Origin of the sequence: uncultured Algimonas sp. (assembly GCF_947498175.1) — a bacterium.
Taxonomy (GTDB): domain Bacteria; phylum Pseudomonadota; class Alphaproteobacteria; order Caulobacterales; family Maricaulaceae; genus Litorimonas.
Genome location: NZ_CANMJB010000014.1, coordinates 1 through 44,222 on the forward strand (window position 1 = coordinate 1; position 44,222 = coordinate 44,222).

The 44,222-nt window shown below is 64.4% G+C and carries 45 protein-coding genes and 1 tRNA gene; 17 read left to right on the forward strand and 29 right to left on the reverse strand.

The features are described from left to right. Positions 1 to 116 precede the first annotated feature (116 nt). The gene (locus tag Q0718_RS12865; protein WP_298918708.1) at positions 117 to 680 is read right to left on the reverse strand and encodes a fasciclin domain-containing protein; all 564 of its coding nucleotides are present in this window, start codon (positions 678 to 680) and stop codon (positions 117 to 119) included. A gap of 192 nt (positions 681 to 872) precedes the next feature. Here Q0718_RS12865 and Q0718_RS12870 point away from each other — a divergent pair, with 192 nt between their 5' ends. After that, on the forward strand, positions 873 to 1,922 hold the full coding sequence (locus Q0718_RS12870; protein WP_298918710.1) for an acyltransferase: 1,050 nt from the start codon (positions 873 to 875) through the stop codon (positions 1,920 to 1,922). Here the strand turns inward: Q0718_RS12870 and Q0718_RS12875 are convergent. From Q0718_RS12875 to Q0718_RS12890, 4 genes are read right to left on the reverse strand one after another with little or no spacing between them, the layout of a single operon-like run. Continuing rightward, a complete protein-coding gene (locus Q0718_RS12875) occupies positions 1,919 to 3,883 on the reverse strand; it encodes an ASKHA domain-containing protein (RefSeq protein WP_298918712.1) in 1,965 nt (654 codons plus the stop codon). The two genes, Q0718_RS12870 and Q0718_RS12875, sit on opposite strands and share 4 nt — an antisense overlap. Continuing rightward, complete coding sequence (locus Q0718_RS12880; protein WP_298918715.1) at positions 3,867 to 4,790, reverse strand: dihydropteroate synthase; 924 nt, start codon at positions 4,788 to 4,790, stop codon at positions 3,867 to 3,869. The genes Q0718_RS12875 and Q0718_RS12880 overlap by 17 nt, the downstream gene beginning before the upstream one ends. A 9-nt stretch (positions 4,791 to 4,799) precedes the next feature. Next, positions 4,800 to 5,402: a DUF1638 domain-containing protein gene (locus Q0718_RS12885; protein WP_298918717.1), complete on the reverse strand. Its 603-nt coding sequence runs from the start codon at positions 5,400 to 5,402 to the stop codon at positions 4,800 to 4,802. After that, the gene (locus Q0718_RS12890; protein ID WP_298918720.1) at positions 5,399 to 6,088 is read right to left on the reverse strand and encodes a B12-binding domain-containing protein; all 690 of its coding nucleotides are present in this window, start codon (positions 6,086 to 6,088) and stop codon (positions 5,399 to 5,401) included. The genes Q0718_RS12885 and Q0718_RS12890 overlap by 4 nt, the downstream gene beginning before the upstream one ends. Positions 6,089 to 6,217: 129 nt before the next feature. Between Q0718_RS12890 and Q0718_RS12895 the strand changes: the two genes are divergently transcribed. Together Q0718_RS12895 and Q0718_RS12900 are read left to right on the forward strand one after the other, a co-directional pair. After that, positions 6,218 to 6,436 (forward strand): DUF1289 domain-containing protein, encoded by a 219-nt coding sequence (locus Q0718_RS12895; RefSeq protein ID WP_366523891.1) that lies wholly within the window; start codon positions 6,218 to 6,220, stop codon positions 6,434 to 6,436. Between the two features lie 49 nt (positions 6,437 to 6,485). After that, positions 6,486 to 8,159, forward strand: a complete 1,674-nt coding sequence (locus tag Q0718_RS12900; protein WP_298918726.1) for an FAD-dependent oxidoreductase — start codon at positions 6,486 to 6,488, stop codon at positions 8,157 to 8,159. Here Q0718_RS12900 and Q0718_RS12905 read toward each other — a convergent pair. Together Q0718_RS12905 and Q0718_RS12910 are read right to left on the reverse strand one after the other, a co-directional pair. Further along, positions 8,156 to 8,689: a DNA polymerase III subunit chi gene (locus tag Q0718_RS12905; RefSeq protein ID WP_298918729.1), complete on the reverse strand. Its 534-nt coding sequence runs from the start codon at positions 8,687 to 8,689 to the stop codon at positions 8,156 to 8,158. The two genes, Q0718_RS12900 and Q0718_RS12905, sit on opposite strands and share 4 nt — an antisense overlap. A gap of 35 nt (positions 8,690 to 8,724) precedes the next feature. After that, positions 8,725 to 10,245 carry a leucyl aminopeptidase gene (locus Q0718_RS12910; protein ID WP_298918731.1) on the reverse strand — a complete coding sequence of 507 codons (1,521 nt, stop codon included), beginning with the start codon at positions 10,243 to 10,245 and terminating at the stop codon, positions 8,725 to 8,727. A gap of 147 nt (positions 10,246 to 10,392) precedes the next feature. Here Q0718_RS12910 and Q0718_RS12915 point away from each other — a divergent pair, with 147 nt between their 5' ends. From Q0718_RS12915 to rsmA, 5 genes are all read left to right on the forward strand, one after another. Beyond that, entirely contained in the window at positions 10,393 to 11,556 is a 1,164-nt protein-coding gene (locus Q0718_RS12915) for an LptF/LptG family permease (protein ID WP_298918732.1), read from the forward strand. Then, complete coding sequence (locus Q0718_RS12920; protein ID WP_298918734.1) at positions 11,556 to 12,650, forward strand: LptF/LptG family permease; 1,095 nt, start codon at positions 11,556 to 11,558, stop codon at positions 12,648 to 12,650. The genes Q0718_RS12915 and Q0718_RS12920 overlap by 1 nt, the downstream gene beginning before the upstream one ends. Before the next feature lie 136 nt (positions 12,651 to 12,786). Next, on the forward strand, positions 12,787 to 14,073 hold the full coding sequence (locus Q0718_RS12925) for a peptidylprolyl isomerase (RefSeq protein ID WP_298918737.1): 1,287 nt from the start codon (positions 12,787 to 12,789) through the stop codon (positions 14,071 to 14,073). 1 nt (position 14,074) lies between these two features. Further along, complete coding sequence (gene pdxA, locus Q0718_RS12930) at positions 14,075 to 15,088, forward strand: 4-hydroxythreonine-4-phosphate dehydrogenase PdxA (RefSeq protein ID WP_298918740.1); 1,014 nt, start codon at positions 14,075 to 14,077, stop codon at positions 15,086 to 15,088. After that, positions 15,081 to 15,929 carry a 16S rRNA (adenine(1518)-N(6)/adenine(1519)-N(6))-dimethyltransferase RsmA gene (gene rsmA / locus Q0718_RS12935; RefSeq protein ID WP_298918742.1) on the forward strand — a complete coding sequence of 283 codons (849 nt, stop codon included), beginning with the start codon at positions 15,081 to 15,083 and terminating at the stop codon, positions 15,927 to 15,929. The genes pdxA and rsmA overlap by 8 nt, the downstream gene beginning before the upstream one ends. Here rsmA and Q0718_RS12940 read toward each other — a convergent pair. Continuing rightward, positions 15,880 to 16,599 carry a hypothetical protein gene (locus tag Q0718_RS12940; RefSeq protein WP_298918745.1) on the reverse strand — a complete coding sequence of 240 codons (720 nt, stop codon included), beginning with the start codon at positions 16,597 to 16,599 and terminating at the stop codon, positions 15,880 to 15,882. The genes rsmA and Q0718_RS12940 overlap by 50 nt on opposite strands. Positions 16,600 to 16,810: 211 nt before the next feature. Between Q0718_RS12940 and Q0718_RS12945 the strand changes: the two genes are divergently transcribed. Continuing rightward, the gene (locus Q0718_RS12945; protein WP_298918748.1) at positions 16,811 to 18,031 is read left to right on the forward strand and encodes a hypothetical protein; all 1,221 of its coding nucleotides are present in this window, start codon (positions 16,811 to 16,813) and stop codon (positions 18,029 to 18,031) included. A gap of 7 nt (positions 18,032 to 18,038) precedes the next feature. Here the strand turns inward: Q0718_RS12945 and gmk are convergent, their stop codons facing one another. From gmk to fabD, 6 genes are all read right to left on the reverse strand, one after another. Further along, positions 18,039 to 18,686 carry a guanylate kinase gene (gene gmk / locus Q0718_RS12950; protein ID WP_298918751.1) on the reverse strand — a complete coding sequence of 216 codons (648 nt, stop codon included), beginning with the start codon at positions 18,684 to 18,686 and terminating at the stop codon, positions 18,039 to 18,041. Next, positions 18,683 to 19,690 (reverse strand): endolytic transglycosylase MltG, encoded by a 1,008-nt coding sequence (gene mltG, locus Q0718_RS12955; protein WP_298918753.1) that lies wholly within the window; start codon positions 19,688 to 19,690, stop codon positions 18,683 to 18,685. The genes gmk and mltG overlap by 4 nt, the downstream gene beginning before the upstream one ends. A gap of 62 nt (positions 19,691 to 19,752) precedes the next feature. Then, on the reverse strand, positions 19,753 to 21,033 hold the full coding sequence (gene fabF / locus Q0718_RS12960) for a beta-ketoacyl-ACP synthase II (protein WP_298918757.1): 1,281 nt from the start codon (positions 21,031 to 21,033) through the stop codon (positions 19,753 to 19,755). Positions 21,034 to 21,046: 13 nt separating this feature from the next. Next, positions 21,047 to 21,283: an acyl carrier protein gene (locus Q0718_RS12965; protein ID WP_284370001.1), complete on the reverse strand. Its 237-nt coding sequence runs from the start codon at positions 21,281 to 21,283 to the stop codon at positions 21,047 to 21,049. Between the two features lie 419 nt (positions 21,284 to 21,702). Next, positions 21,703 to 22,443, reverse strand: a complete 741-nt coding sequence (fabG, locus tag Q0718_RS12970) for a 3-oxoacyl-[acyl-carrier-protein] reductase (RefSeq protein WP_298918764.1) — start codon at positions 22,441 to 22,443, stop codon at positions 21,703 to 21,705. Positions 22,444 to 22,583: 140 nt separating this feature from the next. Further along, positions 22,584 to 23,528, reverse strand: coding sequence for an ACP S-malonyltransferase (gene fabD / locus Q0718_RS12975; RefSeq protein ID WP_298918767.1), 945 nt, complete (start codon positions 23,526 to 23,528; stop codon positions 22,584 to 22,586). 264 nt (positions 23,529 to 23,792) lie between these two features. Here fabD and rpsF point away from each other — a divergent pair, with 264 nt between their 5' ends. From rpsF to rplI, 3 genes are read left to right on the forward strand one after another with little or no spacing between them, the layout of a single operon-like run. After that, positions 23,793 to 24,143: a 30S ribosomal protein S6 gene (gene rpsF / locus Q0718_RS12980; RefSeq protein ID WP_298918770.1), complete on the forward strand. Its 351-nt coding sequence runs from the start codon at positions 23,793 to 23,795 to the stop codon at positions 24,141 to 24,143. A 12-nt stretch (positions 24,144 to 24,155) separates the two neighbouring features. Beyond that, positions 24,156 to 24,416, forward strand: coding sequence for a 30S ribosomal protein S18 (gene rpsR, locus Q0718_RS12985; RefSeq protein WP_298918773.1), 261 nt, complete (start codon positions 24,156 to 24,158; stop codon positions 24,414 to 24,416). 2 nt (positions 24,417 to 24,418) lie between these two features. Further along, complete coding sequence (gene rplI / locus Q0718_RS12990; protein ID WP_298918776.1) at positions 24,419 to 25,222, forward strand: 50S ribosomal protein L9; 804 nt, start codon at positions 24,419 to 24,421, stop codon at positions 25,220 to 25,222. Positions 25,223 to 25,689: 467 nt separating this feature from the next. Here the strand turns inward: rplI and panD are convergent, their stop codons facing one another. Then, positions 25,690 to 26,061, reverse strand: a complete 372-nt coding sequence (panD, locus tag Q0718_RS12995) for an aspartate 1-decarboxylase (protein ID WP_298918779.1) — start codon at positions 26,059 to 26,061, stop codon at positions 25,690 to 25,692. A gap of 118 nt (positions 26,062 to 26,179) precedes the next feature. On the opposite strand from panD, the gene Q0718_RS13000 reads away from it, so the two are divergent. Then, positions 26,180 to 26,665 carry an asparaginase domain-containing protein gene (locus tag Q0718_RS13000; RefSeq protein WP_298918782.1) on the forward strand — a complete coding sequence of 162 codons (486 nt, stop codon included), beginning with the start codon at positions 26,180 to 26,182 and terminating at the stop codon, positions 26,663 to 26,665. A gap of 157 nt (positions 26,666 to 26,822) precedes the next feature. On the opposite strand, the gene Q0718_RS13005 is transcribed toward Q0718_RS13000, so the two are convergent. After that, a complete protein-coding gene (locus Q0718_RS13005; protein ID WP_298918785.1) occupies positions 26,823 to 28,910 on the reverse strand; it encodes a S9 family peptidase in 2,088 nt (695 codons plus the stop codon). Positions 28,911 to 29,011: 101 nt separating this feature from the next. Here Q0718_RS13005 and Q0718_RS13010 point away from each other — a divergent pair, with 101 nt between their 5' ends. After that, positions 29,012 to 30,226, forward strand: a complete 1,215-nt coding sequence (locus Q0718_RS13010; RefSeq protein WP_298918789.1) for a DUF2336 domain-containing protein — start codon at positions 29,012 to 29,014, stop codon at positions 30,224 to 30,226. Between the two features lie 6 nt (positions 30,227 to 30,232). Here the strand turns inward: Q0718_RS13010 and Q0718_RS13015 are convergent, their stop codons facing one another. From Q0718_RS13015 to Q0718_RS13060, 10 genes are all read right to left on the reverse strand, one after another. Further along, positions 30,233 to 30,916, reverse strand: coding sequence for an energy transducer TonB (locus tag Q0718_RS13015; protein ID WP_298918792.1), 684 nt, complete (start codon positions 30,914 to 30,916; stop codon positions 30,233 to 30,235). Between the two features lie 123 nt (positions 30,917 to 31,039). After that, entirely contained in the window at positions 31,040 to 32,566 is a 1,527-nt protein-coding gene (locus Q0718_RS13020) for a hypothetical protein (RefSeq protein WP_298918798.1), read from the reverse strand. Positions 32,567 to 32,750: 184 nt separating this feature from the next. After that, positions 32,751 to 33,374 carry an energy transducer TonB gene (locus Q0718_RS13025; RefSeq protein WP_298918801.1) on the reverse strand — a complete coding sequence of 208 codons (624 nt, stop codon included), beginning with the start codon at positions 33,372 to 33,374 and terminating at the stop codon, positions 32,751 to 32,753. 15 nt (positions 33,375 to 33,389) lie between these two features. After that, positions 33,390 to 33,785 carry a biopolymer transporter ExbD gene (locus Q0718_RS13030; protein WP_298918804.1) on the reverse strand — a complete coding sequence of 132 codons (396 nt, stop codon included), beginning with the start codon at positions 33,783 to 33,785 and terminating at the stop codon, positions 33,390 to 33,392. 89 nt (positions 33,786 to 33,874) lie between these two features. Beyond that, the gene (locus Q0718_RS13035; protein ID WP_298918806.1) at positions 33,875 to 34,294 is read right to left on the reverse strand and encodes a biopolymer transporter ExbD; all 420 of its coding nucleotides are present in this window, start codon (positions 34,292 to 34,294) and stop codon (positions 33,875 to 33,877) included. A gap of 13 nt (positions 34,295 to 34,307) precedes the next feature. Then, the gene (locus tag Q0718_RS13040) at positions 34,308 to 34,841 is read right to left on the reverse strand and encodes a MotA/TolQ/ExbB proton channel family protein (protein WP_298918809.1); all 534 of its coding nucleotides are present in this window, start codon (positions 34,839 to 34,841) and stop codon (positions 34,308 to 34,310) included. Between the two features lie 95 nt (positions 34,842 to 34,936). Next, the gene (locus tag Q0718_RS13045) at positions 34,937 to 36,346 is read right to left on the reverse strand and encodes a MotA/TolQ/ExbB proton channel family protein (protein ID WP_298918812.1); all 1,410 of its coding nucleotides are present in this window, start codon (positions 36,344 to 36,346) and stop codon (positions 34,937 to 34,939) included. 24 nt (positions 36,347 to 36,370) lie between these two features. Further along, on the reverse strand, positions 36,371 to 37,153 hold the full coding sequence (locus Q0718_RS13050) for a DUF3450 domain-containing protein (RefSeq protein WP_298918815.1): 783 nt from the start codon (positions 37,151 to 37,153) through the stop codon (positions 36,371 to 36,373). A gap of 57 nt (positions 37,154 to 37,210) precedes the next feature. Continuing rightward, positions 37,211 to 38,017, reverse strand: coding sequence for a DUF3450 family protein (locus Q0718_RS13055; protein WP_298918817.1), 807 nt, complete (start codon positions 38,015 to 38,017; stop codon positions 37,211 to 37,213). Positions 38,018 to 38,360: 343 nt separating this feature from the next. After that, positions 38,361 to 38,436, reverse strand: a tRNA-Gln gene (locus Q0718_RS13060). 232 nt (positions 38,437 to 38,668) lie between these two features. Here Q0718_RS13060 and sppA point away from each other — a divergent pair. Both sppA and Q0718_RS13070 read left to right on the forward strand, forming a co-directional pair. Next, positions 38,669 to 40,465: a signal peptide peptidase SppA gene (gene sppA / locus Q0718_RS13065; protein WP_298918821.1), complete on the forward strand. Its 1,797-nt coding sequence runs from the start codon at positions 38,669 to 38,671 to the stop codon at positions 40,463 to 40,465. A gap of 266 nt (positions 40,466 to 40,731) precedes the next feature. Then, positions 40,732 to 41,634, forward strand: coding sequence for an MBL fold metallo-hydrolase (locus tag Q0718_RS13070; protein ID WP_366523892.1), 903 nt, complete (start codon positions 40,732 to 40,734; stop codon positions 41,632 to 41,634). Positions 41,635 to 41,640: 6 nt separating this feature from the next. On the opposite strand, the gene Q0718_RS13075 is transcribed toward Q0718_RS13070, so the two are convergent. Both Q0718_RS13075 and pdxH read right to left on the reverse strand, forming a co-directional pair. After that, on the reverse strand, positions 41,641 to 42,507 hold the full coding sequence (locus Q0718_RS13075; RefSeq protein WP_298918826.1) for a DUF1499 domain-containing protein: 867 nt from the start codon (positions 42,505 to 42,507) through the stop codon (positions 41,641 to 41,643). A 19-nt stretch (positions 42,508 to 42,526) separates the two neighbouring features. Further along, positions 42,527 to 43,198, reverse strand: coding sequence for a pyridoxamine 5'-phosphate oxidase (gene pdxH, locus Q0718_RS13080; RefSeq protein ID WP_298918829.1), 672 nt, complete (start codon positions 43,196 to 43,198; stop codon positions 42,527 to 42,529). A 123-nt stretch (positions 43,199 to 43,321) separates the two neighbouring features. Here pdxH and Q0718_RS13085 point away from each other — a divergent pair, with 123 nt between their 5' ends. Beyond that, positions 43,322 to 43,537 carry a DnaJ domain-containing protein gene (locus Q0718_RS13085; RefSeq protein ID WP_298918832.1) on the forward strand — a complete coding sequence of 72 codons (216 nt, stop codon included), beginning with the start codon at positions 43,322 to 43,324 and terminating at the stop codon, positions 43,535 to 43,537. A 75-nt stretch (positions 43,538 to 43,612) separates the two neighbouring features. On the opposite strand, the gene Q0718_RS13090 is transcribed toward Q0718_RS13085, so the two are convergent. Then, on the reverse strand, positions 43,613 to 44,056 hold the full coding sequence (locus Q0718_RS13090) for an OmpA family protein (RefSeq protein WP_298918835.1): 444 nt from the start codon (positions 44,054 to 44,056) through the stop codon (positions 43,613 to 43,615). Positions 44,057 to 44,222 lie beyond the last annotated feature (166 nt).

The following is a 44,222-nucleotide window of genomic DNA, read 5'->3' on the forward strand; positions in this document are numbered from 1 at the left end:
TGTTCCCTTCGCGTCCTTTGGGACGCGTGTCCGTGCCGGACAAGGTTTGCGACGATTGCCGTTGGCAATCTTAGACCCGCACGCGGGACGCAAACCTGTGGGGGGCCGGGGTTGAGCTAGTTCGGCAACAACACCGCATCCACCACGTGCACGACGCCGTTGGACGTCGCCACATCGGCTGTCGCCACCATTGCCTTGCCACCGTTTTCGTCCTTCACATAGACCTTGCCGTCCTCGGCATAGGCTATCAGGGTGTCGCCGGACAGGGTCGTGACTTCGGCCTCGCCGCCATTGGCTTCGGCCAAGGCGATCACGGATGCGGCGTCGAGCGAACCCGACACGACATGCGCCGTCAGGATCTTGCTCAGCTTGTCCTTGTTGGCCGGCTCCAGCAGGCTTTCGACCGTCCCGGCAGGCAGTGCGCCGAAGGCGTCGTTGGTCGGGGCGAAGACGGTGAACGGTCCGTCGCCGGACAGGGCCTCGACCAGCTCGGCGGCCTTCACGGCGGCGACGAGCGTGGACAGCGCATCGACGTCCATGGCGGTTTCGACGATGTTGGGGCCGGTTTCGGTGGCGCCCATGACTTTCGTCTCGGTCTTGTACTTGTCCCCGGCCAGAGCGGGCGCGGCGATGGCGGTCGTGGACAGGAGGGCGGCGGCGATGAGGGGTTTGAGGATCATGGGACGTCTCTCGTTTCAGTCATTGCGAAGGGTCCGGGGATGCGGACCTGACTCCCTTACGCAGCGTCGAAGGGCGGCGGATGGCGGTCTGACGCGGACGTGAACTGCATGACTCTTCTGTCATCAACAAGCGGGGTCGCGTAAGGACGGGTTGCGCTGGCCATGGGCGGCGCAGTTTGCCAAGAGGCGCGGATGTCGATCGCGACCCCCTCACGGCTGGACCATGTGCAGGCCCTGCGGGGACTGGCGGCCATGCTCGTGCTGTTGGCGCATCTGGCCCTGATCGAACGCCGTAGCTTGGCCGACCCCTTCCTGCCCGTCTCCATGGAATGGGGGATGATGGGGGTGGACCTGTTCTTCGTCATCAGCGGGTTCATCATGGTGTTCGTCACGCGCGACTGGCGCGGCGGCGGCGGCGGCGTGCCCGAATTCCTTTTCGCCCGGGCGACACGCATCTATCCTCTTTACTGGGTTGTCACGGCCGCGCTGCTGCTCGTCTGGGTCGTGCGTCCGGACCTCGTCTTCTCCAGCTCGCCCAACGATCCGCAATGGCTGAACACACTGCTGCTCGTGCCGTCCGCCGCCTATCCGCTGCTCGAAGTCGGCTGGACGCTGGTCTACGAGATGATGTTCTACGTCCTGTTCGCGCTCATCCTGTTTCTTCCGGCCAAGGTTCGACCGGCGGGCCTCGCCGTGTGGGCCGCGGCCGTCATCGTGGGCCACGTCGGCGGATGGCAGGCGGCGGGCGCCTTGGCGTTCCACCTGTTCAGCCCGCTGACCCTCGAATTCCTCGCCGGCACGGCCGTGGCGCTGATCTATCTGCGCATGCGTGGAAACCGAACCGTCGCCTTCGCGCTCGTCCTGGCGGGACTGGCAGGTCTGGCCGTCTGGTTCTTCATCGGCGGAGCGTTCCAGGACCAGGGGGCGCGCGTCCTGCGGCTGACGCTGCCGGCCTGCGCGCTGCTGCTCGGCGCGGCTTGGCTGGACCGGCACGGCGCGACCGCACCGGCTTTCGCCGTGCGGCTCGGCGATTGGAGCTACTCCCTTTATCTGACCCATCTGCTCAGCCTGGTGCTGGTGGAAAAACTGTGGGGTCTGGCCGGTCTGGAAGGCCTGCCTGCACCGGTCTTCCTGATCGTCGCGGTCGGGACGGCTTTGGTCATCGCGGCGCTGACCTACCGCCTGATCGAGAAGCCCTTGATCGACAGGGCGCGCGGCGCCCGCAAACGGCTTTTTCCCTAGCGCGCGCGGCCCGCGCCCTGGCGGCTCCCACCCCGGCGGCCCGCGCCCCGGCGGCCCCCGCCCCGGCGGCCCTTGGCGTTGCCGGATCCTTGCGGCGCGCTGGGGAATGCCATCGCCTCCACGAAATAGTCCTGGAAGCGCGGCTCCAACGCCGTCTCGATCTTGACCACGTCGCGCACGGCGTCGCGGATGCGGTCCCGCTGGCTCCTATCCGTCAGACACAGGGCCGCGCCCATCCCGGCCGCGTTGCCGACCGCCTTGATCGTGTCCGCCCCGTTGTGGGGGATGATCCCGATTTCGGCGACATAGTCTGGGTCGAGATGGGTCCCGAACGCACCCGCCAGCAGCACTTCGTCGAAACTTCCGCACTCCAATTCTTCCGCAACCAGCCGCGCGCCGGCCATCAGGGCCGCCTTGGCGAGCTGGACGGCGCGGATGTCCGTCTGTTTCAGCGTGATGTCGCCGATCAGGCGGTAGGTCGCCACGCCGCCCTCTTCGGTGAACCGGTCGGGCGCCGTTCCGGTCCGGAACAGACCGGACCGGTCGATGAGCCCCGCGCGAGCCAGTTCGACCATGACCTCGAAGATCGCCGAGCCGCACAGGCCGGGCACGGCATGATCGCCGATCGTGTCATCCGTCAGCCAGTCGTCATGGCCGATGATCCTGACCTGGCAGTCGAACGTCACGGGGTTGATGCGCAACCGCTCCACGGCGCCTTCGCAAGCGCGCACGCCGCAGCTGATCTCCGCGCCTTCCAGCGCCGGACCGGTCGGGGAGCTGGCGGCGGCGACCTTGCCGTCGTGGGTCAGCACGAGTTCGGCATTGGTGCCGATATCGACCAGCAGGACGGATCGGCCGTCCATCCGGTCCATCTGCGTCAGATAGGCGGCGGCCGTGTCCGCTCCGACATGCCCGCCGATCAGCGGCAGGAGCGACACGCGCGCCGCCCGGTCCAAGCCGAGATCCAGCATGTCGCCCGGCAGGTCGAGCCAGTCCTTGACCGCGAGCGTGAAGGGCGACTGACCCAATGGTGTCGGATCCACGCCGATCAGCGTGTGGTGCATGATCGGATTGCCGACGCAGACCAGTTCGAGAATCTGGTCCGCCTCCGCCCCGACCGCCTCGCGCGCTTGGGCGATCATCTCTCGCAGCTGGCCTTGCACGGCTCCGGCCAGTTTCTCCTGCCCGTCCGCGTTCATCATGACGTAGCTGACCCGGCTCATCACGTCCTCGCCGAAGCGGATCTGCGGGTTCATGGCGGAAGATTGATGCACGAGCGCGCCCGTGCGCAAGTCGTAGAGATAGAGCGCGACCGAGGTCGAGCCGATGTCGATCGCCGCGCCGTAGAGCCCTTCGCGGTCGGGCGGCCAAAGGGCGATGACGTCGGTTTCGTCGCGGATCACCGCGATCAACGTGCGGTCATGCTCCGCGAGCAGGGGCTGGATTTTCGTGACGAGGTCCGGCGCGACTCGCAGGTCTCCGCTCAACTGCTCGATCAGGCTTTCCGTGTCGGACAGATGGTCGTGCAGGGTCGGCTCGGGCAGTCTGACCATCTGCAGCCGGATCGGCGGATCAACCGGTCCCGGCAGATCGAACGCCGCCTTGCGGATGGCGCTCTGCGTATGGCGGGCGTGCGGTGGAATGTCGATGACGACATCGCCCATGATCTTGGCGCGGCAGGCCAGGCGCAAACCGTCGGCCATGTCGCCGTCATGAACGGCCTTCTTCTCCGCCGGGCGGAGCTTGAACAGCGCGTCTTCGGTGACGTTCAAGCCGAATTTCGAATGGTGGCCGGTCTGGAGCGAACATTGGCAGCGTTTGCAGATGCCGTTGCCGCCGCAGACCGACTTGATGTCCACACCCGCGCGCAGGGCGACATCGTAGACGGATTCGCCGGGTTCGGACGTGGTCTGGACGCCCGCTGGCGTGAAGACGATCCTGTGCTTAGCCGCGTCGGCCACGTCGGCCTCCGCCGCGACGCCCGCCCCGGCGGCCGCCGTCGCCCCCTTCGCCGGACGCGGATTTCGGGCGGTTCATCGAAATCCAGTTGGCGCAGTCCGGATCGTTGCCGGCCAACATGTCGCCGGCCTTGATCGCCGGGACGAGGCCTTCGTCGTACACGTTCAGGATCGCGCTGGTCATGCCCGCCGCCTGCAACATCGGCAGGAAGGCGTTGTGGACGGCGTGCCGGTTGGGCAGGCCGAACGCGACGTTGGACGCACCGCAGGTCGTGTTGACGCCGAGCTCCTCGCGCAGGCGCCGGACCAGACGGAACACGTCCTTGCCCGCGCTGTTCACCGCGCCGATCGGCATGACGAGCGGGTCGACCACCACGTCCTCGGCCTTGATGCCATAGTCCGCCGCGCGCTCCACGATGCGCTTGGCGACCTCGAAGCGGACATCCGGGTCTTCGCTGATCCCGGTGTCGTCGTTGGAAATCGCCACGACGGCGCAATCATGTTTCCGGATGAGCGGCAGGACGAATTCGAGGCTTTCCTCCTCGCCTGTCACGGAGTTGACGAGCGGACGGCCCTTATAGGCGGCCAGACCGGATTGAAGGGCGGGCTTGACCGAACTGTCGATCACGAGCGGCGCGTCGACCACACCGTCCTGCAGCAGGGTGATGACTTCGGACATGATCTTGGCTTCGTCGGTCAGCGGCACGCCGACATTGACGTCCAGCACTTGCGCGCCCGCTTCGACCTGCGTCTTGGCTTCCTTCTCCACGCGCCAGTAATTGCCCTCTTTCAGCTCCTTGGCGAATTTCGGGCGGTTGGTCGGATTGATGCGCTCGCCGATCATGACGAAAGGCTGGTCGAAGCCGATCACCACTTCCTGGGTGGGCGAGGTGAGAACGGTGCGGGCCATGGGAAACCTCTAGGCTGCCAAAGGGGTGGAAAGGCGCTCAAGGTCGCGCGCGAAAGCCATGAGCCCGGTGGGGCGGTGTTCGAAAGCCAGGCCGAGCCTGGCGGCGGCGACGTTGGCGTTGGCGAGCAGATCGTCGTCGTCCGTCTGAGACAGGAAGACCAGCCGCTTGTAATGGCCGAAATACAGGTCGCGCAGTTCCGGCTTGCGGTCCAGGCCGAGCGGGCGGATCACCATGGTCTCGAACTGGCGGGCGAGAAAGTCGGTCAGGAAGAACGTGCCGAGCTCTTCTTCCATCATTGCGTCGAATTCGCTCAGGCCGGCGAAGAAGGCATAGCAATGCGCGCCCGGCAACCGTTCGAGCCCGCGCGCCGCACATAAGCGGTCCAGCGCTCCGCCCGTGCCGCAATCCCCGAAGGCGATGACGGTGCGCTCATAGGCGCTGCCGGTCTCGTCCAGAATGCGTTCGAGGGCGGGCACGATCCGTTGCGGGCGGTTGTGCAGCGTTGCAGGCACGCAGCGCAGGTCGAAGGCCGGAAGCTGGTCGCTGAGCGCCCTTACTTCGCGCGCCAATGCGCCGCACGCTATGATCAGCGTTTTCGCCGCCGCGGTCATGGGCGGTTGACGCCCATGAAGCGCTTGGCCAGTTCCACCGTGTTGGAGGCGTCGCCGCCATATTCGGTCGCGCCGATGGCGTCCGCGAATTCCTGGTTCACCGGCGCGCCCCCGACGAAGATGCCGCAATCCTTGCGCAGGCCGCGCTTTTCGAATTCCTCGATCACCACGCCCATGTAAGGCATGGTCGTGGTCAGCAGCGCGCTCATGCCCAGCAGGTCGGGATTGAATTCGTCATAGGCCTTCAGGAATTCCTCGACATCGGTGTTGATGCCCAGATCCATCACCTCGAAGCCCGCCCCTTCCAGCATCATGGCGACGAGGTTCTTGCCGATATCGTGGATGTCGCCCTTCACTGTGCCAATCACGACCCGGCCCGTGGGCTTGACCGCGTCGTTGGCCGCCAGGATCGGGCGCAGCAGTTCCATGCCGCCCTTCATGGCGTTGGCCGCGCTCAGCACTTCGGGCACGAACAGGATGCCGTCGCCGAAATCCAGCCCGACGATGCGCATAGCCTCGACCAGGCTTTCGGTCAGGATCGCATTGGCGTCCCAACCCCGGTCCAGCAGGATCTGCGTGCCTTCGGCGATCTCCGGACCCATGCCGTCATAGAGGTCGTCCTTCATCTGTTCGACGAGCTCGTCGTCGGACAGGTCGGCCAGGATCAATTCGGGTTCGTCACTCATGCCGCGAGCCTCTAGGGGAGAGGGGTTAAGAAGTCGATATAAAAAAACCTTTATATGCCCGTTTCGTTCCGCTACAGGGCTTTCATGGCCAATGACATGACACCGGAGGAGATCGCGGCGCTCGAACCCGTGGACAGTCCGTGCGTCCTGGTCTGCGCGATGGACAAGGATAGCGGCTTCTGTTTCGGATGCGGCCGCACGACCGACGAGATCGCCTATTGGGCCTTGCGGACCAAGGATGAACGCGACGCCATCATGGCCGAATTGCCTGCGCGCCTGCCGCCGTTGAAGAAAAAGCTGGAGGAGCGCCGCGCCCGGCGCCGCGTCAATCGCCGCAACCGTGGCTGACATCCGGTTTGGGCTTGATCTTGGACGCCGCGCCCAACATTGACGCGGCATGAGCGACAAGCCGCCCGCCGACATCAACTATACGTTCAGCGATGCGGAGCTGGAGGCGCTCAAGCCCTACGGCACGGTCCGATCCCATGCGAAAGGCGAGATGCTCGTTCCGGAAGGGCGGAACCAGGCGGACATGCTGGTCACGCTGAGCGGCGAAACGCATATCTTCATCGAGACCCCCGACGGGCCGCGCCGCGTCGGCTGGATGGAGCTCGGACAGTTTTCCGGCGATATCGGCGTCATGACGGGTCAGACGACGCTCGCCTACACGATCATGGGCGAGGCCGGGGATGTCCTGCATATCGCCTATCCCGACTTCCAGCGTCTGCTGGTCGAGAATTCCCGGCTGTCCGACATCTTCATCACCACCCTGACGGCCCGGCGTGCGTTTGCGCGCGACAATCACAGCGCGGTCGTCGTCATCGGCGCGGCTCAGGACCGGCTCGTCTTCGCGGCCCGTGACCTGTTGTCCAAATTCGGCGTGCCCCATCTCTGGCTGTCACCCGATAGAGACCCTGTCGCCAAGACCATCATGGACGCCCGGGACATCGCACTCGGCGACCTTCCGGTCGTCCTGCGCGGGCGGTCGCAAGTTCTCGTCAAGCCGACGGCGGAGGAGATTGCGTCCTCATTCGGCTTCGACTTGCTGCCGGACGGCGAGAAGGCCGACGTGCTGGTCATCGGGGCGGGACCGGCCGGTCTCGCGGCCTGCGTCTATGCCGCGTCAGAAGGGCTCGATGTCGTCGCCATCGATGCGCACAATCCGGGCGGCCAAGCCGGGACATCGTCCAAGATCGAGAATTATCTGGGCTTTCCATCCGGCGTGTCGGGACAGGAATTGACCGAGCGCGCCATGACGCAGGCGATGAAGTTCGGCGCCCGCCTCGCCGCGCCGGTCAAGGCGACCGGACTGGAACGGCACGACGATCATTACTGCCTGTCCCTGTCGGACGGTCGCCGGATCGGCGGACGCTCCGTCGTCATCGCCACCGGCGCGCAATATCGCCGCCTGCCGATCCGCGATCTGGAACGGTATGAAGGGCGCGGCATCTATTACGGCGCGACGCCGATGGAAGCGCAGCTCTGCAAGGGGTCCGAAATCGCCATCGTCGGCGCGGGCAATTCCGCCGGACAGGGCGCGGTCTTCCTCAGCCAGACCTGCGAGCACGTGCACATGCTCTACCGCCGCGCCGACATCCGCGAAACCATGTCGGAGTATCTGGTCCGCCGTCTCGAAGAAACGCCGAACATCACGCTGCACCCGCAAACGGAAATCGCCGCGCTGCACGGGCTCGAAACCGACGACATCGACACCGACCGCCTGACCGGCATTTCGGTCCGGCGACGCGACGCGGGCGACATCGTGCCGCTCGATACGCCTTTCGTCTTCCTTTTCGTCGGTGCCCGCCCGTTCACGGACTGGCTGCCCGACAGCATCGCCTGCGACCGCAGCGGCTTCGTCCAGACCGGGGCCCGGATCAGCGACGCCGTCCTGGCGGACGCCCGTTGGGATTTGGACAGACGGCCCACCGATTTCGAAACCAGTTGGCCGCGCATCTATGCCGTGGGCGACGTTCAGGCCGGGTCGGTCAAGCGCGTCGCCTCGGCCGTCGGCCAGGGGTCCGTCGTGGTAAGCGCGATCCATGCGGCGCTCGGGGAAACGGCGTCCTAGGTCGAGGCCTTCTTCTCCCAGCCTCCCCGTTCGCCCTGCTGCCAGTAGCTCATCGTCGCATCCGCATCCGCCAGCGCTTTCCAACGCGCGCGTTCGCGCTTCACCGCGTCCTGCGAACGACCGTCGATCATGACCATGACGCGCGATACGGCGGAAACGTCTCCGACATCCGCCCCGTCGATCAGGAACACGGCGTCGAACCCGTCGGCGCTGTCGGCCTTGTTCGCCAGCAGGACCGGCTGCTGATCCGCGCGGCCCTGATCCTCGCGGCCGTGCGGCAGGAAGCTCTGGTCCTGGAAAGTCCAGAGATAATCGTCCCATTCGGCCAGGTCGGTCCCGTCGGGAAACCGCACCAGCGCCCGCCAGCCCTTGGCCAGAGTCTTGCCCAGCAAATCCGGCAGCACGCCTTTCAGCGTGCTCGCCTCCAGATGGTAGAACCAGTATTCGGGCGTCTCGGCGATGAGCGTCTCCTTGGGCGGTCTTCCGAGCCTGTCATGCGCTTCGCGCCTGCCCGCGCCGTATTGCGGCACAGCGCTCCGCTACGAAACAGCCAAAGGCCTGTTTTCTAACGCTCCGCGCCTTCGTGGTTGGAGGCGATCCAGCGGTTGAGCAGGCGCACGCCGAAGCCCGTGCCGAACGTGCTTTCGCGCGCATCGTGACGGCCCGACGGTTTCATCGCCGTGCCCGCCACGTCCAGGTGGGCCCAGACCGTGCCCTTGGGCACGAAACGCTGCAGGAACTGCGCCGCCGTGATCGACCCGGCCGCCCGGCCGCCAATGTTCTTCATGTCGGCATTGGGCGAGTTGAGCAGCTTGTCGTAAGGCTTGCCGAGCGGCATGCGCCACACCTTGTCCGTGCTGGCGTCCCCGGCCAGGTTCAGCTGTTCGGCCAAGCCGTCATCGTTGGAGAACAGTCCGGCATATTCGTGCCCCAGTCCGATGACGATGGCCCCGGTCAGCGTCGCGAGATCGACGCAGGCTGCGGGTTTGTACTTGTCGATGGAGTAGTGAAGCGCGTCGCACAGGACGAGCCGGCCCTCGGCATCCGTGTTCTGAACCTCGATCGTCTGGCCGCTCATGGAGGTGACGATGTCGCCCGGGTTTTGCGCGCGACCGTCCGGCATGTTCTCGACCAGCCCGACGACGCCGATGACGTTCGCCTTCGCTTTGCGCTTGGCCAGCGCCATCATCGTACCGACCACGGCGGCCGATCCGCCCATGTCGCCCTTCATGTCCCACATGTTCGCGCCGGGCTTCAGGCTGATGCCGCCCGAATCGAAGGTCAGCCCCTTGCCGACCAGAAGAGCCGGCGCATCGCCGTCCCGTCCGTGCAGATGCTTCAAAACGACAAGGAAGCTTTCGCGCTCCGAGCCTTTGCCGACACCGAGCAGGGCCTGCATGCCGAGCTCGTCCATCTCCGCTTCGCCCAGCACTTCGATCTCCAGACCGAGCTCTTCGAGCGCGACGAGGCGGTCCTTGTAGGTTTCCGGATAGAGGACGTTGGGCGGTTCGTTGACCAGGTCGCGGGCGAACACCATGCCGTCGCCGACCGGGCCGTAATAGTTGTCATAGGCGTTCCGGGCGGCGGCGGGGTCGTCCACGGCGACTCGGACTGTTTCGAGCGGCCGGGTCTTGGGCAACGTCGCCTTGCTCTTGTGTCGGTTGAACGCGTAGCTGGCCAGGCGCGCGCCGAGCGCGGCGCGGGCGGCGTCATCGGCCGTGGCGTCCGATCCGCCGAGATGGATGGTCAGCTCGCGCACGCCGGAGCCCTTCATGGCCTTGGCGGTTTCCGCCACGGCCATTTCGTAATCGAATGTCTCGTCGTCGCCGCGGGCGCGCACGAAGACCTGCACCGCATCCTGCCCGTTCGCGACGAACGTGGAGAATTTCCGGCCCGACTTGTTCTTAAAGCCTGTCGCTTGGGCGACGGCGTCCAGTCCGGCGCCGGGATAGAGCCGGTCGTAACCCTCCACCCGGTCCGAATCGGTGAGGATGAGGGCCGCGCCTTGGGGGGCCGCGTCTTCGTCGACGAAGGTAACCCGGACCGTTTCGGTCAATTCTGCGGAATTCTTCTTATTGCCTGCCATGATGCCCTATACTGCGTGTGATTATGTTCGGTTCTTAATCGTCTTGCGTCTGGTAATGCGCGCAACGCGGAATTAAAACCCGAAACAACCCGGTGTTGCGCCTGCGACGCAGGCATCTTCCGGGAAAAGGGGTCTATTCATCAGCTTATGCCGCTTCTGCAGCGATATTTCTGGACTCAGGCTTTCTGGCCGACAGTCCTCGCCCTGGCCGCGTTGGCCCTGCTCGCGCTGTTGACGCAGTCGCTGCAGACGCTCGACCTGATTGTGGAGAACCGGCAGAGCGCGCTGACGTTCCTCAAGATCACCGTGCTGGCCCTGCCGCAGCTGATCGGCATCATCCTGCCGCTCGCCGTCTTCATGGCGGCGCTTTACGCGCTCAACCGGCTCAACGGCGATTCGGAAGTCATCGTGGCCAAGGCTGCGGGCGCCTCGCCTTGGCAGATCGCCTCCCCGCTCGTGCGCCTCGGCGTCATGGCGATGATCGTGCACCTGCTCATCACCCTGTTCGTGCAGCCCGCCTCGTTCCGGCAGATGCGCGTGGAAGTCTTCAAGGTGCGCACCGACCTTGCGTCGCAGCTGGTCCAGGCCGGCAGCTTCGTCACCCCGTCGCGGAACCTCACGCTCTATGCCAGCGAAATCGGGGCGGGCAACACGCTGCAGGACATCATCATCCACGACGAACGCGATCCGTCCGACGTCATCACCCACACGGCCAAGACGGGCGAAGTGCAGCGCACGCCCAACGGCGCGGCGTTGCTGCTGCGCGACGGCGCCGTGCAGAAGCGCCTGCCGGACGGATCGCTCGACGTGATCCAGTTCGAAGACTACCGCCTCGACATGTCGGAGGCGTTCGCCTTCGATACGCGCATGCGCCTCAAACCGTCCGATCTCTATCTGGGCGAACTGCTCAGGCCCGACGCGAACAGCTTCCTGCCCGAACCGCGGCGGCGGGAATATGCGGCCGAAGGCCATGCGCGCCTGTCGGCGCCGCTCTACAATGTCGCGCTCATAATGCTGGCCCTGTGCTTCATGATCCGCGGCGAACATCGCCGCATGGGGTATGGCCGCCGCATCGTCTTTTGCGCGGCCATCGGGTTCGCGATCCGGATATTCGGCTTCACCGCGACGTCTGCGGCGGAATCGAACATGTCCGCCAATATCGTGCAATATCTCATACCGGCCGTCGTGATCCTTGCCTGCGGCGCCTATCTGCTGCGGCGCAAGCGCTTCACCGCCTACGGAGCGAAGCGCCGCGCTGAAGCCTACATCGCCGGCGTCGCCGCCAAGCGGACCGCAGCCGGGACGGCCTGATGCCCGATACGCTGTTCCGTTATGTCATGGCGCGGTCCGCCCGAAGCCTGACCATCGCCTTCCTGGTGGTCACGGGCATCATCATGCTGGTCGACTTCGTCGAAGCGAACCGCGATCTCGGGGCGGATGTGGACATCACGCCGATGCAGCTGCTCTCGCTGACACTGATGAAGACGCCCAGCCTGATCGAACAGACCATTCCGTTCGTCGTGCTGTTCGGCATGATGGGCGCGATCAACGGCATGAACCGCCGATCTGAACTGATCGTCATGCGCGCCTCCGGGCAATCGGCCTGGACCATCATCCGCCCGGCGGTGTGGCTGGCCGGGCTGGTCGGACTGGTCTGGGCCGTCGTGGTCAACCCCCTGGCCACGCATCTCTACGACACGTTCGAGAAAACCGCGGCGGAGTGGATCGGCGGCGGCCCGGTCCCCCAAGAGGGCACGGTCTGGTTGCGCGAAGGCCGGGGGGACCAGCAGATCGTCATTCGCGCCGATGCGATGGACATGTCGGACTGGACGCTCGACAAGGCGACGTTCCTGATCCTGGACCGCGACCCGGACGGCAAGACGCGATTTTCACGCCGCTTCGATGCGTCGACCGCCACGCTGTCGCCCAATGGATACTGGCAGCTTCGAGACGTCGTCGAGAACGCGCCCGGCGAGCCGATGCAGAAACTGCGCGGCCTGTCCATGCCCACAGGGATGGACGCGGCGGCGGTGATCGAACAGACGGGTGGGGAGACGCAGGCGAGCTTCTGGGACATGCCGGGCGCGATCCGCGACAATGAGGCCGCCGGCTTTTCCGCGCGGGCGCTACGGCTGCAATTCAACCGCCTGCTCTCCCTGCCCGTGATGCTGATCGCCATGACGTTCATCGCGGCGGGCGTGTCGATGAGCCTGGCGCGCGAAGGCGGAACGCTGCGCCTGCTCATCATCGGCGCCGCCCTGGGATTTGCCGTCTTCTTCGCCGATTCCATGGTCGTCGCCTTCGGCGAAGTCGCGATCGTGCCGATCGTCATGGCGACGTGGTCCGTGCCGCTCGTCGTGCTGATGCTCGGCATCACCCATCTGTCGCGCATCGAAGACGGTTGATGACTGAAATTTAAGGACCGCAGCGGACCGGCCCCTTTATGCAGAGGGCCGCGCGCCACGATTGCGGGGTCCGGCGCGGGCCGCTAAAGGCATCTCCGAGAACGACCCAACGGCGCCCAGGCGCACGGATGAAAGTATGGCCATGGATCTGGTGAAAACATCGTTGAGCGGATTGGCGCTTGCCGTCATGACGGCCGCATCGCCCGCACTGGCGCAGCAGCCCATTCAGACACAGCCGCAAACGCAGACGGCGTCGCCCGCCGCCCATTCCATCGCCGCCGTCGTCAATGACGACATCATCACCAGCCATGACCTGCGCCAGCGCGTCCTGTTCATCCTCGCCACGACCGGCGTGGAGCGCAACGAACAGACCTTGATGCGCGTGCAGCAACAGGCCTTGCGCAACCTCATCGACGAACATCTCCAGATGCAGGAAGCGCAGCGGTTCGAACTGTCGATCGACGATGCCCAAGTGAACCAGTCCGTCGGGCGCCTGATCGGCCGCAACGGCCTCGACCCCGAGGAAGTCGTGCAACGGCTCGCCTCTGTCGGCGTGTCGATCGAGACGTTGCGCGACCAGATCCGCTCCGAGATCGCCTGGCAGAGACTGGTCAACGGCCTGTTCGGCCAGCGCATCCGGATTTCCGACACGGTCATCGACGAAACCATCGACCGAATCTCCGCAACGGCGGACGAGCCGTCCTACCGCATGGCCGAAATCTACATCGAAGCGACGCCTGAGATCGGCGGAGCCGAGGGGGCGCTGGAAGGCGCGCAGGCGATGATTTCGCAATTGGCCGAAGGGGCGCCCTTCGCCGTGCTGGCGCAGCAGTTCTCCAGCGCGCCGTCCGCTGCCGCAGGCGGCGACATGGGCTGGGTCAAGGTCGGCGACGTCCGCCCCGAGGTCGCGGCCGTCATCCCCGAACTGGACGACAGCGAAGTGTCCGAACCGATCGTCGTCCCGGGCGGCGTCTATGTCGTGGCCCTCATCGAGCGGCGCGTTTCCGAAAACGACACGCTCTACACATTGTCGCAGTTGACGGCCGAAGCGGAGGATTTCCAGACGGCGAGCGCGCGTCTGGAAAACTTGCGCGAAGACATCGACGGATGCGGATCGCTCGACGGGCTGACCGAAACGGCCGGCGATCTGCGCGCGGCGTCGATGGGCGAGCTGAAAGCGTCCGAAATGAACGACGAACTGGCCGCCATTCTTGCTGAAACCGGTGTCGGCGAGATGTCGGCCCCGATCGAGCGTCCGAATGGCGCTGCCGGGATCGTCATTTGCGAGCGCGAACTGACCGGATCGGAAATCCCGACCCGCGACGATGTTGAGAACCGCCTCATGGACACGCAACTGGCCCAGGCCTCCCGGCGCCATTTGCGCGACCTGCGCCGCAAGGCATCGATTTCCGTGCGCGGATAGAATGAAGCCTCTCGCCCTGACCTTGGGCGATCCGGCCGGCATCGGACCGGAAATCACCTGGAAAGCGTGGGACCGGCTGCGCCGAGAGCCGGATCTGGCGTTCGCGGTCATCGCGCCGCCCGAAACGCTGCAACAGATTGCCCGGGCCGACCATCCGGTGCGCGAAATATCGGCGCTTTCCGATACGAAGGCCGCGTTCGCCGACGCCCTTCCCGTTCTAGCCATAGAGGGCCATGCCGCGCGACCCGGACACCCCGATCCGGGCCATGCCGACACGATCACGCACAGCATACGAACGGCCGTCTCGCTGACGCTGGACGGCCAGGCGGACGCCGTCGTGACCAATCCCATCGCCAAGGACGTGCTCTACCGCGCCGGTTTCTCCTTTCCCGGACACACCGAATATCTCGGCGCGCTGTGCCAGGGCGTCGATGCGCCTTATCATCCCGGCCCGGTCATGATGCTGACAGCGCCCGACGGCACGGACCGCGACCTGCGTGTCGGACTCACGACCATCCACATACCGGTCTGTTCGACATGCGACGCCATCACGCCGGACGCTGTTTTGGACGCGGCCCGGACCCTGCTCGGTGCGCTGCGGCTGGATTTTGGCATCGCCAAGCCGCGGCTCGCCGTCTGCGGTCTCAATCCGCATGCAGGCGAAGGCGGGGCGCTGGGCACCGAAGAACAGGACATCATCAACCCCGTCTGCCGCCTGTTGCGCAGCGAGGGCCACGACGTCACCGACGCCCTGCCTGCCGACACGCTGTTCCATGCCGAAGCGCGCCAGACCTATGACGGTGTGCTGGCAATGTATCACGACCAGGGCCTGATCCCGGTCAAGACGCTGGATTTCCACCGCGGCGTCAACGTCACGCTGGGCCTGCCCATCGTGCGCACCAGTCCGGACCACGGCACCGCATTCAACATCGCCGGACAGGGGATCGCCCGACCGGATTCCCTCATCGCCGCTCTGCGCAAGGCGCGCGAGATCGCGAACAATCGTCATGGCTGAAACGACCGCGCTCGACGCGCTGCCGAGTCTGCACGAAACGGTGCGTATCCACGGGTTGCGGGCGGACAAGTCGCTGGGACAGCATTTCCTGCTGGATCTCGACCTCACGCGCTCCATCGCCCGGCTGGCCCGGCCGCTGGACGGCGTGAATGTCGTCGAGGTCGGTCCGGGTCCGGGCGGTCTGACTCGGGCATTGATCCTGGAAGGCGCGCAGTCCGTTCTGGCCGTGGAGATGGATGACCGCTTCCTGCCTCTGCTGGACGACATCGCCCGCGCTTCCGGGAAGCTGTCGGTCCATCACGGCGACGCGCTGCGGCTCGACATGGCCCAGGCCCTGCACGCCCCGCGCAAGATCGTCGCCAATCTGCCCTACAATGTCGGCACGAAGATGCTGGTGAACTGGGTCACGGCCAAGCCCCTCTTCTGGGAACAGATGGTGCTGATGTTCCAGCTGGAAGTGGCCGAGCGCGTCTGTGCCCAACCGGGCGAGAGCGCCTATGGCCGCTTGTCCGTCCTGTGCCAGAGCGTGGGCGAGTGCCGCATCGCCATGAATATCCCGGCCCGGCTGTTCACGCCGCCGCCGAAGGTGGACAGCGCCGTCCTTGTCATCGACCCGCTGGATACGCCGTTCGAAGATCTGAAGGCCCTTGGCGAGCTGACGCAGGCCGCCTTCGGCCAGCGCCGCAAGATGTTGCGCGCCTCGCTGAAACCCTATGCCAAACGCAAGGGTGTGGAGCTGGCGGACTGGTTCGCGGCCGCCAGCGTCGATCCCCAAGCCCGACCGGAAACGCTCAGCGTGTCGCAGTTCCAGCGGCTTTGCCGGTCGGCGCATCCGGCGTAGCTTTCGCCTCGCTGTCGAAGACGTGAGGGTTGTCCTGCACGAACTTCTCGATCGTCAGGGGAAGGAACGTCGTGCCGCCCCGCTTGAGGTACCAGTAACCGACCCCCGCCCCGATGAAGGCGCCGATGCTGTCCACGATCAGATCGGTCATCGTGTCGAACAGCCCGTCCTTTTGCATGTTCAGCCCGAAGAACTGATCCATGCCGAATTCGAAAATCTCCCATAGCGCGCCGATCGAGACGGCGAAGGAAAACGCCATGATCGCGCAGAGCAGCGGCGGTGCGGACAGCCTGTCGCCGCGTACGAAGATCAGCATGACGACAGTGCCGATCATGCCGAAACCGATCGCGCTGCCCGTATGCATGAAGATGTCCCACCACCAGAAACGTTCATAGAAATTCCCGACTTCGCCGAGGAAGATCGTGCCGACGACGAATACCGTGACGGCCCCGATGAAGGAGCGCGGAAGACGCAGATCGGTCCAGCTTTCGAGGAAGAAGGGCAGCAATGTCAGCATGAAGACGACACAGGCCAGGAACACCATGTTCCAGCTGGCCGTGACCAGGCCGAACAGGGCCGACCCGACGAGTAACGCCCAGCAGACATAGGTGAACAGGCTGTGCCGGCGATCGATGATCTCCCCAGCTTCGTGTGTGTCGTCGTCGGCCATGGCCCCATCCGCAAATCGCCCGGATACGGGCCCATGCGGAATAGACGCGTATCCGCGCTCTGCGTTCCCGCAAGCCAGCTTCGACTGCGCAGCAACCGCATTGCGGCCTTGACCCCGGGCCGATCCCGTAAAGACTGGGACGGCAAGACCTGGGGAGATTGCGATGCCATCAAGGTCCACCACTTATATGTCGGTCGCGCTTGCTTTGTGTGTGACCCTCGCATCCGGATGCGCGACATCCACACCGGACACACCGCGCGAAGCGGGCCCTCTTGAAGACCGGTCCAAAAATATCGTCATTGCGGCAGACAGCGACGGCGTGGGCGCGTCCTGGTCGTCGGTGACGGATTCGCCCTTGGCCCGGACGGCGACGGAACTCTCCAACCTAGGCGGTGCGCCGGTCGTGCTGGGCGCCGTCGGCCTCATCATGGCGGCGGACTCCGCACCGAAGCGGCGGGCCAAGCGCATCGCTACGGCCTTGCGGGGCGATCTCGATCCCGCCGTCCTCGACCGCGAACTCGCGGAGCGGATTTCCGGCATCCTGCCGGATCCGGACGATGCGGCGGATGCGCCAGCGGTTCGGATCAAGGCCTTCGAACGCCCGGACGACCTTGCCCGGGAAGGCTATGTCGTGAATCCGGGCTACGCTCTAGCCCGGGACGGATCGGCGCTGCGGATCACCGCCGACATCGTGCATGCCGACGTTCTGGACCTGGAACAGAGGGTCGCCCGGGAGATGCGACGCATCGAACTGGCGTCGAACCGCGACGACGGCATGCGCCGGTCGTCCCGCCGGTTGCGGCAGTTGCAGAACGAATGGCGGGCGCTGCCGCGGCACTATCGCGGGCGGATCGTCTACCACTCCGACCCACTCCAGCTTCCGCCGCGCGAAACGCTGTCTCCAGCCGATCCAGCCGTGCAGCTCGATCTGCGCGAAGCGCTCGACGCCGAACGCGAAGGCCGCAAACGGGCGGCGGAAGCGATCTATGCGGATGCCGCCGCCCGGGCGACCAAGCCCCGCCATGCGGCAAAGGCGGAACGGCGTCGCGACAAGGCGCTGACCAAAGCGGACAGCCTCCACGCCAAGGGAATGGACAAGCTCGCAGACGCCGAGATCGACAAGATGGAAGGACTGCTGCTCGCGGCCAAAGCATGGCGGGAGCCTGCGTCCGATGGCCAAAGCGCCCTATCGGACGCCATCGACAAAGGGCACGCCTTCATCGCCGAGGCCGTCGGCACGGCTTTGTTCGGCGTCGGCACGTTGGAGAACCCCGATGAACCGTCGAGGGCTTTTGCAGGCGCGGACCTGCTGCGACAAGACGAGGACGGGCGCCTGGTCATGCGCGTGACGGAAGGCCGCGAGGCCGGAACCATCCTGAGCGTGCCGGCGGCTGGCGAAGCCGAATATGGCGGGTCCGTTGCGCAACCCTGATCGCGCCTCACCCGCCGTCGATGAGCCTTTTGACGAACCCGCTCAGCCAAGGCTGGCGCTTGCGGCGCATGCGTTCGGCCGTGACGATGGACAATAGCTCGCCCATGGCGCGGTCGATATTCTCGTTGACCAGCACATAGTCGTATTCGGCCCAATGGCTGATCTCGTTTTCCGACTTGCTCATGCGCTTGGCGATGACGTCGTCGCTGTCCTGGGCGCGGGTGCGCAAGCGCTGTTCCAACTCGCGCATGTTGGGCGGCAGAATGAAGATCTTGACCAGGTCGTCGGCGGCGGCTTCCGTGAGTTGCTGCGCGCCCTGCCAATCGATGTCGAAGACGATGTCCTTGCCATCGGCCAGCGCGTCCTCGACCGGTCCGCGCGGCGTGCCGTAATAATTGTCGAACACGCGGGCATGTTCGAGCAACTGGCCGTCCGCCTCGAGCTCGGCAAAGGCATCCTTGGTGATGAAATAATAGTCCTCGCCGTCGCGTTCGCCGGGGCGCGGCGGGCGGGTCGTGACGGAGACCGACATGGCGATCTGGGAATCCTGGGCCAGAAGGCGGCGCGTCATGGTCGTCTTGCCTGCTCCGCTGGGGCTGGACAGCACGATCATCAAGCCGCGCCTTTGCTCCTTTAGATGATCCAGATCGCTCACCTCAGCCCTCTTTCTCTCTGTATCTGCCGCCAGCGTGCGACATTGCGGTTATGCTCCGCCAGTGTCCGGGCGAAAGCATGCCCGCCTGTCCCGTCCGCGACGAAGTAAAGCGCATCCGTTTCCGCCGGGTTCAGCACGGCACGTATCGCCGCCTCGCCCGGATTGCAGATCGGCGTGCGCGGCAGGCCCGCGATCTGGTAGGTGTTCCAATCCGTCACCCGGTCGATTTCGCTCTGGCGGATACGGCGCCTGATCGGGTCGCCGCCCGTTATGCCATAAATGATGGTCGGATCGGATTGCAGCTTCATGCCGCGGCGCAACCGGTTGATGAACAGCCCGGCTATCTTGTCGCGCTCCATGCCGATCCCGGTTTCCTTCTCGATCACGGAAGCCAGGATGATCGCTTCTTCGCGGGTTCCGAACGGCAGATCCGGCGCGCGCGCGTCCCAGAGCTCGTCCAGCAGATCATCCTGCGCCGACGCCATCTGCGCGAGCAGCGCGGACTGCGCCATGCCGCGCGGGGTCAGATAGGTCTCGGGCAGCAGCGATCCTTCCGGCGGCACGGACGGATCGTCGTCCTTCAATGTCTCGAGGCGGTCCAGCGCCCGCACGACCTGGGCCGATGTGGCCCCTTCGGGAACGGTGAACGGATAGAGAATGGCCCGACCGTTGGCGAGATCGTCATAGATCTTCGCCATCGAGCTGCCGGGTGTCAGCGCAAACTCGCCGGCCTTGAAGTTGGCTGCGTTGCCCCGCATCCGGGTGACCAGCTTGAACAGGGTCGCATTGCCGATCAGCCCGTCGGTTTCCAACCGGTCCGCGATGGAAGACAGGCCCGACCCGCGCGGCACGTCGAACACGACCGTCTGCGTCGCGGACGGGTCCGGCGCGGTTTCGTAGCGGTAGTTGACATAGGAATAGCCGGCGATGGCGAGACCGAATGCCAACGTCACCAAGCCGCCGAATGCGAGCAGGACCAGTGTCCATCGATTGCGCCGCCGCATGGCAGAGTCGTCCCTGCTGCGGGGATACTGAGGGTGGGGAGCGCGCGCCATGGGTGGCGCGCCTAATCGGCCTTGGCGAAGATCACCGCCGCATTGGTGCCGCCGAACCCGAAGCTGTTGCTCATGACCGCCTTGGCCTCGAACGGCTTGGCCGTGTGCGGCACCAGATCGAGTGGTGTCTCGACGCTTGGATTGTCAAGATTGAGTGTGGGCGGCGCCATGCCGTCGCGCAGGGCCAGGATGGAGAAGATGCTCTCCACGGCCCCGGCCGCGCCGAGCAAGTGTCCGGTCGCGGATTTGGTGGAGCTCATCAGCACGTTGGCGGCGTGGTCGCCGAGCAATCTCTCGACGGCTTGGACTTCCAGCTCGTCTCCCATGGGCGTGGAGGTGCCGTGCGCGTTGACATAGCCGATATCCGCGGCGTCAAGACCGCTATGGCCGAGCGCCGCCTGCATCGCCCGCAAACCGCCTTCGCCTTCCGGGGCGGGGCTGGTGATGTGATGCGCGTCGCCGGACAGGCCGTAGCCGCGCAGTTCCGCATAGATTTTCGCGCCGCGCGCCTTGGCGTGTTCGTAGTCTTCCAGCACGACCACGCCAGCGCCTTCGCCCATCAGGAAGCCGTCGCGGTCTTCATCGTAAGGACGCGAGGCCTTTTCGGGCGTGTCGTTGAAACCGGTCGTCATGGCGCGGCAGGCCACGAAGGCCGCGATGCCGAGCCGGTTGATCGCCGCTTCGCCGCCGCCCGCGACCATCACGTCCGCATCGCCATGCGCGATCAGACGGCCCGCATCGCCGATGGCGTGGGCGCCGGTGGCGCAGGCCGTGACGACCGCGTGATTCGGCCCCTTCAGACCGTGCCGGATCGAAGTCTGGCCGGACGCCAGATTGATGAGCATGGCCGGAATCACGAAGGGCGAAAGCCGGCGCGGCCCCTTTTCGTGCAGGGTGATCGAGGCCTCGTAGGTGGTTTGCAGACCGCCAATGCCGGAGCCGATCATGACGCCCGTGCGGTGCTGAGCCTCTTCGCCCAATTCCTTCGGCGCCCAGTCGGCATCGGCCAGGGCCTGGTCGGCGGCGGCGATGGAATAGAGAATGAAATCGTCGATGCGCTTGGCATCCCGCGGGCTCATCACCGCGTCGGGATCGAAGGCATCGGGTCTGTCGGGGAATTCGCTGCGGCGCGGCACCTGGGCGGCCACTTTGCAGGCGATGTCGGAGACATCGAAACTCTCGATCCTGCGGGCGCCGGAGCGCCCTGCAAGAATGTTCTTCCATGCGGGTTCGACCCCGCAACCGACGGGCGTGACAAGGCCCAAGCCTGTGACGACAACCCGTCTCTTCATGGTTTTAAGGCCCTTAGCCGACTTTCTCGGAGATGAACTTCACGGCATCGCCGACGGTCTGGATATGTTCGGCGGCGTCATCGGGGATTTCGATGTCGAACTCTTCCTCGAACGCCATGACCAGTTCGACATTGTCGAGCGAGTCCGCGCCCAGATCGTCGATGAAATGCGCGTTTTCCGTGACTTTTTCTTCTTCCACGTCGAGATGCTCAACGACCATCTTCTTCACGCGAGCCATTACGTCAGACATAGATTTTCCCTAATTGGCGCCGGAAGATTCCGGCCGGTTCTTGGCTGTGGGGGCTAAGTTTGGGGCTAGTCCCTTGATTTACAACCCCAGCCGGGTTTTTTGCCCGCCCGCGACTAGCACAGGGGTCGCAGGGGCGCTACCCTGCGATCGGGGATAAGTCACGCATGGCAAACTCTCAGGACCGTGTGTCCGCGATGACCAGGATGACTGGATCCCGCAGACCGGCACGGTTTCAAGAATGAACGGCGTTTCAGAGGAAAAGCGGCGATCCAGACCCCGACCATCTTCAAGGAAGGCTGGAACAGCTAGTCGTGCAAGTCGTTCTCCGTCGGATAGGCCTTCTGCCATTCCCGGTCCAATCAATAGCAATGACCGCGCAGGGGGTCAGATAGACAAGGACGAAAGCAGGCGGAGGCACGTCAGATCATCGCCATGCCGCCATTCACATGCAGGGTCTGTCCCGTGACATAGTTCGCCGCGTCAGACGCCAGATAGAGCGCCGCATGGGCGATATCCTCGCCCGTGCCGAGCGTGCCCATGGGGATACGCGACAGGGTCGCCTCGCGCTGGGCGTCGTTGAGTTCGTCCGTCATGGGCGAGCTGATGAAGCCCGGCGCGATGCAGTTGACCGTGATCCCGCGCGAAGCGACTTCCTGCGCCAGCGATTTGGAAAAGCCGATCATGCCGGCCTTGGACGCGGCGTAGTTGGTCTGCCCGGGATTGCCGGTCACGCCGACGACCGAGGTGATGCCGATGATGCGACCCGACCGCGCCTTCATCATCGGACGCAAGCACGCCTTGGCGAGCCGGAAGTAGCTTTCCAGATTGATCTTGATGACGTCGTCGAAATCCTCCTGTTTCATGCGCATCAGCAGCCCGTCGCGCGTGATCCCGGCATTGGCGACCAGGATGTCGACCGGACCGTCCAGCGCGTCCGCCGCCTGCCCCGGCAGCGCATCGACGGCGTCGCCGTCTGACAGGTTGGCGGGGGTGACCGCTATGCGCTCGCCCAGCTCCGCGGCGAGGCTCTCCAGCTTCTCCGCTCGCGTGCCAGACAACGCGACATGGGCGCCCGCCGCGTGGAGGGTGCGCGCGATCGCGCCGCCCAGACCACCCGTCGCACCGGTCACCAGCGCGCGCTTTCCTTCGAGTGAGAACATGGTTCTCTCCTGTGTTTTCGCTCACCCCGGCGAAAGCCGGGGCCCAGGCCGCATTCGTGACGAACATGACCTATGTGGAGTTCGCTCCGCTCACGCAGATTTGCTGGATCCCGTGTCGAGGCACGGGATGAGCGGAGAATTTATTGTTTCACCATCCTCGCAAAGTCCGCCAACGCCTCCGGCGTGTCCAGCGGCAGGCCCTTGGCATCCGGCAGGGCGCGGCGCATCATGACGGACAGCACCTTGCCGCAGCCCGGTTCCGCGAACAGATCGACGCCCTTGTCGGCCATGAACTGCATACTTTCGCGCCAGCGCACGCGGCCCGTCACCTGCGTGACGAGGTCCGTGCGAAGCTGTACAGGGTCGGTGACCGGCTCGGCCTGGACATTGTTGACGACCGGCACGACCGGCGCCTCGATGTCCACATCCTCCAGCGCATCCGCCATGGCATCGGCCGCGGGCTGCATCAAGGCGCAGTGGAACGGAGCGGAGACGGGCAGGATCACCGCCTTCTTCACGCCCAGCCCCTTGGCAGCCTCCGCGGCCGCGTGCACGGCCTGCTTCGATCCGGAAATCACGATCTGGCCCGGCGCATTGTCGTTGGCGATCTGGCAATCTCCGACTGCCTGCCCGGCGACAATGACGGCCTCGGCCTGTTCGAACGACGCTCCCAGCAATGCCGCCATCGCGCCCTTGCCCTCCGGCACGGCCGATTGCATGGCGTTACCGCGAATGCGCAACAGACGCGCCGTGTCTTCCAGGCTGATCGCCCCCGCCGCGCAGAGCGCCGTATATTCACCCAGACTGTGTCCGGCGACGAACTTCGCCTGATCGACCGTAATGCCGTGCGCCTCTTCCAGCGCCGCCATCGCCGCCATGCCGCACGCCATCAGGGCGGGCTGCGTGTTGGCCGTCAGGGTCAGCGCGTCGGCGGGACCGTTCCACATCAGATCGGACAGTGTCTCGTCCAGCGCGGCATCGACGCGGTCGAACACGTCGCGCGCCGCAGGCGATCCGTCCGCCAGCGCCTTGCCCATGCCGACGAACTGGCTGCCCTGTCCGGGAAAAGTGAAGGCGAAAATCATGGGCGCTCCGGCGTGGTGAGAAAAGCGGTATAGTGAGGACGGGCAGGCTTCGCCAGTCGTAACTCTTCCTTCTTCCGACGGGAAAGGAAGATGGACCACTCCAACCGCAATTCCTCCTTGATACCAACCTTCCTTCCCTTTATCGGCCTGCGCTTCACCGGTCGACGGTGGGCTTTGGAATCCTTCCGAACCGCCTATCCACCGACGTGACGCCCCACCTTCTCGGGCGTTCGTCGCCGTCGCCACGATCAGAAGGCTTACGCTATGGCTCTCTACGAGCATGTGGTGCTGACGCGCCCGGACATTTCGTCCACCCAAGTCGAAGAATTCATGCAGACGCTTGCGTCCAAGATCGAGACTCTCGGCGCGACCGTCGAAGGCGCCGAATATTGGGGTCTGCGCAATCTCGCCTACCGCATGAACAAGAACCGCAAGGCGCATTACAGCCTGCTGAAGGTCAACTCCGAACCCGGCCTGCTGCACGAGATCGAGCGCCAGCACCGCATCAACGAAGATGTGCTGCGCTACATGACCGTCAGCGTGGAAGAATTCAACGAAGACCCGTCGCCCATCCTGAAAAAGCGCGAAGAGCGCAAGCGCCGCGACCGCAACTAAGGAGGTTTGATCATGGCCAAACAAGACATCCGCATCGAAAACCTGCCGAGCCGGACCCCGTTCCGCCGCCGCCGCAAGGTCTGTCCCTTCTCCGGCGAGAACGGCCAGACGATCGATTACAAAGACCCGAAGATGCTGCAGCGCTACATGTCCGAAAAAGGCAAGATCGCACCGGCGCGCATCACGGCCGTCTCCCACAAGAAGCAGCGCGAGCTGGCGAAGGCGATCAAGCGCGCCCGCTTCCTCGGCCTGCTCCCTTACGAGGTGAAATAGTCATGGACGTCATTCTACTCGAACGCGTCGACAAGCTCGGCAATATGGGCGACGTCGTCAGCGTCAAGCCCGGCTTCGCCCGCAACTTCCTGATCCCGCAGGACAAGGCTCTTCGCGCGACCAAGGCCAACCGTGTCCGGTTCGAAGCCGAGCGCGAATATCTCGAACAGCGCAACGCCGAAAACGCGGAAAAAGCCGCTCAGGACGGCAAGTCCATCGACGGCACGCAGGTCACCATGATCCGCCGCGCCGGCGACACCGGACAGCTCTACGGCTCCGTCTCCGTGCGCGACATCTATGAGTCGCTGATGCTCAAGGACATCTCGGTCAAGCGCAACCAGATCATCGTCGATCAGCCGATCAAGACGCTCGGCGTCCACGACGTCATGGTCCGTCTGCACGCCGAGGTCAGCGTGCCGATTACGGTCAATGTCGCCCGGTCCGAGGACGAAGCGGAGCGCCAGGCCAAGGGCGAGGATGTCATCGCCACGCAGATGGCTGCCGAACGCGCCGACGCCGAAGACGCCGCTCAGGAGCGCGCCGAAATCGTAGCCGAAATGTTCGAAGGCGGCGAAGCGCCCGACGAAGTCGCGGGCGAAGCCGTTGTCGAGGGAGATGCGTCCGAGCTGCAGGCGACCGAAGCCGAACTCAGCCGCGCCGCGCATCCCGATCCGATCCCCGCCGAGAAGAAGGATCCGGAAAATGTCACGCTGGGCGGAGACCTGGGTAACGACTCGCCCAACTTCGAAGCGATCGACGGCGCCAACCCGGCTCCGAACCAACCCAAACGCGAGGAAGAAGAATAGTTTCTTGTTCCAGTCCCGAATGAGGAAAGCCCGCCGCAAGGCGGGCTTTTTTCATGGTGCGGCGTTAAGCTCTCTCAACCGTATGGAGGAAGCCATTCGTTTTCCATGCTCGATCGGACGGGCCGCAAAGGCCGTCAGATCTGCAATGTGGGACATCATATCCGCGAACATCCGAACCGGGGGCATTTTGCAAGGGTCGAACGGTCCATTTTTACCGCAAGACGCGCCTTTCGCGAAGAGCCGGTAAACGCGTGCCGCTCCCCGCACCCCAGATCGTCCACTCCCCAGATCGTCCGCTCCGATGTCATCAACCGAAGTGGCAGTCGTAATCGGCCTTCGCGGAAGGACTTTTACACCCCCGCCGCGGCAAAAGCCCCGCGGCCGCACCGATGCCCCTGCGTAAATGAGATCGGCGCCTCGGAAGACCTGTCCGGAATGAATAGGGACGCCCGAAGCGGCCCGTATCGTCAGCCATTCGCCGCCAAAGGCGGGCTGATGACCTCGTTATCCTCGTCCAGCAGCACGACTTTCGGGTCGTAGCTTCTTGCCACGTCGGCATCCATCTGGGCGTAGGTGATGATGATGACCTTGTCGCCCAGCTGCACCTTGCGCGCCGCCGCGCCGTTCAGGCCGAAGGTCTTGGACCCGCGCGGCGCGGTGATGGCATAGGTGGTGAACCGTTCCCCATTGGTGATGTTCAGAATGTCGACCTGCTCGTTGGGCAGGATACCAGCCAGGTCGAGCAGGTCCCGATCGATCGAGATCGACCCTTCGTAATGCAGATCGGCCTGAGTCACCGTGGCACGGTGGATCTTGCCTTTCATCATGGTGAGGATCATGGGGTCTCCCGATTGCTGACATGCCCTATATAGGGTGTGGCGCAAGCACGCGAAAGAAGAACCCGCGAATGCGCATGGCTGTTCCCCGGCCGTTCGATCCGCGTTCAGGAGTCTGATTATGGACGTTCTCATCCTCACCACGGGCGGCACGCTCGACAAGGTCCACGATCTGGTGCGCGAAGCGCTGGTCTTCGACCGCGAGGAAGGCTCTTGCGTTCCGGCCATCCTGGCGCAGGCCCGTGCCGATTTTCCGCGCGTCGAACAGCTCATGACGCTGGACAGCCTGGACATGATCGATTCCGACCGCCGGCAGCTGGTCGACGCCATTCTGAAGGCGCCGGAAACGCATATCGTCATCATCCACGGCACCGGCACGATGGGCGTGACGGCACGGTTCATCGCCGAACGCGTGCAGGACCGCACCGTCGTGCTGACCGGCGCGATGCGGCCCCATTCGCTGGGCCGGTCCGATGCGGGCTTCAATCTGGGCGGGGCGGTCGTCGCGGCGCAAGTCTGCGCGCCGGGGGTCTACGGCGTGATGAACGGGCGAGTGATCGGAGCGCAAGAGCTGGAAAAGAACCGGACGACGGGGCGGTTTGCGTAAAGACTGGCCCTCTCGACCATCTTTCCGGTAGGATCTCCGGCACAGGCCTTGAGCCCTCGCTGCCGCTTGGCGCGCTGGAGTGCCGCGCGGCAACGAGAGACCATCCTGCTCGCCATGCTGCGCCCGGTGCCCTTTCGCCGGCAGGACGACAAACCGGCTAGGACAAACCCACGGCCATCAACGCAAACGCATATTCCGTCGCCGTCTCTTTCAGAGATTTGTACCGCCCGCTTTCGCCCTGATGCCCCGCATCCATGTTCATCTTCAGCAGGATCGGCGCCTCGCCCGTCTGGTGGTCGCGCAGCGTTGCCGCCCACTTCGCGGGCTCCCAGTAGGTCACGCGCGGATCGGTCAGGCCGCCCGTGATCAGGACGGGCGGATAATCAGCCTCCATCACGTTCTCATAGGGGCTATAGGACAGGATCGTCCGGAAGGCGGTCTCGTCTTCCAGCGGATTGCCCCATTCGGGCCATTCGGGCGGGGTGAGCGGCAAGTCGGCGTCGCTCATCGTATTGAGCACGTCCACAAAAGGCACGGCTCCGATCACGGCGCCGAACAGGCCCGGATCCTGGTTGAGCGCTGCTCCGACCAACAGACCCCCTGCCGATCCGCCATGCGCTATGATGCGCCCGCGCGCCGTCCATCCCAGATCGGCCAGCGCCCGTCCGGCATCGACGAAATCGTTGAAGGTGTTGACCTTTCCGGCCAGCTTGCCTGCTTCGTACCAGCCATAGCCCTTGGCCATGCCACCACGGATATGGGCGACGGCATAGACGACCCCCCGGTCCACGAGGGACAGCCGTGCCGTGCGGAAGTCGGCCGGAATGGTGTGACCATAAGAGCCGTAACCGTAGAGCAATAACGGGTTCGTGCCGTCCGGCTCGATGCCTCGCTTGTAGAGCAAAGTCACCGGCACACTCTGCCCGTCGCGCGCCGTGATCTCGATGCGTTGCGTGGCGTAATCGGCCGGATCGTGACCGCTCGGCACGCTCTGGCGACGCATCAGCGTGCGTTCTCGGCTCGCCATGTCATAGGCATAGACCGAAGCCGGAGTCGTCGGACTGCTATAGCTGTAGTGCAGCGTCGTGGTATCGTATTCATACCCGCCGACCAGACCGAGCGAATAGGCCGGTTCGTCCATTTCTATGCCGTGTTCCTCGCTGCTCTCCATATCGCGCACGACGATGCGCGGCAGGGCATTGATGCGCTCCAGCCGGACCATGTGCCCGGCGTAGGTTTCCAGACCGAGGATCAGCCGTCCCGGTTCGTGATCGATGAAAGACTGCCATTCCGCCGGGTCACTTGCCTCGCCCAGCGGCGTGCCGGACTGAAAGACGGCGAAATCCACCGCCTTGCGGTCATTGGACAGGATGTAGCTGCGACCGTCCTGCGGCGACACGCTGTACTCCACGCCGGTCCGGCGCGGCGCGAAACAGACGGGCGGCCGGGCTGGGTCGTCCATCGGCACGGCCCAGACTTCGCTCGTCGTATGGTCGTGCGCCGAAATCGTGATGTGCCGGTCATCGTCCGACGTGCCGACCCCCACGAAGAAACCGGGATCCGACTCTTCATAGGCGAGCCTTCCCTCGCCGTCCGCATCGACGCTGCGATAGCGCACGGCAGACGGGCGCTGGTTTTCGTCGCGTTCGACCCAGAACAGCGTCTCGCTATCCGCCGCCCAGACCAGCGCGCCGGCCGCCTTGTCGATCCCCGTGAACCGAGCCTCGGCGCCTTCTGCGGTCTTGATGAAGACCTCGTTGTTCTCCGACCCTTTGAGGTCCAGACCATAGGCCAGCCGCGCGTGATCGGGGCTGTGGCTGACATCGCCGATATCGAAGAAACCGTCCGCGCCTTCGGACAGCGTTTCGGCATCGAGCAGCGTCACCGCCTGCCCGCCGTCGCGCGGCTCACGCATGTAGGTGCCATGCTCGTGTCCCGGCTCATACCGGTGGTAATAGCGCCACGGCCCGTCCGGCAACTTAGTCGATGAGCGCGCTGGTTCCAACCGGCCTTTCATTTCCTCGAACAAGGTCTCTTCCAGGTCGGACAGCGGCCCCAGCACGGTCTGGGTGTAGGCGTTCTCGGCCTCCAGATGGGCGCGTATGTCGGGCGATAGCTTGGCCGGGTCGCGCAGCACGGCCTGCCAGTTCTCGTCCTTCAGCCAAGCATAATCGTCGGACCAGTCATGGCCGAAGCGGGATTGGGCGAGCGGGCGCTTATCGGCGCGGGGCGGTGTGTGTGTCATGGGACGCGCTCTAGGACGCCGCTCACGGAGTGTTAAGGGCTCCCATTTACCATTTTCGTCTCCGCCACCGCTTTTCGCGGTTCGCATCGATACGGGGCCTCATGTCTCAGACGCTCGAGCTCGATTCCGCCATGCAGGCCGCGCCCAGGCCGGGTGCGGTGCGGCGCCAGCTGGTCAAGCGGTTGGCGGACGCGATCTGCCTGCCCGCGTCCAAGCTCACGCCGCAGGAACGCCATATGGCTGGCGACGTGCTGGTCGAACTGTTGCGCTCCACGGAAGCCGACATCCGGGAATCGGTGGCCAAGCGCCTCGTCATGCTCAACGAGGCGCCGCGCACCATTCTGCTCATTCTGGCCAAGGACGAGATCCGCATCGCCCGGCACGTGCTGGAAAACTCCAAGAGCCTGACCGATTCGGACCTCATCCAGATCGCCCGGCAGGTGAAACTGCATCACCGCAAGGAAATCGCCCAGCGGCGGCACCTGTCCGATGCCGTGGCCGACGTGCTGGTCGAATTCATGGAAGAGGACGTCGTCGAGACATTGCTGAAGAACAGGGACGCGAACCTGTCCGATACGGCGCTGCAGCGCATCCTCGTCGCATCGCGCGCGCACCAGACCTATGTGGAACTGCTGGCCCGCCGCGACGAACTCCGCCCCAGCCATGGTCTCACCATGTTCTGGTGGGCGGACACGGCCAATCGGCGGCGCATCCTGAAACGGTTCGCCGTGACCCGGCATGTGCTGCAGGACAGTTGCGCCGATCTCTACGCGTTGGCCGCCGCGGAAGGCTGGAACGACTCAGGCGTGCGCAAGGCGCTGCAATTCATCGAACGGCGCCAGCGCAACCGGGTGGCGGTCCAGCGCTCCCCCTATGACGGTCTGGAAGCCGCAATCGAGGATATCAGGCGGACCGGCCTGACCCGCACCGCCATGGAGGAGATCGCCTACATGGCCGGGATCAAACCGGCGACGGGGGCGCAGATCCTGACCGATGCGGGCGGCGAGCCGATTGCCGTCTTCTGCAAGGCGCCCGGCCTGTCGCGCGAACATCTGGAAGCGTTCTGGATCGCCTTGGGCCGCCCGACCCAGGCCGATGACGGCACGCCCGCCCCGGCCTTAGCCCGCGCCATGGAGACCTATGACACGATTTCGACGGACAAGGCGCAGACCGTGCTGCGCTATTGGAACTGGTCGCTGACGGCCTCGCTGGGACCGGAAGTGCTCGACTATATCCGGAAGGGCGTCATCCCGCGCGAAGAGGAATTCGGCGCCGCCGCGATCACGGCCGCGCTCGTCTTTTCCCACAAGGGCTGAGGTCCGCTACTCCGGAATGACGTCGCCTCTTTCGTCGCGCAGATCGAAACGGATGCGGGTCTCGAACCCGGTCCGGGCGACCGGCAGGCCGTCGCGAATTTCGGGCCGGTAGGTCCATTTGCCGACCGATTTCTCGGCGGCGCGCTGGAACAGGCTCTGTGAACAATAGGATGCCCGAACATTGAAGGGCCGGCCGTCCGCGCCGATGTCGAAGGCGACACGGCAATGGCCCGACCGCATCGCGCGTGGCGGCATGACAGGCGGGATGCGCACGAGCGGCGCCGGATCGCCGTCCTGTATCGCCATGTCGTAACGCGTCGGGACGATGAACGCCTCGAGATCCAGGACAGGACCCGGTTGAGCCGTGCCGACGATCGGTTCGCTCGGAATCCGGGTCTGCGGAATCTCCACAGCGGGCGGCGGTGGCGGAACGTCGATGATGTCCGGACGCGGCGGCGGTTTGCGGTCTTTGATCAGGACGGTGTCGTCCGGTTTGGCGTTGATCTCGAACGCGGCCAACTCGATCGTGTCTTGCGGCGTGAACTCTTCCGAAATCAGCGTCGTCATGACCAGCAAGAGGGAGACCGTAACGCCGACCGCCAGGACCGGAGCAACGAGGTGACGCCATCGGCCGAATCGAAACTTCGTCGATGACTTGTCCAATTCGGGGACGTTCCGGATCGCTATCATGTCGGCACCTTTCACATTACCGTTATTACATAACGGATTTTGAGGCGTCGCGAAAGTGTCTCGTGCAGATACGAAAAACCCAGCCTTGCGGCTGGGTCGATAATTTGGGCTTTAGCGGAATTCCTATCCCGTCGTCGTGCGCACATAGAGCGAGTCATACTCGTCCTTGAACCGTGCGCAGCTCTCATCGTCGAGATTGAAATCACCTCCGGCGAAGACGAGATTGTCATAAGCCAGCTTGATCTTGGAGAAGCACAGCTCCTTCTCGACATTCTTCTCGAATTCGCAACGGCGCTCGACAGCGGACCGCTCGTCGGAGACGAACTGGATCCATTTGCGGGCATTGCGCGACTCGCGCGAACCGGACGGCACCTTGCGGAATGCTTCGATGGCGCGGGCGCGAATGCGGGTGATCGGCGCATTGTCCATCTCCTCCGGCGTCATGTCGCAGGTCAGACGCTCGGCGTTTTGCGTGGAATCGTAGATGCAATTGGCCACCTGCATCCAGGATTTGCCGGCGTCGTAACCGCGGGAGATGGCATTGCCGAACGATTCCTGCGCCTTTTCGCAATTCCCCTCATTGTAGTATGCCTCTCCCAGCGCCGCATAGAGCTTGGCGGAATTGGACGACCGGGCCGCCTCTTCCAGCACGGGGATCGCCTTGTCGTATTCGCGGGCCGTGCGGTAATATTTGGACAGCTCTTCGAGGTTCTCGGCCGTCCGGGCAATGCGGCCATTGCTCATCTCGCGTTCCAGGATCTGCGCCGCCTGATAGGGCATCTCGTAGAAGGAGTAGTACTGGATGACTTTCTTGATGTCGTCTTCAGTGGTCAACGCGCCGCCCAGATAAAGCATCTTGTTGACCTCGAACGCGTCTTCCTCGCGCCCGCCATTGCCGAGCATGGAGGCCCAGCTGTTCCACAGCGTGTTGTCCTCCGGCCATTTCTGGATCATTTCCTTGACGATGTCGGCCTGTTTGCCGGTCATGCCGAGATTGTTGTAGATGAAATTCAGCAGGTCGAAATGCTTGCGCTCTTTCGGGTTCGCCTGGTTGAACCATTTTTCCGCCCATGGCAGAGCGCGCTTATAGTTTTCCGCTTGGGTCCAGGCATTGACGAGCAGATCGACGTGGGAGGGCTCTTCGCGCAGACCTTCGCGCAGATATTGCTCCAGCCGTTCCGCCCCTTCGGTGTACTGCTCGTTCATGATCATCAATTGGGCGATGATCACCTTGATCGTGTCTTCATCCTTGGGCAGCAGACCGCCGGAGCTGATCGCCGCTTCGAAGGACCGCAAGGACTGGGACGTGTTCTTCAGATCGCTATAGGTCTGGCCGAGCATCTGGTAGATGATGGACTTCTCATAAGGGTTGAGCGGCGTGTCCGATGAAATCAATCCGTTGAGGATGTTGACGGCCTGTTGCGGGTTGGTCTCCATGACCTCTTGCGCTTCGGCCACTTTTTCACCCGCGGCGGCGGAGAACTGACGGCCCTCGGCCGGCTGCTGTTCGTCGTCCTGGGCGAATGCGGTATCCGTCCCGAACGGTGCGGCGGCGCCGAGAGCGGCGACGGTCAACAGGCTCGCACCCAGCAAGGCGGCAGATCGCCGTCCGGTGCGCTTTGCGAATGTCGTGATCGAACGATGTGTCATGGTCGTCTCCCGTAGCGTCGCGGCGTGAAGCCGAATTGTTCTTTACCAAACCGGCGCTGGGCCGACTTGTCCCGTGCAGGCCGCAAGACGGCCGGTTCGTCTCTCCGATCCGAGATGGGATCGGGCTGCATGCATTGGGAGAGGGTGGAACCGCTCCACAACATCACGTTTCAGTCAGACATCCCTATTCCGGAATGATATTGCCTCGTTCGTCTTGAAGGCGAAAGCTGACCTTGGAGATCACGCCGACCCGTCCGACCGGGCGCCCCTCTTGAATTTTCGGATTGTATTTCCACTTCTGGACCGAGCGAATGGTCGGGCGCTCGAAGACCGATTGGGTGCAATAGGTCGCGACGACGTCGAAAGGCTGGCCTTCGGGGCTGACGTTGAACTTCACGTTGCAATGCCCGGATTTCTCGGCGCGGGGCGGCATGATGGGCGGGATGCGCACCAGAGGCTGGGCGTCGCGGTCCGACACGGTGATCTGGAATTGCGACCGGTCGATTTCGGGGGCTTCGAACTCCGGCACGGCGCCCTCCATCGAGGCGATCGGCTCCGACGGACGGTCGGCCTTGGCGCGTTCGATCTGCGGCGGCGGGGGCGGCGTTTCGATCTTCTTGACCTCAGTAATCGTGGTCTTTCGCTCCAGGATCTCGATTTCCTCGACCTTCGGATTAATCTCGAACGAATCCAGCTCGAGCTTGTCCTCGGGTTTGAACTCCTCGGAGATGAGGCTCATCATGAGGACGAACAGGACGACCGTGACGATCGCCGCGGGAATGATGGCCAACCAGCGCAAAGCACCCATGATCTCGTTTCCTTCCTATTCGGTTCCGACGCGGGTGGTGACACCCAGGTCCTGGAACAGTTCCTGAACCCCCATGACGGTTCCGACATCGGCGTTCCGGTCCGCCTGTATGATGGCGTTCGCTTTCGGCGTTTCGTCCCGCATGGCGGTCAGGATCGGCCGGATTTCCTCGATCTGATAGGGACGTTTGTCGATCCAGATGTTGGACGAACTGTCCACCGCGACCAGAATGGTCGGATTCCATTCGGCATCCGTCGTGGCGTCCGGCTGGATCGGCTCCAAGCCGGGCGTCTTCACGAAAACCGACGTGACGATGAAGAAGATCAGGAGAATGAAGACGACGTCGAGCATCGGCGTCATGTTCAGTTCCGTGCCTTCGTCTTCGATTACGGTGCGGGAACGGCGTGCCATAAAGTTACCTTATACCAAAAATCTGTCGCATCGGCAATATGCCGCTACAGTCGGCGGATCGAGGCCGATGCGGCCCGTCGATCCGAGCCTTATGCCGCACCCTCGATCACTTCGATCTTGGATTGCATGCCGCGCCCGTCCACCCCGTCCTTCAACTGGACCAGCACGTCGTGCTTGGCCTCGGGATGGAACCGCAAAATGACGGACGCCCCCGGCTTGTCGGCCAGTTGGCGTTCGACCCGGGCCATGACGCCGCTGCAGGTGGACCGCGCCCCGTCCACGGAACACTGGCTGTTTTCATCGACATAGACGGTGATGGCCGGAGGACTGTTGGGCGGCGGCGGCTGGTCTTCGGGCGGCGGCGGCGGCTGCGTCAGGTCGAGGCCGGTTTCGTCGAGAAACACGGCGGTGACGATGAAGAAGATGAGCATGATGAAGACGATGTCGAGCATCGGCGTCATGTCGACATCGGCTTCGTCGTCGCGGTTGCGGCGGCGGTTGCGTCTCATGGCGGCGGCCTCCTTATGCGATCACGGGACCGCGGTCGACGACGAGCTCGTCGGCGAAGCGGGCAGTCTCGCGCGCGCTCCAGCGCGGCAGGACGGTTGAGAAATAGAGCCCCGACAGAGCGGCGAGCATGCCGGCCATGGTCGGGATGGTGGCCCGAAACACACCGCCGGCCATGAGGCGCGCGGACGACGATCCGGAATAGGCCAGCACGTCGAACACGTCGATCATGCCGGTCACCGTGCCGAGCAGGCCGAGCAAAGGAGCCAGGGCGACCAGCGTCTTGATCAGCGACACGTTGGAAATGGTGCGCTCCTTGACCTGGCTGATCATTTCGTCGCGGATGGCGAGCGCCCGCCAGGACGACCTGTCGGCGCGGGCGTCCCATTCGGCCTTGAGGCGGCTCTTCATCGGCTTGTGGGCGATCAGATAGTAGGCGATCCGCTCCAAGATGAAGGTCCACATCACGAAGATGAGGATCGCGATCGGGATCAGGACAGGTCCGCCCTGCTGCAGGAAGCTTTGAAGGCCGCCGATGATATTGCCCATTGGGTCGCCTTTCGAAGGTCAGCTGTGGCGGCGCGAAGCGGCGAATGCCGCCGCGCCGTGGCTGGTTGGCAGGGCCGCAAGGGCCCCGCCAACGCTTAGATGTTCGTCATGGGCGCAACACCGACCGTGCCGACGCCGCGCGATTCCACGTGGCGGGCCACGATGCCGGCGGACTGCTCTTCGAGCGTCGACTGGACACCGCGCGCCAAGCTGGCGGCGAAGCTGTGGATGATCAGCAGCGGGATCGCCACGATCAGGCCCAGCATGGTGGTCACGAGGGCCACGGAGATGCCGCCGGCCATCAGCTGCGGGTCACCCGCACCGTAGATCATCATGGCCTGGAAGGTCTGGATCATGCCGGTCACGGTGCCGAGCAGGCCGAGCAGCGGTGCGATACCGGCGATCAGCTTGATGAAGTTCAGACCGAACTCCAGCTTCGGGCTTTCCTGCAGGATCGCCTCGTCGAGTTTCAGCTCGACCGTGTCGGCATCCGCGTTGCGGGCGCCTTCATAGGCCAGCATGACACGACCCAGCGCGTTGGACTTGGACGGCTGCGATTTACGCTTCTGTCCGGCCACGGCCATGCGGATCAGGAACAGACGCACGATCAACAGGATGCCGAGGGCCGCCGTGATCAGACCGAGTCCGATGATGATCATGCCGATGGGACCGCCTTGCATGGCGCGTTCCCACGGCCCGGGACGCAGATCGAAGGTCTTGAGCAGTTCGCCGCGCGTCGGGTCGATCGGCGCATAGACCACGTCGCCCGCATTCGCGGACAGGACGTCATTGGCAGCCGACTGGATCGCGCCGCCCGGCTGGGCCGGCAGCAGCGACAGGAGCGGCAGGTCTTCGCCCGTCGCTTGCGGGGGGTTGTACTGAAGGAACTGGCCGTCCTGGTTGAAGGCAACGAACGGACCGACGCGCGTCACGTCGGCCGCGCCCTCGATCCCGGCGACTGGCGCACTGAAGGTCTCGACCTCGCGCTGCTGCTCGATTTCGTTGAGCATGGTCTGCCAGATGGCGTTCAGATCGATGGCGGACGGCAACGCATCGGATTCGGCGACGCGGCCCAGCACTTCGGTGCGATTGGGGAACTGCGCCGTGATCAGCGAACGGTCCAGCGTGGACTTGAACTCACCGGCCATGGACCGGGCCAGACCGAACACTTCGCCGAATTCGCCTTGCGCTTCGGTCAGCTGGCCTTTCAACTCGTCGATACGGTTCTGGTTGGCCTGGAAACTGGCCTCAACCTGACGGGCGCGAGCCTCGAGCTGGGCCAGTTCGTTGCGCGCGCGCTGCAACTCGGCCGTCTGCTCGCTGGCACTGGACTGGAACTCGGCGACGCGCTGCTGGTTGATGCGCTCCTGCTCGGCGGCGTCTGAACGCACCTGGTTGAGCAGCTCCTGGATGGAGTTGATCTGGCCGAAGGCCGGAGCCGACAGCAGGACCGAACCTGCCAGAGCCGTCATCAGGGCGGCCATTGCGGATTTGAAGAACTTCATGGTCTTGTCTTTCCCTGGTTTGATTTAAGAGCCGGCCGCGACAGGCGCGAAGATGACTTCCGGCGCGGCCTGTTCGCGCGCGACGCGGATCGTCTGGCGGATTTGGCGGGCATCGACCTCGTTGAGCGGCACCCAGCCGCCCTGGCCCATGTCATAGCGCTTGGCGGAACCGTCGCGCTTGTCGAGGAAGATGAACGACGTACGGCCGAAACGGATGAAGTCGACCACGTTGCCCGGCTCTTCCGGATGCACGCCCTCATAGCTTTCCGTGGAATAGCCGTAGGTCGCTTCGATCTTATAGGCGTTGAGCACCTGGCGATACTGTTCGGCCGGAGAGACGGCCGGGTTTGCCAGCGCGTTCTGCACGCGTTCGATGCGGCCCAACCGCTCGTTGACGCGGAACGGCACATCGGCGCGGATCGCATCTTCGAGCGCGACCGTCATGCGAAGCATCATCGGGCTCATGCCCTGCTTGATCTGCTCCACCGTGCCGAGCTGGTTCTGAACCGAGGCGATTTCGGACGACTGGCTGTCGAGGAAGATCTGCTGCTGCGCCACGAACAGGCGCGTATTGTCGAGCTGTTGCAGCACGGCGCGGTATTCGCGGACCGCCGAACCGGCGGCGTCGTCGGCCTCTTCGACCTGGCGCTGGGCGGCGGCCGAGGATGCGGTGGACTGCCGCGCGGCGGACAGGGCGGTGTCGAGCTGCGCCTGCGCCGGGAGCGACAGGGCCAGCGTGCCGCCCAGGGCCATCGCCCCTGCGGCGCAGGCGAGCCAGGCCCGCTTGGCGATGGATGTAGTCGGCATGATGTCCTTCCAAGTCTGGTTCATATCTTCAAGTCCCGTAATGCGCTTGTGCATGGCCTAGCTGGCATCCGCTCCGGCTTCACCGATGCGGATCGGAGCCGAAATCGTGGAAATGGCGGATTCGCCCCGGGCGATCCGCACGCTCTGGCGAAGCCCGAGCAATTCGGCGTTGGAGAGCGCTTCCCATTCGCCGCCGGCCTGGTTGAACCGGTAGCCTTCGGAACTGTCGCGCTCCAGATAGAGCAGAGCGAGACGGCCGAAGTGGATATAGTTGCCGTCGTAGAGCTGATCTTCGAGATCGGTGATCTCGGCCCCGCTGTTGAGCGCGCGACGCTGCTCGTCGTTCAGGTCGCACAGCGCGGAGTCGACATCTTCCTGGCAAGCCTGGAACCGGCGCCCCTGGCGTTCGGCGATCGGGTTGTTGCCGGTATAGGAACCGACCTGGTAGCCGTAATTCACTTCCTGGCCATAGAGCTCCATGGCACGACGGTAGGCATCGCCGACGGCGACATTGTCGCCTTGCAGATCCTCGCGAAGAACGTCGAGCAATGTGAACCGGCGCTCGACGCGGAACGGAAGGTCGGCCACCATGACCTTTTCGATTTCAGCCACCATCTCGCGCACCATCGGCAGCAGCGCCTGACTGGCATCGGTATCCGCGGCCGCTTCGATCTGGGCGCTGAGCTCTTCGATCTGGGCTTGCTGTTGGCGGACATAGAAATCGCGCTGGGCGATGTTGATGCGGCGGTCGGCTATCTCTTGCAGGACGGCACTGTACTGGTCGGCCAGCGGCGCGGTGGATACGGGCGGCACCGCCTCAGGAGACTCGTCCGCGTCCTGTGCGTGGGATGCAGTCGCCGCCAAGGCGACACCCAAGCAGGCAGCTGCACTCAGAGCAAACTGCCGGGCAATTAGGGTTGGCACCACTCACGTCCTCCATTCAGCGCGGCTTCTTGTCGAGCCGTGTCGTGCGGTCGCCTACACGGGCGATAAGTCTTAATCAATCACTACCTCGGCGACTCCGCAACGGTTTTATTTGGGAACCTTCGCGAAGCCTTCGTTTTTTTACCCATGTTACGAAAAACTGTCGGAATTGTGACGGTGTCGGATATTGCATCCTATTGTTACTTATAGATTTTTCCCATGGATTGCAGCCATTGATTGTGCGGTCGGGCAACTGCAAGGCTTTGGGAGAATCGGGGCGGGATGGCTGGGGTGGCTGGACTCGAACCAGCGGTACACGCTACCAAAAAGCGTTGCCTTACCAACTTGGCTACACCCCATCGACCCGCGGCGCTTCGGTCTTGGAAAACCGTCCGCCCATCTCCGGTGAGCGCGGCTTTTATGAGCGACTTTCCCAAAAGGCAACGGCGAATTTCCCCCGGATTGCAGCCTGCGGCACAGGCGGCTGACGATGGCCCTTTTCAATCGCCCCGGGACGTGCCACATATCGAAAAACGGTAAATTACATTTTGCGGACCGACGACGCGCAGGATCAACACAAACGAGACAGGCATGGCCGACATCATCCATCCCCGCAAACGCCTGAGCGGCACGAAGGTCTTCTTCATCACCGTCCTGGGTGTCGTGATCGGCCTGTTCCTGTTCTTCTTCCTCCTTATGATGTTCTTTGTCTCGCTCGCCGCCATCGCAACGGGCGGTGAGGAGACCGGCGGCACGTTGGTGCTGGAAATCGATCTGCGCGCGCCGCTGATCGATTCGCCCACGCCGCCGAGCCTGTTCGCCGACAGCGATCCCTCCGTCGTCGGCATCGTTCGGGCGCTCGACCGCGCCAAGACAGACGACAAGGTAAAGGGCGTGTTCATCCGCGGCGAAAGTTTCGGCATGGCCCCGGCCAGCGCCGAGGAGTTGCGCCTCGCCCTTCTGGACTTCCGCGAATCGGACAAATTCGTCATCACTCACGCCCAGGGGCTGAACAGCACGTCCATCATCCCCTACCAGGCGATCAGCGCGTCGGACGAAATCTGGCTGCAGGCCAGCACATCGATCGCAACGGCTGGGCTCTATTCCCAGACCGAATTCCTCGGCGGCGTCATGGAAAAGATCGACGCCCAACCGCAATTCGTGCGCCACGGCGCCTACAAGAACGCGGTCAACACCTACACGGAAACGGGTTTCACGCCGGAACATCTGGAAGCCACGACCAGCTATCTGACATCCGTCTTCGACGATGCCGTGGGCAATATTGCTGCGGACCGGGGTCTGGACCGGACGCAGCTGCTCGGTTTGCTGGACACGGCGCCGCATAGCGCCAGCGCAGCGCTCGATGCCGGCCTCATCGACCGGCTCGGCTATCTGGAAGAGGCGCGCGACCATATCGAGACGCTGACGCAGGACGAGGATACCGTCTTCAAACCGATCGCCGATTACGCACCGAAAGGCCATTACGGCCAACCCGTCATTGCCCTCGTCGAAGGCCAGGGCGCAATCATGCCCGGCGATGGCGGCAGCAGGGACATCTTCAACCCGGCCGCCAATATCGGCGGCGAATCCATGGCGGCGGCGCTCGATGCCGCACTGGAGGAAGAGGATGTGAAGGCGGTCCTGCTGCGCGTGAGCTCGCCCGGCGGCTCGGCGGCCGCTTCCGACCAGATCATGGCCGCCGTCAAGCGCATCCAGGATGCGGGCAAGCCCGTGATCGTCAGCATGGGTCAGTACGCCGCCAGCGGCGGCTACTATATCGCCGCGCCGGCCGACCATATCGTCGCCCTGCCCCAGACCATCACCGGTTCGATCGGCGTGTTCGGCGGCAAGTTCGCGCTGGAGGAGACGTTCGCCAATGTCGGCTTCAACGTCGAGGCGGTGCGCATCGGCGGCGACTATGCCGGGGCCTACAACACCGACGAACCCTTCACCGAATCACAGCTCGAAGGGTTCAGCCGCGAAATGGACCAGATCTATGACGACTTCGTCGGCGTGGTCGCCAGCGGCCGCGACATGAGCCGCGACGCCGTCATCGCAGTGGCCGAAGGCCGGGTCTGGACCGGTCGCCAAGCCCATGAACGCGGTTTGGTGGACGAGCTCGGCGGCTTCGACACCGCCCTTCGCGCCGCCAAGCGCCTGGCCGAGATCGACGAAGACGAGGCTGTCCGCCTGCGCCGCTTCCCCCGCCCCAAAACCCGCGAAGAGCTGTTCAACGAACTGTTGACCGGCTCAGCCGGCACCGCGCAGAGCCTGGAACGCCTCGGCGCCGTGATGGACCTGCCGGAAGTGCAGACCCTCATGCGCGCCCGCTCCGCCCTGCAAAACGGCACCCAGGAATTGCGCGCGCCCTTGCCTGCGATAGAGTAGGCCCTGAAGCGGCAGGCCCTGTTGGGGGAGGCTGCAATGACATGCCTTTCTCGCGATTGACATCCGCAGCCAAGGATCTGTCGCGTCAAGCGCGTCAGCTGGACGGACCACCCGAACGTCACGGTATTGTCACGGCGACGAAGCGGGGTTGCGTCTGGACGCCACGCGGCCGAGCATTTATGAATCCTCTCAAAGAGGTCCCGCCACGACAGATCGGGCCGCAACAGGGACCGCTGCGGCGCGTGGACGTGCCGGGCACTGCATCCATGGCCATTCCGTTCGTCAGAGACTTCACCTTCGACTACGGCGTTCCCGACCGGTTGAGCGAACGCGTGACGCGGGTCGTCGCGGACAATCCGGGACCGTTCACCTACACGGGCACGGGCGTCTATATCGTCGGCGGCGGGGAAAGCGTCTGCGTGATCGATCCCGGTCCGGACACGTCCCCCCATCGCGAAGCGCTCGACCGGGCGCTGGACGGCAAGTCGGTCAGCCATGTCCTCGTCACCCATCATCATATCGACCACAGCCCGCTGGCCGCACCGTTGGCGGCTCGGCATGGCTGCAAGGTCTATGGCTACGGCTCGCAGCCCGTACCGCCCCAAGGCGGGGAAATCCGCCTGGAAGCAGGGGATGACCTGTCCTTCAAGCCCGACGTGGAAATCCGCGACGGCGAACGGTTCGACGGGCCGGACTGGACGCTCACCGCGATCCATACGCCGGGTCACACATCCAACCATCTGTGCTTTGCGCTGAGCGAGGAGAACTGCCTGTTCTCCGGCGATCATATCATGGGCTGGTCCACCTCGGTCGTTTCGCCGCCGGACGGGGACATGGGCGACTATCTGGCATCGCTGCGGCGCGTCCTCGATCTGGATTTCGACGTGATCCGCCCGACGCACGGCCCGGCCATCCACGATGTCCGCCCCTTCGTGCAAGCCTATATCGATCACCGCCTGGCCCGCGAACGCCAGATCGCGGACGCCATCGAAGCCGGCTTGACCACCATCGGGGCGATCGTCGCAGACCTCTACCGCGACGTGGACACGCGATTGCATCCGGCCGCCGCGCACAGCGTGCTGTCCCATCTGATCCACATGCGCAAGACGGGCCGCGTCACGGCCGACGGGCCGGACGGATTGCGGCGGGAATACAGGACCGCCGCCTAGGTCGCCCTACTCCGCCATCCGGTCGAGGAACGCGCCGATGCGTTCGGCATTGGCGCCGAGATCAGACCCGCCGACCCGGCTGACCGAGCGCACATCCAGCCGCGTGCCGCCGCCCGGCGCCGGGCGCAGGCGGATGGCCACATCGTCCTTGAAGCCATACCAGAAGGTCGTATCGGTCGCGTCTATGCGGCCCGCGGCGGGATCGGCCTCTTTGATCGCCCAGCCCAGATCGCGCGCGACCTGTTCGGCACGGCCGAAGACGGTCTGCGGCGGCTTGCTCAGCACCAGGGTTCGGATCTTGGGATAGGCCTGCGTCTGCAGGGCCGAGACCAGCTCGCTGCCCTCGCCTCTCGCGCGCTTGCCGGCATAGTCGACCGTGTTGACGCCGGGCGTCGCCTCGCGCTCGGCCATGATGGCGGCGCCGAAAACCGGCGGATCCTGCGTATCGGTCGTGATGTCGTGAATGAAGGGCAACTCCGCTGCCTTGGCCTGGACCCCGCGCTGATATGCGAAGGCCAGGACGGGCACGGCAACGGCCAGCAAACCGATCAGCAGTCCCTTGCGCGGCTTGATGAAGAACCAGGCCGCCAAGGCGATCAGCCCCGCTGCCAGCGTCGCCGCCAGCAGCATGGGCCCGATCTCGCGGGTCATCGTTCCGAGCCCCGTGCGCCATGACCACAGGCCCCACTTCGCGCCCAGCCCAGCCAGCATGAACCAGAGCGGCGAGAGGATGGCGAGCGCAAGCGCCGCCCACAGGATCCATCGGCGCAGGCGCACCCGTCTGGGCACATGGCCGTGATCGACGGGCCGCGCCGTTTCGGTCACGACGGGGCCGTGATCGGGCAAGGGTTCGGTCGGGTCGCTATCGGTCATGTGCCCGCCTTAGCGCGGCTCACGGATAAAGACGAGTCTTCCCCCAGCCCGTGTTGCCGCTGGTCCGGTCGGTGCGGGTGAACAGAATGCGGTCATGCAAACGGAAGGCCCCGTCCTGCCAGAACTCGATGGCGTCCGGCACGACGCGGTAGCCGATCCAGTGCGGCGGGCGCGGCACGTCCTCGCCGTCGAAGCGGGCTTCGGTCGCATCCATTTCGGCCAGCAATTCGTCCCGGTCCTCGACGGGCCGCGACTGGTCCGACGCCCAAGCCGACAGGCGCGATCCGCGCGCGCGGTTGGCGAAATAGGCGTCCGAGCCCTCCGCCCCGACAGGCGCCACCTTGCCCCTCACCCGGACCTGGCGGCGCAGCGACTTCCAGTGGAAGCAGAGCGCAGCACGCGGCACTTCGGCCAGCTGCCGCCCCTTGGCGGATTCGGAATTGGAGTAGAAGGCGAACCCGTCCGGCGACAGGCCCTTGAGCAGCAGAATGCGCACGTCCGGCTGCCCGTCGGCGCCCACGGTCGCCACAGACATGGCGTTGGGATCGTTCGGTTCCGTTTCGCGCGCCGCGGCAAGCCACGCATCGAACAGCGCAATGGGATCGTCCGCCGCGATCCAGGACAGGTCGCGCTCGCTTTCGTCGGACAGATAGTCCGTCGCCGTCGGGGAACCCGGAATGGAGTCCGTCATAACCTTGATCCTTGCTTGGAAGCGCGCCGTTAACCACGCCTCTTAGGGCCTTGTTGACTCACTCTGGCCATATTCACGATGCATTAATCACATCGCTCTCAACATGAAAGGACGGCCTGTCTCATGACCCGCCAGAAAGCGCTTCTCACCCTTGGCTGTCCCATGAATGCGCGCGAAGCCGAAATCCGGTCCGCCTGGCGCAAGAAAGCCAAGTTTTTCCATCCGGACAGCCCCTACGCCAATATCGGCGCCTTCATGCAGGCCAAGACGGCGTTCGAAACGCTGATCCCCCCAGCGCCGCAATCGGTCCGCGTCCGCGCGGGCGGACGCCGCTTCTAGAGGCCCGCTCTTTTCCACAAGAACAAAAAAGGCAGGTCCGCGGACCTGCCTTTTTCTTGTCCGGTGCACGCCCGTCTACATGTCGGGGATCAGCGTGACCACGGCGCGGCGCTCGAACGCGTCCGGCTCGTTGTCGTCGATGATGGTGCGCTCGCCCATCGACACGACGCTGGCGCGGTCGGCCCGGATGCCCCGGTCGTTCAGTGCGTCCAGCACGGATTCGGCGCGGTCTTCCGACAAGCGCAGATTGGCGGCGCTATTGCCGACGCTGTCGGCGTAACCGACCACTTCGATGCGGAACAGGTCGCAATCGTCATAGGCCATGGCGGCTTCCTCGATCGTATCTTGCGCGCCCGAATTCAGGGCCGACGATCCGGTCGGGAAGAAGACGGCGTAGGAGCGCGCGTCGCAAACATCGAGGTCGGCGCGGTCATAGGTCCGGTCCACGGTGGCGCAAGCCGTCGCGGCCAGGCCGACGATAGCGGCAATGGCAAGGGTACGCAGGTTTCGTGTACGCATGGAAAGTCTCCCGTAATGTTGCGATGACGGATCAACCGACAGGTACGACAATTGTTCCCACCTCGCCCCCTCAGGTTTGCGTCCCGCCATGCGGGTCTAAGATTGCCAACGGCAATCGTCGCAAACCTTGTTCCGCAGGAACACGCGTCCCAAAGGACGCGAAGGG

Coding starts and splice junctions, on each gene's coding strand:
- Q0718_RS13070 (WP_366523892.1), top strand. CDS start 40,732: ATGGCCATTCCGTTCGTCAGAGACTTCACCTTCGACTACGGCGTTCCC.
- pdxH (WP_298918829.1), bottom strand. CDS start 43,198: ATGACGGACTCCATTCCGGGTTCCCCGACGGCGACGGACTATCTGTCC.
- Q0718_RS12965 (WP_284370001.1), bottom strand. CDS start 21,283: ATGTCTGACGTAATGGCTCGCGTGAAGAAGATGGTCGTTGAGCATCTC.
- Q0718_RS12890 (WP_298918720.1), bottom strand. CDS start 6,088: ATGAGTGACGAACCCGAATTGATCCTGGCCGACCTGTCCGACGACGAG.
- Q0718_RS13045 (WP_298918812.1), bottom strand. CDS start 36,346: ATGAAGTTCTTCAAATCCGCAATGGCCGCCCTGATGACGGCTCTGGCA.
- Q0718_RS13040 (WP_298918809.1), bottom strand. CDS start 34,841: ATGGGCAATATCATCGGCGGCCTTCAAAGCTTCCTGCAGCAGGGCGGA.
- Q0718_RS13025 (WP_298918801.1), bottom strand. CDS start 33,374: ATGGGTGCTTTGCGCTGGTTGGCCATCATTCCCGCGGCGATCGTCACG.
- Q0718_RS12880 (WP_298918715.1), bottom strand. CDS start 4,790: ATGGCCCGCACCGTTCTCACCTCGCCCACCCAGGAAGTGGTGATCGGC.
- rsmA (WP_298918742.1), top strand. CDS start 15,081: ATGGCTGAAACGACCGCGCTCGACGCGCTGCCGAGTCTGCACGAAACG.
- Q0718_RS13020 (WP_298918798.1), bottom strand. CDS start 32,566: ATGACACATCGTTCGATCACGACATTCGCAAAGCGCACCGGACGGCGA.
- Q0718_RS12885 (WP_298918717.1), bottom strand. CDS start 5,402: ATGACCGCGGCGGCGAAAACGCTGATCATAGCGTGCGGCGCATTGGCG.
- Q0718_RS13010 (WP_298918789.1), top strand. CDS start 29,012: ATGTCTCAGACGCTCGAGCTCGATTCCGCCATGCAGGCCGCGCCCAGG.
- Q0718_RS13030 (WP_298918804.1), bottom strand. CDS start 33,785: ATGGCACGCCGTTCCCGCACCGTAATCGAAGACGAAGGCACGGAACTG.
- Q0718_RS13050 (WP_298918815.1), bottom strand. CDS start 37,153: ATGCCGACTACATCCATCGCCAAGCGGGCCTGGCTCGCCTGCGCCGCA.
- rpsF (WP_298918770.1), top strand. CDS start 23,793: ATGGCTCTCTACGAGCATGTGGTGCTGACGCGCCCGGACATTTCGTCC.
- fabG (WP_298918764.1), bottom strand. CDS start 22,443: ATGTTCTCACTCGAAGGAAAGCGCGCGCTGGTGACCGGTGCGACGGGT.
- mltG (WP_298918753.1), bottom strand. CDS start 19,690: ATGCGGCGGCGCAATCGATGGACACTGGTCCTGCTCGCATTCGGCGGC.
- Q0718_RS12925 (WP_298918737.1), top strand. CDS start 12,787: ATGGCCATGGATCTGGTGAAAACATCGTTGAGCGGATTGGCGCTTGCC.
- rplI (WP_298918776.1), top strand. CDS start 24,419: ATGGACGTCATTCTACTCGAACGCGTCGACAAGCTCGGCAATATGGGC.
- Q0718_RS13000 (WP_298918782.1), top strand. CDS start 26,180: ATGGACGTTCTCATCCTCACCACGGGCGGCACGCTCGACAAGGTCCAC.
- Q0718_RS12870 (WP_298918710.1), top strand. CDS start 873: ATGTCGATCGCGACCCCCTCACGGCTGGACCATGTGCAGGCCCTGCGG.
- Q0718_RS12920 (WP_298918734.1), top strand. CDS start 11,556: ATGCCCGATACGCTGTTCCGTTATGTCATGGCGCGGTCCGCCCGAAGC.
- Q0718_RS13075 (WP_298918826.1), bottom strand. CDS start 42,507: ATGACCGATAGCGACCCGACCGAACCCTTGCCCGATCACGGCCCCGTC.
- Q0718_RS12910 (WP_298918731.1), bottom strand. CDS start 10,245: ATGGCAGGCAATAAGAAGAATTCCGCAGAATTGACCGAAACGGTCCGG.
- Q0718_RS12915 (WP_298918732.1), top strand. CDS start 10,393: ATGCCGCTTCTGCAGCGATATTTCTGGACTCAGGCTTTCTGGCCGACA.
- Q0718_RS12940 (WP_298918745.1), bottom strand. CDS start 16,599: ATGGCCGACGACGACACACACGAAGCTGGGGAGATCATCGATCGCCGG.
- Q0718_RS13090 (WP_298918835.1), bottom strand. CDS start 44,056: ATGCGTACACGAAACCTGCGTACCCTTGCCATTGCCGCTATCGTCGGC.
- Q0718_RS13085 (WP_298918832.1), top strand. CDS start 43,322: ATGACCCGCCAGAAAGCGCTTCTCACCCTTGGCTGTCCCATGAATGCG.
- Q0718_RS12900 (WP_298918726.1), top strand. CDS start 6,486: ATGAGCGACAAGCCGCCCGCCGACATCAACTATACGTTCAGCGATGCG.
- Q0718_RS13035 (WP_298918806.1), bottom strand. CDS start 34,294: ATGAGACGCAACCGCCGCCGCAACCGCGACGACGAAGCCGATGTCGAC.
- fabF (WP_298918757.1), bottom strand. CDS start 21,033: ATGAAGAGACGGGTTGTCGTCACAGGCTTGGGCCTTGTCACGCCCGTC.
- panD (WP_298918779.1), bottom strand. CDS start 26,061: ATGATCCTCACCATGATGAAAGGCAAGATCCACCGTGCCACGGTGACT.
- fabD (WP_298918767.1), bottom strand. CDS start 23,528: ATGATTTTCGCCTTCACTTTTCCCGGACAGGGCAGCCAGTTCGTCGGC.
- sppA (WP_298918821.1), top strand. CDS start 38,669: ATGGCCGACATCATCCATCCCCGCAAACGCCTGAGCGGCACGAAGGTC.
- Q0718_RS13005 (WP_298918785.1), bottom strand. CDS start 28,910: ATGACACACACACCGCCCCGCGCCGATAAGCGCCCGCTCGCCCAATCC.
- pdxA (WP_298918740.1), top strand. CDS start 14,075: ATGAAGCCTCTCGCCCTGACCTTGGGCGATCCGGCCGGCATCGGACCG.
- Q0718_RS12865 (WP_298918708.1), bottom strand. CDS start 680: ATGATCCTCAAACCCCTCATCGCCGCCGCCCTCCTGTCCACGACCGCC.
- Q0718_RS13015 (WP_298918792.1), bottom strand. CDS start 30,916: ATGATAGCGATCCGGAACGTCCCCGAATTGGACAAGTCATCGACGAAG.
- rpsR (WP_298918773.1), top strand. CDS start 24,156: ATGGCCAAACAAGACATCCGCATCGAAAACCTGCCGAGCCGGACCCCG.